This is a genomic window from Kitasatospora sp. NPDC059646 (assembly GCF_042734615.1).
Taxonomy (GTDB): Bacteria; Actinomycetota; Actinomycetes; order Streptomycetales; family Streptomycetaceae; genus Kitasatospora.
In genome coordinates this window covers 122,776-179,502 of record NZ_JBHWDS010000010.1, presented here as the reverse complement: position 1 = coordinate 179,502, position 56,727 = coordinate 122,776, and the positions used below count along the sequence as shown (strand labels likewise).

Below are 56,727 nucleotides of genomic sequence, written 5' to 3'. Positions count from 1 at the left end.
CGGGGGTCAGATATAGACCGAACCTTGTCTTGGGCTGTCATGGCCCCCCTGTATCACCTTTGTTGGGCGCCCCCCGGCCGCGGGCCCCCGCCCCGGGGCCCCGCGCGGCCGCCCCGTCAGGCGGACTCCTCCGGCCCGGCCCAGCCGCTGCGTGCCCCGGCGGCCAGGTCGTCCCGGCCGACCGGGCCGTCGGCGCTCCGCCGCCCGACCCAGTCGATCACCCGGCGCACCTGGTCGGCCCGGACCGGCTCCCCGTCCGGTGTGCCGAGCAGTTCGCCGAGCAGCGCGGACGTGCCGGCCGAGGTGCCGCCGCCCAGCTCGACCAGCCGGTGGGTGGCCCGGATCCGGGCCGCGCCCTCCTCGGTGCCCGCGGTGAACTCCCGCTCGAAGACCGCCCGTCCGAGCCGCACGGTGCCGATCAGCTGCTCGTGCTCGGCGCGGCTGCGGGCGGCCGGGCCGGACGGCCCGTCGGCGTCCGGCGACACCACCCGGTGCACCTCCTCCAGCCGCCACCCGCCCTCGGTGACGCGCAGCTCGCCGCCCTGGTGCTCCCCGGTGAACGCCAGGTAGTGGTCGCCCGGGATCTGCGAGCCGGTGGTCTCCGACAGCGGGATGTCCACGGCGAACGGGACGATCCCCTTCTCCTTGACGGGGTTGCGCGACCCGTCGAAGAGCGTCACCTCGACCTCGGCGTGGCCCGCGTAACGGGCCATCGGGGTGGCGAACTTGCCGTTGGAGACCACCTGCCCCGAGTCGCCGTGGCCGCCGCCGTCGCGCCACAGGTGCTGGGCGCCGCCGACGATCCCCGGGCTGTTGGTGACATCGCCGGTGATCTTGGCGCCGAGCTGGCCCTGGACGCCCGCGTTCTTCGCCGCCAGGTCGTACCGGGTGCTGCCCGCGGTGGTGCCGTTGGCCGGACTCAGCTCGACCTTGTCGTCCACCGCCCGGTGTTCGAGCGAGACCACCTTCACCCCGACCTCGACGCCCTTGCCGCCGCCGAGCGTCACCCGCCTGGACGGGACGCTCGCCGCCACCTCCGCGCCCTGGGTGGCGGTGCCGAACAGCGCCGACAGGTGGCTGTGCGAGGTCACGGTGCCGACCACCGGCGCCAGTTCCTGCCACGCCGAGGCGCCGAAGTACTCCGGCCCGCGCAGTCGCACCAGGTCCTGGACGCCGCCGACGTCGCCCAGCCAGCGCAGCACGTCGGTGTCGCGCAGGCCGGACTCCCAGACCCGCTCCGGCGGGACCTGGACGGTGACCGGCTCGGGCGGCCGGACCGTGACGGTCCTCGACGCCCCGTCACTCGCCGCCGCCGCACCGGACTCCGACGCCCCGTCACTCCCCGCCGCCGTACCGGACTTCGACGGGACGGGCACGGTCTCGCCGGTCTCCACCAGCGACTCGAAGCCGATCGCCGCCGTGCGCCGCTGGTGCACCTGGGCGCCGATCCACGGCCGCCGCGTGATGGTGAACTGGAGCTCCGCCTCGCCGGCGTAGGCGCTGCCGGGCAGCTTCGCCTTGGTCGCCGACCCGGCCGCGGTGCTCCGGGTCTGCACGTCCACCCGGTCGTGGCCCCGGCCGCCGGTGCCGGTCAGACCGCCGGTCACCGAGACCCCGGGCGCGGCCGGCACCGGAACGGAGGCCACCGCGCCGAGCGTGCCCTGGTGGTTGGTGCCGGTGCCGTCGGTGCGGGCGAAGCTGCGCTGCACGTCGGTGCCGGCGTTGAACTCGGTGGTGCCGGAGTCGCCCAGGTGCTCCATCCGGTCGCGGAGCACGGCACCGACCCGGACGGTGGTCCGCCCGTGCCGCACCACGATCTCGTCGCCCGCCGTCATGCCCTTGAGCCTGGACTGCAGCCGGTCCGGGGTGAGTTCGGCGTCCAGCTTGCGCCGGATGCCCGCCCAGTCGCTGTCGAACGGGTTGCGCTCCAGCTTCTGCTGCCCGGGCGCCTTCCCGCCGGGCAGGCGCAGCCCGCCGGGCTTCCAGCCCGACTCGACCTGCGACAGGACCGACTCGCCGAACATCCGCCGCCCGGTCGAACTGCCGTTGTTCTCCGCCGCGTTGGGCAGGGCGTGAACGTCGGTGACGATCGCCGAGGAGTCCAGCCGCCGTCCCTCCACGAAGCCCTTCGGCTGCTTCGCGGTGGTCCGCTCGACCGGCCCGGCCACCGGGTCGGCGTCGCGCATCGGCACGGCCACCCGCGCCACCGTGTCCACCGTCGCGGTGTGCGAGCCGTCGGGCACGTTCAGCCGCTTGAAGGTGACCGTCACGTCGTAGGGCGCGGCGACGTCGAAGAGCACGGCCGGCTCGACGTGCTTGCCGCGGTTCGACGCCGAGCCGACGGTCTCCGCCGACTGGCCGTAGCTGCGGTCCACCCGGTACGCGTAGCCGCCGGTGACGTCCACGAAGGGGGCCTTGACCTTGAGTTGGCCGCCGCCGTCGGTCCGGTTGCGGTGGTCGCGGACCGCGCCCTGGCCGCTGGAGGTGCGGGTGCCGGACTCGAACTCGTACTTGTCCGTCCGGGAGTGGAAGGTCGACTCCCCCAGCCGGGCCGTGACGGTGACCTCCGCGGACCAGGTCTTCCCGGAGACGGTCTCGGTGATCCGCCCGCCGCGGGTGAGTTGGGACAGCTGGGCCTTGAGCGCGATCCGGTCGAAGCTCGCGCCGATCCGCTGCTTGACCTCCTCCGACGGCTCGCCGTACTTCGTCCGCACCGCGTCCTCCACGACCGTGCGGACCTGGTCCGCGCCGCTGAGGGTGTGCACCACGTACGACGCGTTCAGCTCGTGCCGCTCGCGCATCCGGCGCGGCGCGGTGTGGGTGGCCGGCTCGGTGCTCGCGGGCTTCGGCTCGGCCTGCGGCTTCCGCTCCGGCCGCCGGAAGGCGACCGAACCGTCCTCGCTGCGCGGCGCCTGCACCTTGACGGTGTCCCGGGCGTCCAGGCCGACCTCGACGCGTAGCGGCGCCGACACGTCCGGACCGGCCCCGGGTGCCTCGCCGGGGCGGCCGACGTGCAGGTCCACCCGCAGCTCGGCGCCGTAGATCGCCTGCGGCGCACCGTACTTGCCGTTGGCGTACACCCGGTCGGCCTGCCGGCCCTGCCCGCCGACGCGCTGCCGCTGCTGGCCGGAGCCGGCGGCGACCAGGTCGACACCCGGCGTGCCCTTGGCGGCGGTGCCGCCCACCTGGCCCTGCTCGATGGTGGTGCGGGCGCCCAGCCGCCGGTCCACGGCGAACGAGCTGGTCTCGTTCACGGTGTTGAGCTCGGCCTTGCCGTCCTCCCTGCGGTAGGTCATCGACTCCACCCGGGCCACCGCCGTGACGACCAGGCCCTCCTTTCCGGGGACCTTCACCTCCAGCGCCTCGCCGCGGGTCATCCCGGTCAGCCGGGCCGCCAGGTTCGGCTGGCTGAACCCCTGCATCACCTGGTCGCGGACGGCGTTCCAGTCGTCGCCGAACCGCTCCCGTCCCTTGGCGTCCAGCGCCTCGCGCAGCGCCGCGGTGCTCTCCACGTCGCGGACGACCACGGTCTCACCGAGCCCGCCCCGATCGTCGCCGCCGTGCCAGACGCTCTGCGGCGGGCCGGCCACCTCGTGCAACTCCGGCTCCGCACCGGCCGGCTCGGCCGGCTTCGCCCCGGCCGGTTCGGCCGTGCCGCCGTCCGGGGTGACCGGCGGTGCGGTGGTGTCGGCGCGGTCGACCAGCAGGCGGATGTCCGCCGTGCCCGCGTCGTGCGCGACGTTCTTGCCGTTGAACGACAACTCGAAGTGGACGGTGCCGTCGTAGAGCACGCCGGGCACCTTCGACTTGCTGGTCAGCTGGGAGGTCCGGGCGTCGCCGGAGATCTCCACGTGGTCGCGGCCGAGCCGCCCGGCTCCGCCTCCGCCGATCAGTCCGGTGCCCGGCTTGACCGCCGCCGAGAACCCGAACTGCCCCGCGTTGCCGCGGTTCGAGGACGTGCTCCGCACCTGCTGCACCGTGGTGCCGATGTTGAACTCGGTCTCCTTGGTGGTGCCGGACTGCTTCAGCTCCCCCACCCGGGCGGTGATGTCGACCGTGCCGAGGGGCCGCCCGCGCCGGTCCGTGAGCGTCACGGAGACCGGCTCGCCCGCCGTCATGCTCTTCACGTCCCGCTGCAGACGCGCGAAGTCCACCTCGGCGAGGACCTTCTCACGCAGCGCCGGCCAGTCACCGCCGAACTCCTGCCTGGCCGCGGCCTCCACGTGGTCGAGCAGCGCCGCCACCGGCGGCCGGTTCCCGGACGTGCCGCGCGGCGCGAGGTCCAGCACGATCTCCTGGCCGCCGACCCGGCCGTCCAGCAGCCGCTGCGGGGGCACCCGCAGTTCGCCGGCCGCCGTGCCGCCGTCCCGCACCGGCACGGCGACGGTCAGATCGACGTCCACCGCCTCGGTGCGGCCGGCCGCTTCGCCGCGTACCGGGGCACCCTGGTGGCGCAGGTCGCCGAAGTCGAGCTCCAGCCGCATCGTCGACCTGAACACCTTGGCGGGCTCGTTGGTCTTCGAACGTGCCACCATGCCGCCGAGGTCGAGGTTGACCTCGCCGTGGCCACGATCGTGGTAGTACGCGACGAGTTCCGACGGCTCCCCGATCCCGCGGCCATGCCGGGCCTGGGCACCGACGTTGAACTGCCACTGCGCGTCCCGGTTCGTCCCGGTCGCCACCGTCCGGTCGGCGCCGTTCTCGAACTCGATCTTGTCGGTCCGCAGGTACGTCGACTCCGTGACACTGCCCCGCAGTTGAACGCTTCCGCTCCAGCCGTTGCCCTCGAACGGCGCCGTCCACACCTCGCCCCGGGACAGCGCACCGAGCATCGGCCGCAGCGTCGCCGGACCGAAGTACGCGTCCGCGAAGGCCCGCGCCGCCGCCCGGTCCCCCGGCACGGCCCGCGCGAGGACGTCGATGACCTTCTCCCGGACAGCCACCTCGTGCCCGGTCAACCCGACCACCAGGTCCGTCCCGGCGATCGGCCTCGGCGCGACGGCCTCCGGCTGCGGCTTCGGCTCGGGCTCGGACTTTGACTCGGGCTCAGACTTGAACTCAGCCTCGGGCCGGGACTCGGGCTCAGCCTCGGGCTTCGGTTCGGACTCGGTCGGCGGTTCGGACTTTGACTGAGGCTCAGGCTTAACCTCGGCCTCGGGCCGGACCTCCGGCTTCGACTCGGGCTTCGCCTCGGGCCCGGTCGGCGGTTCGGGCTTCGACTCAGGCCCAGGCTTGAGCTCGGCCTCGGCCGGCGACTTCACCCCCACCTCGCGCTCAGCTCCGAACTCGGGCTCCGCCTCGGGCGCGGTCGGCGGTTCGGGCTTCGACTCAAGGCCAGGCTTGAGCTCGGCCTCGGGCTTGAGGTCGGGCGTCTGCTCCGTGCGGGGTGCGGGATTGGGTTCTGTCGGGGTGTGCTCGGTGGTCGCGGTGACCGGTGGCGGTTCGCTGCCGTCGTAGTGGTCGCTCTGCCGGTACACCGTCACCGGGCGGCCGTCGGACGGGCCGAAGACCGCCTGGGTGATGCCGTCGTGATCGACCACGCGGAGCCGGAGGCCCAGCGCGTGGGCGGTCGCCGCCGGAAGCATCTCGCCCTCGGTGGACCGCCACCGGGTGTCCCACCCCTGGACGGTCCGGAGCAGTGCCTCCCGCTCGTGCGCCGTCGGCGGTGGCGGGTTGTCGGTGAGGTGTCGGCCCACGGAGTCCCGCAGCTGCTCGACGGAGAGCCCCGTGAAGGCCTCCCGGTCCTGCGCCGGAAGGTAGTTGAGCAGGTCCTCCGCCCGCAGGTCCGGCCGGCTGAGCAGTGTGCCGCGGTAGTTGGCGACGACCTCGGTCGGCCACTCGTCCGGGCGCAGGGCCCGGAAGTGGTCGCCGACCGCGGTCTGCAGTCGCTGCGCCGGGTCCTCGGCGCCGGCCGTGCGCGGGCCCGTCAGCTCGGGCGCGCCGACCGCGACGGACCGGAGCAGGCAGTAGCCGTCTCCGGCCACCGGCACCCGCGGTCCGGGCGGCGGGAACTCCGCGCCGGCCGGCTGCTCGCTCTTCGGGGTGCGCGGTGCGGTGTGCTCCGCCTCCGCCGGGGAGGGCGAGCGCAGGCTTTCCCGGGGCTCGGTCACCGTCTCCGACCGGCCCGGAGTGACGGTGCGCGGGCCCAACTCGGCCGGGGCCGAGGCCGATCGGGGACGGCTCGCTCCTCCCACCGGACCGGTCTGCGGCAGCTCCGACCGGCCACCGCCGGGCGCCGTCCGGTCCGTCTGCGGCGGGACGTCGGGCTGCGGCGTGGCGTCGTTCTGCGGCGTCCCGTCCTTCGGTGTTCCGCCGCGGTGTTCCTCCAGCACCTCGGTCCGGGGCGGCACGTCGGCGCCGGGGCGGCTGCTGCCGCCGAAGCCGTCGTCGATGTCCATCGGCTCGGACGTGTCGCGCGGCTCGGCCCGGACGAGCGTGCTGTAGCGCTCCATGAACGCCGGGTCGGGCGTCCCGGAGATGTTGTCCTCGCGCGGGCCGGCGACGGAGGCCCACACCGTCCACTCGGGCCGGAAGCCGGGCGGGGTCTGCCAGCTGACGGCGGGATAGACCTTGCGTTCCGTCAGGTCCGCCCAGCGCACGTTGCCGTCCCGGTCGTGGACCAGTGCGACGGCATGCCCCGCACCGGTCGGGCCGGCGCCCAGGACGGTGGCGAAGCTTCCGCGCCCGCCGCTCTTCACGGTGTCGATCAACTGCCGCAGCGCGTCCGGGCCTTCGCCGAACCGCGCGGGCGGGTCGTGGCGCTTCCACAGCACGTCGCCGGGGATGGGCTCGACCGTGCCGTGCACCGTCTGCCCCGAGACCCGGGGCCGCCCGAAGTGGGTGTCCCGGTACGCCTCGACGTTCTCCAGGCAGGCCTTCAGGTCGTCGCCCGGCCGGAAGCCCTCGGCGGGGCGCACCGGCGACTGGTGCGGATTGACCTGGTGCAGCAGCAGGTTGCTCATCGGCGGGTGCACCTTCGGTGCGCCGCCCAGGTATTCGATCAGCCGACCGGTCAGCTCGTGCTGCGGGCCGACCGCCTGGTACCCGCGGTCGTGCATCACCGCTTCGGAGTTCTCGTACGCGGGGGTGCGCTGCCGTTTGGCGTCCCGCCCGTCCTGCACGGCCGGGTCCGTTTCGCGGCGGAGCGTCACCTCCTCGTCCTCCCGGCCGCGCTTGCGGTCGTTGCGGGGCTGCGGTTGCGGCGTCGCGGCCTCGTCGCCCTGCGCGGTGGAGTGCTCGACCGGCGGCGTGTGCGCGCCGGCCGCCGGCGGCGTCTCGACGTCCATCGGCTCACCGTCCCGACCCGCGATGTGCTCCGTCGGCGGCGTCTCGATGTCCATCGGCTCACCGTCCCGACCCGCGACCTGCTCGACCGGCGGCGTCTGCCCGATGGCTGCCGGAGGCGTCTCCACGTCCATCGGCTCACCGTCCCGACCGGCGACGTGCTCGACCGGCGGGGTGTGCGGCCTCGCGGCCGGCGGCGTGTCGACGTCCATCGGCTCGCTGTCGCGGTCGGTGACGTGCTCCGCCGGGGAGGGCGCGTCGTGCGAGGGCTGCCCGTGAACGGGCGTCTGCGACACGGCTCCTGACGCCCCGTCGTGTGCGGCGGGCGGCGGGGGCGGGGGCCGGTGGCCGGTGGCCGGTGCGCCGAAGCCGTGCCCGGTGGTCGCGGGCGGCGGGGGCGGGGGCGGCGGCGTCGGTCCGTTCAGGTCGAGGCCGGCCAGTCTGCGGCGGACGGTGCTCGGGCCGGGCTCGCCGTCGCTGTCGGAGTCGCTGTCCTCCCGGCGGCGCTTCAGGCCGGGGCGCCCGGCGTCGGCCGTCCCGTCGTGCATCTGCACGTCCCCGTCCGGGGTGTGGACGGTCGCGGTGGGGGCGTCGTGCGGGCCGGCGTCGGTCATCTCGACGTCCTGGTCCGGCGTCGGCTGCGGGTGCGGCTGCGCCGGGGACGTCGGCTGCGGGACCCGGTCGGGCTGGTAGAGGCCCTCGGGGGCGAGCCTGGCCAGTTGGTCGTCCGTCAGCTTGGCGGCGCCCGCGCGGGCGGTGTGGTCGCCGGACGAGGAGACCGGGAGTTTGCCGGCGTGCGGGGACGGGACGCCGAGGTCGTCGGTGACGATCTCCGCGCTCGGGCTGAGCTTGTTGGCCGTCACCAACTGCTCCAGGTCGTCCTGGGTCTTCGGCGCCATGATGTCGCGCAGCTCGGGCGGCACCAGGCCGTTGGCCTCCAGGCTGCGCACCGCCTGGAGCAGGTCGGCGGTGTGCGGCGCGTACAGCACTTCCGGGGGCAGTTGCTCGTGGGCGACGGCGGTCAGCAGGTCCGGGTCGCGGATGACGTGCGGGTCCAGGTAGTTCTGGATCCACTTGTTGACCAGCTCGTCGCCGAACCGCAGGTTGGAGCCGCTGTTGGACAGGCCGGCGGTGATCTGCTCGATCAGCGCGGGCACGTCCTCGACCTTCGCGGTCAGCGCCCGGTCGAACATGGCGGCGGGGTGGTTCTCGCCCGCCCCGGCCCGCGCGAACGCGCCGCCGTACTGCTGTCCGACCAGTTCCACGTCGGCCCGCGCCCAGGCCACCCGGGCGGCGACCGTCTTGTCCTTGGCGGTGAGCTTGGAGACGGGCTTGCCCTTGGCGGCGGCCGTGTCCGCGATCTCCTTGTCGTACAGCTCCGTCACCCGGTCGTCCACCGCCTTGGCGGTGAGCACGTCCCGCTCGTCGCCGGGCAGCTTGGCCCGCGCCTCGTCGAGCTTGTCCCGGAGCTTGCCGGCGGCCGCCCTGGCTTCCCGCGCAGCCTTGGCGTCCTTCTTCGCTTCGTCCTTCTTCGCCTGGTCCGTCGAGCCCTTCGCGGCCTTCGCGGAGTCCTCGGCCTTCTGCTTGGCGGCGTCGTGGAGGTCGTTGGCGTCCGCGAGTTCCTTCTCGTAGGTGGCGATGTCGTTCTTGCGGGTCGCCACCGCCTCCTCTGCCGCTTTCAGTTCGTCGCCCGCGACGGTCACCGGCCGCTTGGTGCCCTTGGCGGGGTCGGCCAGCTCGGACAGCCGCTGGTCGATCTCGTGCTTGCGCAGCGCGGCGCGGTCGTTCGCCAACTGCTCGGCGGCGCTGCGGTACCGGTCCGGGGTGGCCAGGTCGGGCCGGGTCCGCAGGTCGGCGGCCAGGTCGCGCAGGGCCTTCGGGTCCTTGCGGGCGTTCTGGAGGTGCCCGGCCAGGTCGTCCAACTGGCCGGCCAGCCGCTTCTGCTGTGGGGGCGTCAGCGGCCCGTGCCGGCCGTCGGCGACGGCGCGCAGCACGGCGGACGCGTCGTCCAGCTTCTGCGGACCGGTGACGCCGTTGACGAGGGCCAGGTCGTCGACCGCCCGCTCGTTGACCTTCTGGCGGACCGCGCCCATCGCGTCGTGCACGGCGGCGAGCTGATCGCCGCTCGGGGCGTGCGGGTCGACCTTGGCCACCGCGGCGGCCAGCCGGTCGAGTTCCGGCCGGGCGAACACGTCCAGGCCGGGCCGGCCGAGTTCGCGTTCCAGGTTCGCCGCGGCCTCGTCGGCGCTGGTGCGGTCGGTGATGCCGTGCGTCTCGAACGCCTCCGGCAGCCGGTCGCTGCCGTAGGTGGCCTTGAGGTCGACGGTGTCGGGCGTGGCGGTCAGGTCGCGGCGTGCCAGCACCGCTTCCTCCGGCAGGCCGACGGCGAGCCGCGCCTCGGCCTTCTTGCCGAACGAGTCGTAGATGCGGTGCCGGTCCGGTGCCATCGCGGTGACGAAGTCGCCGAACGCGTCCGAGGCCGCCCGGTGGCTTCCCTCGTCCATCGCGCGGGCCTTGAACACCGCCGCCGTCACGTACTTGTGCACCATGTAGTCGGCGATCACGTGGTTGCGGTTGGCGACCGCCCGCTCCAGCTTGACGTCGTTCTTCAGCATCCGCTCGGTGACCTTCTCGGCGTGCGGCTGCTGGCTCATCACGCCGTGGTCGGAGTAGGCGTACGCCTCGCGGTAGGCACGGTCGAACAGCGTCCAGTCGGCCTTCTTGGCCGGTGCCGACACGCCGCCGGGCCGGGTGCCGCCGGTCGGGTGCGGTGCGTTCTGCTGGATCGCCGCGTCGGCGTCCTGCAGGGCCTGCTCGCGGGCCTCGCGGTCCTTCTGCAGCGTCTCCTTCCGGAGTTCGAGGTCCGCGATCCGCTTGTCGTGGACGCCGGAGGCCGTGCCGGCCGCCTCCGCGTCGGTCTTGCGCTGCTCGGCCTGGGCCAGCAGTTTGTCATTGGCGGCTTCCTCGGCCCTGATCCGCTGGATGGTGTCCGGCAGGACCCTGAGCTCCGCCTCCTGACGTGCCCGCAGCCGGTCGGCCAGGTCGGGCCGGGCCGGGTCGGCGTCCTTGATCCGCTCGTGCTCGAAGATCGCCAACCGGTCGCGCTGTTCCCGCATGGCGGCCTTCGCGGTCTCCAGTCGGCCGTGCTGCTCCTGGAGTTCGGCGAGCCGGTCGGGCTGGTGGTTGCCCTTCCGCAACTCGACTTCGACCGCCCGCAATTGCTCGTCCAACCGGGCGTTCGCCCTCGACACCACGTCGACGTGCTGGAGCTTCTCGTTCCGGTACTGGTTCAGGATCGCATTGGTGTCGCCGCTCTCCAGATCGGCCCGCGCGTAGGTCTCCAGGTCGGCGCGGACCTGTTGGAACTCCGGCGAGTGGCCGAGGAAGGACTCGATGGTGTCGAAGGTCTTCTGGCCGTCGATCTTGTGCTCGTAGTCACCGTCCGGCGTGTGGCTCGCCTGACCCGAACTCCCCTGTGCAGCATTGCTGTGGGACGGCGGCGGCGGGGCCGGAAGGTCCTCGTTCGGGGTCCCGGCGCGCTGCGGCCGGCTCTCGGCCGGGGGCCGGTGCTCGGCCGCCGGAGGCTGGTGCCCGGCCGCGGCGGTGGCCCCGTTGCCGTCGACGTGGTCCATGAACTCGCGGAATCCGTCGTACGCGGCGTTCTCCGCCGCGGTCCGGTGCACCGGATTCGCCCGGCCCTCGTGGATCGCGGCCGGCTTCCCGCCGTACAACTTCTCCAGCAGCGGCAGCAGTTCGGGCTCGTTCTTCCGCACCCACGCCTCGCCGTTGTTGCGCGGGTGGCCGGTGAACGGGTCGGTGCCGTGGTTGGTCCCCAGGTACGCGTTGGTGACCTGGGCGAAGTACTCCTGCTCGTCCCGCGCGGAGTAGTTCTTCTCGCCGTTGGCGCCGCGCAGCGGACCGTCCGGCCACTGCGCCTTCGGGTCCTTCGACTTCTTGGCGAAGGCGTCGGTGATCAGCTTCTGGTCGTGCTCCTCCAACCCGAACCGGTGCACGGTGTGGCTGAACTCGTGCGTGGTGGTCGAGTAACCGTCCTGGTAGTGCGGGTCGTTGCCGACCGAGGTGTGCTCGCCGAGCAGGTTCTCCTCGGTGACGGCCGAGTGGCGGCCGCCCGAGCCGCGCATGTCGTCGTAGCCGCGACCGCCGCCCGCCTCGCTGGTGTTGTGCGCGCCGGCCAGGCCGTGCAGGTCCGGAACGTCGGTCATCCGGACGTCCTTCGGCACGATCACCACGTCCGCGCCGTTCTTCAGCAACCTCGCCGCAGTGTCCGGGTGTTGGAGCATCCGGGCGACCTGCTGCTGCGCCTCCAGCCGCGCGGACGCGGCCTGCTCGGCGCGCGGGTCCACGTGCACGATCAGCTGTGCGGCGGTCCGCGCGAAGTCCTCCGGCGGCAGCGTCGACTTCAGCGAGTCCACGAACTGCGGATCGCGGGCCAGCCAACGCCGGTTCTCCGGCTTCAGATTGGCGATCTCCTGGGCCCGCTCGTGCGGCGTCATGCCCGGCAGGTCCTGCCGCAGCCGGTCCGCGTCGACCGGACGGGTCGCCACCGGCCGCTGCCGGCCGCCGAGTTGATCGACCGCGTCCCGAACGGACGGCTTCTCGCCGAGCCCCCTCAGCTCCGCCTCGCGCTCCTGCCGCTGACGTTCCAACAGCCGGTCGTGCGCCTGCTCGGAGACCGGCCGGGACGTCGCCGGGTTCGCCTCGCCCGGATTGCGCGACGGCGTGCCCGCCCCGGACTCGGAGACCCGGCCCGCACCCGGGCGGATCGTGCCACCGGCCGGAGCCGGGACCGCGCCCGTACGGTTCGGACCGGTGACCGCCTGACCGTCCCGCCCCTGCCGCGGCACCGCCGAGGACGGCGCGGCATGGCCCGAAGCCCCGGCCCCGCCGTGCCCACCCGCCCCGCCGACCGGCCCGGGCGTGAACCCGCCCGCCGTCGGATTCTGCGTGGCACTCGCCGCCGCCGGAACCTCTCCCGCTCCGTCCGGCCCGATCTGCCCCGGCACGTGCTCCGGCCCCGCCGTCGGCCGCGGCGCAGCCGGCCCGGCGGAGAGCCGCGTCCCCCCGTCCAGATGCGTCCCGCCACCACCGAGAACTCCCGACAGATTGGGCATCCCGCCCGCACCGGTCGGCCGCGCCGCCTGCGCGTCGCCCTGGACGACGGACTCACGGACGGGCGAACTCTCTTGCGGCACCGTCGGATTGACGGGCTCCTGGCGCGACACGGACTCTCGCGCAGGCGGCGCGGCGGGCGGCTGCGCCGGGTCGTGCACCGCTGCGACACTCTCCTGCCGGGGCGCCGACTCATGCAACGGCGCGACCGGCACCGACTCGTGCGCAGGCACGGGGGCGGCAGCGTGCGGCTGCGCCGCGACGGACTCCTGCCGCGGAACCGACTCGTGCGTCTGACCGGCAGGCTGCTGAGGCTCCGTACGCGGCGTCACCGCCTCGTGCGCCGGCGCGACCGTCTCCTGACGGGACACCGACTCGTGCGCAGGCGCGGAGGCCTCCTGCCGAGGCAAAGTCTCGTGAGCAGGCGCCGTCGCCTCCTGACGCGGCATCGACTCGTGCACAGGCGCAGCCACGTCCTGCCGAGGCACCGACTCATGCACAGGCGCGGCGGCCTCCTGACGCGGCAAAGTCTCGTGAGCAGGCACCGTCGCCTCCTGACGCGGCATCGACTCGTGCACAGGCGCAGCCACGTTCTGCCGAGGCACCGACTCATGCACAGGCGTGGCCGCCTCCTGCCGAGGCAAAGTCTCATGAGCAGCCGCCGTCGCCTCCTGACGCGGCACCGACTCATGCACAGGCGCAGCCACGTCCTGCCGAGGCAAAGTCTCGTGAGCAGGCGCGGCCGCCTCCTGACGCGGCACCGACTCATGCACAGGCGCAGCAGGCTGTGCCTCCGTACGCGGCGTCGCCGTCTCACGCGTGGGCGCGGCGGCCTCCTGGCGGGGCAGAGTCTCGTGCGTGGGCGAGGCTGCCTGCTGGTGCGTGGCCGCGGCCGGAGCCGGGGTGGCGTCGTGGCTCGGCGTGGCGGTGCGGCCGGTGGACTGTGCGCCGATGGACGGGCTGTCGGCGGAGCGTCCCGCGCCGAACGGGGTCAGCCCGTTGACCTTTGACTCGCCCGTGCCGGAGCCCGTGCTGTGCGAACCGGCCCCGATCGACGTACCCGCGTCCGCGGTGTGCGGGGTACCGGAGCTTCCGCCGGTGGTGCTGCTGCCGGAGGGGCCGTGGTAGGCGCTCGCGCCGGCGGGGCTGTCCGACTTGTTGAAGGTGGGCGGCCCGTCCTGGCCGCCGTGTTCGCCGGCACCGGGGAGCTTCGGTCCCTCCGCGGCCTTCGGCGTGGCGAAGTGGCCCTTCGCGGCGGACGCTCCCGCGTGCAGGCCCGCACCCGCGCCGCCGGAGAGGCCGGAGCCGAGCAGGGATTCGCCGTCGACCTTGCCGGTGGTGATCAGCTGGGTGGAGACGTCCGCGCCGACGCCGATCGCTGCGCCGGTGGCCATCTTGCCGCCGGTGGTCTTGAGGGCGGCCTCCACCCCGAGCTTCTCGCCGGCCTTGCCGATGCCCTTGCCGATCAGGTGGGCGGACGCGCCGCCGACCGCGCCGCCGAGCGCGTTCTGCCCGACCTCCTTCATGTCGATGCTCTTGCGGTGACCTTCGGCGAGTTCGATGCCCTGGGCCAGCAGGTTGATCGCGCCCATCTGGGCGGCCTGCTTGGCCGCCATCACGAGCATTTCCTTCAGCAGCGTCTTCAGGGTGGCCATGACCGTGGCCCGGGTCGCCGCGATGAACGCGGGCACCTCCAGCATCGACGCGCCCGCGGTGAACGGGGCCTCGGCCTCGGCCGTCGCCAACTCGAAGGCCAGGATGCCGAGCTGGGCGATGATCTGGATCTTCGCCGTCTCCGCGGAGTTGGCCATCTGCTCCAGCATGTCGCCCATGCCGTTGAGCGCGTTGATCGCGCCGGGCAGGTAGCCGGGCTCCTCCGGGGTGCCCTTGCCGACCGAGTACTTCTCCCAGTACTTTCCCAACGCCTCGGCGGCGACGCCCTGTTGACCCTCCAACGCGCGCTTGATCGTGGCGTCGCCGGCCTGCGCGGCGTCCTTCAGGCCGTCCGCCGTCTTGCGGCAGTGATCGGCCATGTCACGGAGTTGGTCCTCGTCGGCTTCCGGCCAGCGGCAACCCGCGAGCAGCAGAAGCACCCACTGGAGGGGCTCCGGGAGTTCGACAGCCATCGGGGTCAGTGCCTTCCGCTCTGGGTGATCCGCGGGGTGATCGGGAGATGGACCGCATTGGGCAGTTGCGGCGAGACCGGCATCGGCGCACTGCCCGGGTCCACGCCGTTGAGGTCGGAGATGACGCCCTCGTCGGCGTTCTGGTAGCCGTCGGCCATCGCCTTCAACCCGTCGGCGATGCCCTTGAGCGCGGCCGGCAGGCCCTTGATGACGTCGAGGGTGTCCTTGCTGTACTTCAGGTAGCCCTTCTCACCCTCGGCGAACTTCTTGCCCGACTCGTCGTTGCCCCACGGGTTCTGGGCCTCCAGCGACGGCAGGAACGAACTCAGGGCGCTGTACAGCGAGCCGACCTGCTCGGAGACGGCGAGCATCGGCGACACCGCCGCCTGGTACTGCCCGGGGTCGACCTGGAACCCCTTCCCGGCGCTCCCGGATCCGTCGCCCGCGCTCGCCGACCTGGCAGCCGTCCGGGCAGTCGGCGCGGACGTCGCATGCCGCGCGAGGGTCCGCTCCATGGGCACCCCCGCCGACGCCCGCTCGAACGGCTCCACCGGCGTCACCGCCTCCGCCCGCTCGAACGGCCGCACGGGCGTGGCAGGTTCAGCACGCTCGAACGGCTCCACCGGCGTGGCGGGCTCAGCACGCTCGAACGGCCGGAGCGGAGTCGCCATCTCCGCCCGTTCGAACGGCTCCACCGGCGTCGCCGCCTGCACCCGCTCGAACGGCTCCACCGGCGTGGCAGGTTCAGCACGCTCGAACGGCCGGAGCGGAGTCGCCGCCTCGACCCGCTCGAACGGCTGCACGGGAGTCCCGGCTTCCGCCCGCTGGAACGGCTCGGCGGCGACCCACTCCCGTTCCGTGGCCGGGACGCCCAACTGCCGGGCCTCCATCGGGACGCTGTCGGGGACGGCCGTGCCGATCCGGAACCTGGTGGTGGCCTCGGGTTCGGCTGCGGCGGCGTACCAGGCCTGCTCGTCGTTGCTCATGCTGTTCCTCCGTCAGGTCGGGTCGGCGGCGGGCGCGGTCAGTCCGCGGCGGGCGCGGCGGCCAGCCGGGAGAGGGCCGCGCGCAGGAACGGGCTGGGCACCTGGAAGCCGCCCTCTTCGCGCAGCGGGGTGCGCTGCGGCGTCCCTCCCTCAGCCGCACCGCCGCCGGTTGCACCGCCACCGCCCGCACCGCCACCGGCCGGGGCCTCCGCCGCAGGCGCGTCCGGGTGGCCGCGTCGCGCGGCGGCGCTGCGCGACCGTTCCAGGTACGCGTCGTCCGAAATTCCGCCCGGGCCTTCGGCGTTCGCGGCGGCCGCCTCCTGGCGTGCCGTCGGGTCCACCGTCGGCGCGGCAGCCGGAGCGACCGTGTCCGCCTTGGGCGCACCGTCCGGTGCCGGGTCGCCGTCACCCGCGCCCGTCGCTCCGCCCGTGCCGAGCAGCACGCCCGCCAGTTGACTGAGGACCTCCTGCTCGCTGGCCGGGCCGGCGGGTGCGACCGGGGCCGCGGCGGGTTCGGCGGTGGTGAAGGTGCCGTCGGCGCGGGCGTCGTCCAGCCAACGGCGTCGGGCGCGCGACCAGTTGCGGTCGCGCGGGTCGACGTCGGCGGCCCGGCCGAGGATGCGGGCGTCGCCGTACAGCTCCTCTTCCTCCTCGCCCTCGGTGCCGAAGCGGGTGGGGCTGAGGAAGCGGTTGGCCTGCTTGCCGTCCTTGCCGCCGGCACCGCGGCCCGCGCCACCCATGCCGCCCATGTGGCCGCCCGCGCCCATGCCGGCGGCCCCGGTCGTCGAGCCGCGGCCGGCTGCTCCGCCGGAGGTCGGTCCGCTCGCCCCGGCCCGGCCGGCCGCGGAGGACGCGCCGGACATGCCGCGGGCGGAGGCCCCGGCACCACCGGTTCCCGCGCCGCTGCCGGACCTCGACGCCAGCGAGCTGCCGCCGCTGCCACCGATCCCGCTGCCGCCGGGGCCGCCGCGCAGGGCCGAGCCGCCGATGCCGCCCGTCGCGCCGCGCGCCGAGGAGCCGCCGACCCCGCCGATGCCGCCGCGCGCGGTCGAACCGCCCGGGCCGCCGAACGGGTTGCTGGTGGTGCCCTTGAACGGGGTCAGGCCGCGACCGCCCGGCGTGCCCGAACTACCGGTGTAGCCGCCGAGGTTGGGCATGCCGCCGAGCGGGCTGTACGGGCTGCCGCCGGCTCCGCCGGTCAGTCCGGGGTTGGGGCTGTAGGTGCCGCCGATGGGCGAGTAGGGGGCGGAGGAGCCGCCGGCTCCCGGGCCGAGGGTGCCGAGGTCGCCGAGGCCGGCGATGTTCAGCGGAGCCGCGCCGGAGCCGCTGAGCGGGGTGAACACCGGTGCGCCGCCGCCCGATCCGCCCTGGCCGAAGCTCGGCATGGTGGGGGTGAGCGGCTTGAACGGCGCCAGTGCCGGGCTGCCGCCCGAGCCTCCGGAGCCGCCGAACTGGCCGGCACCGCCCGGCGATCCGGCCCCGCCGAACTGGCCGGCACCGCCCGGCGATCCGGCCCCGCCGGGGTGCGAGCCGGCGCTGCCGGGGGCGTCCGGCATGGTGAACGCGCCGGGGGCACCGGGGACGCCCACACCGTCGGGCGCGCCGCCGGGGGTGTCGCCCGCGGCGCCCGGCTCGCGCAGCCCGGCCGGCATCCCGAACGGGGAGCCCGCTCCGGACATGGTGCCGATGCCCGCCCCGCCGGCCCCGCCCGAACCTCCGGCCCCGCCCGCGCCGTTGAGGGCGCAGGACTGGCCCATGCCGGTCATGTCGGCGATGTGGTTGGCGCTCTTGCGCAGCATGCCGTCGACGTCGTTGCCGACCTGTCCGACGTACTGGTGGTAGACCGCGGCGGCCTGCTTGATGCCTTCGGAGTTGGCGATGTCGTCGTGCTTGCCGGCCGGGTTCTGCTCCATGTACTCCTTGGCGTACTGGAGCTCGCGGACCATCTCGTTCTTGGTGTCGATCACCGCGCCGGACGCGCCGTGCAGCGAGGTGGCGATCGCGTTGCCGGACTGCAGGGTGGTGGCGACGTGCGACTCCTCGCCGCCGGCGAACTTCTGCAGGTACTGCTGGAAGCTGTCGGCGGCGGGACCGGACATGCTCGCCATCGCCCGCTGGGCCGCCTCGCTGATCGCCCGCACGTGGGTTTCGGCGACCTTGTTCCAGTCGTCCCAGGCGGCGGCGAGCTCGGCGAGCAGCTCCTCGTTGGCGTCCGGGAAGGCGATGTCCTTCCCGTTCTCGTTCTTCTGGACGGTCTTCAGTACTTCGGCGAGGTCGGCGGGCAGCTCGATCATGGCGGGAGACTCTCCGGGAGGACGTTCGTGGTCGGAGCGGGGGCGGGTGAGCGCGCCCCGGGGTGGCGGTCGGCGGTGCGGCGTCGGGTCCGGGCGGCCCGACCGGTCAGCTGTCGACGGCGGCAGCGGGCGTCAAGTCGCCCGGTGAGCAGGTCAGATGAGCTGCCGGGAGCCGCCTCCACCGCCGCCGCGGAGAGCTTCCACGACCTCGTCGTGGTGGTTGTAGTCGAGCGTGGGCGCGTCGGGCCGGTGGTAGTCGGTGTCGGTGTCGGTGTCCCCGATCGGCGCGACGGGAGCGGGCGGCGGGGGCGGCGTCGGCCGGGGGTCGACGGACGGCTCGTCGGGTACGCCCGGCAGCGAGGCGGGCACCGTCCCGACGGGCGCGGACAGGTTGCCGGGCAGGCGCGGGTCGGCCGGCATGTCGCCGTCGGCGCTGATCCGGCCGATCTCGGCGCCGTGCTGCTCGTCGTTGGCCCGGTGGCGGGCTGCCATGGCCTGCAGGTTCTGCCCCATCGCGGTGGCGTTCTGGATCAACGTCCGGATGCCGGCGAGGACTTGCTCCTGGTGTTTGCCGAGGCCGCCGACCGAGGAGCCGGCCCCCTGGAGCGCCTTTCCGACCAGGTCGGTGCCGTACACCGAGTCCTCGACCTGCTTGACCTTGGCCTCCAGCCGGTTGGCCGGGCCCTCGAGTTCCTTCAGCAGCCCCATGATCGTCTTGGCTGCCGACTCGACCTCGTCGAGGTCGATCCACACCGTCTCGTCCGCCACCGCGTACCCTCCCGGTTCACCGCCCCCGGGCAGTCAGGTTCATGCCAGGCTGCCCGTCGGTCGGGTCCACCGGAGTGTCCGCGCCGGATCCAGGGCAGGCCGAAGGCACCCGCCAGGCTGCCGCACCCGCTCATTTGTCAGGCAACTTTACTTGCTGTCCACGGGCGAACGGCCAAGCACGTCCGCCGAGGTGACATGACGTCACCTCGGTACGAGCTTCGCAGACCGGCAGGCAGGCTGAAGGGCCTCGAAGGTATGCAGTTGGTAAATTCACGGCGTGAATTTCTGGGCCTGTGGCGGCAGGCGGCGCTCCCTCCGGGAGGAATCGTGAAAGTTCAGGGGTGGTTCGACGACCTCGGGCGAACAGTGCGGAACGGCCGGGCACCGGGGTCTCCCGGGGCCCGGCCGCGGACGGTGACATCCACCCCCACCGGTGGTCACCGTCCGGCTCGGCGCTCCTGGTAGGCGGCGATCACCGCGTCGACCGGGATCGACGGCCAGGTGCTGATCTCTCCGGTACCGCGGTCCACCACGCCCGTGGCGTCGCCGAGGTTGGCCGGCGGCCGCAGCTCGCCGGTCGCCGGGTCGGCCTCCAGCGGCGCGGGCGCGGCCCACACCACCCAGCCGAGGTCGAACTCCCGGAACCTGACCTCCCGTTCGGCCCCCTCCGGGGCGCCGTCGTTCAGCCATGCCTGCGCCTTGGCGAGGGCCTCGTCCTGGGTGATCATGCGGTTCCTCCTACAGTGCGGTGTGCTGCGCCGAGCGCGGCCAGGGCCGCGACGGTCGCGGTGACGGCGGCCGAGTCCGGCAGTTGCGCCCCGGCCGGAGTGCGGTGCCGGAGCATCAGCTGCCGGCTGCGATCGGCGTGGGCGACGACCAGCACGTCCCAGCCGCCCTCCCCCGCCTCGCGCGAATCGGTCAGGCGGACCGTGACCTTGACCGGCCGCATCCCCGGACGCAGGAACGTCCGGTCCACGATCTCGGCGATCCGCCGCTCCGGATCCTCCGCGTCGAGGTCGAACTCCCGGTAGAGCACCGGAAGTTCGGCGCCCTCCCCGTCCACGGTGAGGATCAGTCGGCCGAGCGCCGGCAGCCCGTGCCGACGCAGCGGGCGGGTGGCCGCGGCGGCCAACGCCATGGCGGCGGACAGCAGTTCACTGGCCGGACCGGTGTCCGTCCAGGCTCCTTCGTGCACCGCACGCGGCAGCGGGGCGGGCTCCGCCCACTGCCCGAGGCCGTCCACCAGGGCCGGGGCGTACCCCTCGACCAGCCGGGCCAGGCCCTCCTCGGGCGTGGCGCCGAGGTACCACCAGCCGCTGCGGCCCTGCCGGAACAACCGCCCCCGCCCGTCGAGGGCGAGCACGCCCCCGTCGGTCCGGCCGACCGGGAAGGCCGGCACGCCCAGCCGGTCGGCGAGTGCGGCCACCGCGGGCCCGGCGTACCGGGCGGCCGCCGGGTCGATCACGCAGCCGTGCGCCGCGACCTCGACGCCCGCTCCGGCCCGAGGGAGCGTCAGGTCCGCGTACGAGTCCAGGAATCGCCGCGCCGTCGGCGTCAGGCCGACCGCGCCGTCGCCGGTGGTCGCGGTGGCGACCGAGAGCATCAGCCGCCGGTGCGCCCCGGGCCCGGCCGGGCGGCCCGCGACGGCCAGCGACTCGCGCAGGCCCGCGGAGAGAACGGCGGCGCTCATCCCGTGATCACCTCGACACCCAGCTCCGCCAGCAGCGCGGCGCACGAGCGGCACGGCCGCACCGGCTTTCCGTGCTCGGGATCGCCGCCCTCGCGGATCGCCACGCTGAGGATCTGACTCCCGGTGAAGTGCGCGCGCGCCTCGTCCAGCGTCGTCGCCGCACCGTCGCCGCGCCGCTCGTCGAGCAGCAGCAGTTCGTCGGAGATCAGCGAGGTCTCCGCGCACCAGGCGGCGAACGGCTCCCGCTGGTACGGCGGCAGTGCGTCCAGGAACGCCCGGACCGCCGGGTGCAGGTCCGGCTCGGCCCCGCCGACCGTGTTCGTCCTGGTCTTCACCGTCCTGTCGACCAGCAGCGAGGACGCCGTGCCCGGCAACTCCCCCGCGGTGCCCTCCGCGCCGCGGCCGTCCGTTCCGCCGCTGCCACCGGACGCCAAGTACTCGGAGACCGTGGGCAGTTCGCCGCCGTCACGGAGCCGGGCCAGCGCCTCGACCGGCTCGTCCGCCAGGTAGCGGGTACCGGTCCGGTCCGCGTAGCTGAACCGGCCCTCCGGGGTGACCAGCAGCAGCCCCGCCCCGTCGGCCCGGACGCCGACCGGGAACACCGGGCGGCCCCACTCCGCCTCCGCCGCGGCCAGCACGCTCTCGTCGCCGCCCGGGGCGGCCGGGGTCGGGACCAGCGCGATCTCGCCGCCGCCGGCCAGCGGCAGCACCAGTTCTCCGAAGCCTGCGAGAAAGGACCGGGCCGCCTCCGACTCCGCCGGCCGGTCACCGCGCCCGGCGGAAATCCGGATCCGGTCGGAAATCAGGTCCTGAGCGCGCTCCCCGATATCACGGGCGCTCGACCATCCATGGCCTTCCAGCCACGCAATGGCCTCGCCCCGGTCGATTGCTCCAGGCATAGATGTTCAGGTCCTCTTTTTCAGACGGCCGTTCGGCCGCGATCCCGACACTCGATTGTAGCTGGCGGTCGCGAGCCGACCGGACCGTCATCAATGGTTCTACCGAATTCCGCCGCCCCGATGCGGGCGGCACGCGTCACTCCGCGGCCGTGTTCGCATTGTCCGGAAAGAGGTGCTCCCCGTAGGCGCGGAAGAAATCATCGGCGTACTTCTGCTGATTCGCCTGCTCCGGATAGAGCATTTGGGATTGCCTTCTGATGCTCTGGATCACTTCGCTCCGGCTCATTTCTGTCAACGGATCGGGCTGCCCCTCGGCATTGGGCTTCAACGCAGTGATCCCGTACGTGAGGACGACGTGGGAGCAGTTGCTGCACGGTTCGAGGTGCTGGGCGGTCCCGGACAGATCGGTCGGCTTCCCCGGCTCGACGGTGAACACCTCGACCCGGGAGAGCAGTTGGTGTCCCCGTGCCCTGAGTTCCGCCAGCCGGGCCGGGTCGCCCACCGCGTTCTCGAAGTCGGCCGCGAGCGTGGGGTCGTGCTGGTTGATCAGCTTGGACAGCATGGTCGACTCGGCGCACTTGCCGATCGTATTGAGGTACGGGTTCGGGTGGCTGCGGTAGGCGTCCTGCAGCAGCGGATGGACGAACGGCCCGAAGGTGACCCCCTCGATGGTCGTGGCGTTGGCCCCGGTGTGCTTGGCACTGGTGCTGGCGAAGAGGTTGGCCGGCGCGGGGGTTTCGGCGGCCGGGACGGGTTCGGTCTCGACCACCAGCTCCGCTCCACCGCCCTCGGTCCGGAGGTACGCCACTCCGGCGCAGCCGGGGCGGTTCTTCCGGCTCGTGCTGAGCTCCGCCTCCTGCGGGCTGATCAGCGCACTGGGCCGGCCCACGACTCCGTCGGAGAGCTTCGTGACCGCCTGCTTCATCACCTCGTGGATCTGCTCCCCCGTCAGGCCGTCGACCCGGATGTCCCCCAGCCTGGCGAAGACGCCCGCCCCGGGCGTGCCTTCGAGGCCGAGGTACGCGAGGCGACCGACCGCCTCCGTCACCGGTGACACCTCCGCCTCGTCGACCGCCGGCTCGTGCGTGTCGGTGGTCTCGTGCGTGTCGGTGGTCTCGTGCGGCGGCGTCGTCCCGTCGGTGTCGACCGGCTCGGTCGGCTCGTGCGGTGCGGCGCCCGGCTCGGGGTTCGCCCGGTCCGAGTGCGCTGCCGGTTCCCGGAGTTCGCCCTTCGCACCGATCGTCGTCGACTCGGCGCGGTCGCCGGTGTCGAAACGCAGGTGGAAGTGGCCCTCGCCGTCCTCGATCACCACCACCTTCTTGACGCCCGACTTGGTGCCTTCGCTCATGTCGCTGAGGTTGTCGATCAGGTTCGCGGCGGACTTGCCGTTGTCGGTCGCCAGGATCTTCCGCAGGTCGTCCAGGTGCTCCGGGTTCGCCGGGTCCAGTTCCTTGCGGTAGGCGCTGTGGTCGCCGGGCGCCCGCTCCTCCTGCGGGTACGGCCGCCCGAGCACCTCGGACATCGCCTGCTTGGCGGGCTCCCCGGACACGTTCTGGTGATACAGGTGGTCCGGCACGCCCTGCGGCATCTCGGCGGCGCCGGGGTTCTTCAGCGCGTCCTTCACCTGCGCCTGGTCCAACCCGCCCTCGTGGAACGCCTTCCACTGCGCGGCGAACCCGTCACTGGCGTAGTAGGACTTCTCGTCCGCGGCCTTGTAGGTCTCCATCACGACGGCGAAGGTCCGGCCGTCGACGCTGCGGCCGAACGAGGTGGCGAACTTGCCGCCCGCCTCCGGCGCGCTTCCCGAGGTGTCCGCCATGTTCAGCTTGTAGTCGCCGGTGGTGATCTCGATGTCGATGAACTTCACACCGTGCGGGACCACCCCCGCGTCCGCGCTCACCGCGGGACTGTTGGTGGCGGGGTACGGCCTGGTGACCGCGACGGACGCCTTCTTCGGGGTCTGGCCCTTCTTGGTCGGCGTGGACTCCTTCGCCATCATGGCGGCGATCCGCTCGTCCGTCTTCACCCGGGTCTCGGCCGGCGGCAGCTTCGGCCTGGCCGGCCTCGACGCTGCGGCCGAGGACCCTTCGGATCCGGTCGTGCTGCTCTGGGTCCCGGGTCGGCTCGACGCGGAACTGCCGCCGTCGTGGCCGGAGTTGGCGTGGCCGGTCGGGTGCAGGGGCGCGCGGTCGGGAGTGAGCGGAACGGCGAACAGGCCGCCCTCGCCCTGGTACAGCGGCTTGTCGCTGACCCGGCCCAACTGCGGGTCCGCGTACACGATCTTGCCGTCGTGGTTCATCGCGTTCCAGGCGTGGGCACGGCCCTCGCTGTCGTGGCTGATGATCACCGCCTGCGAACCGGGACCGCTGTCGAGCAGCGTCTGTGCCAGCTTGTCGTGCCCGGCCGGCCCCTTGCCCAGGTGCTCGAACCTGCCGCCGAGCGCCTGCTCGATCCGGTCCCGGCCGCCCTTCTCGCCCAGACTGTTGTGCTCGGTGCGGGGAGCGGCCACCGTCGGACGCCCGTCATAGGTGTCGACCAGTGAGAGCGCCGCGTCCGCACAGTTGTTGGCCCGCCCGGGCGCGCCCGGGCCGTCGCCGTTCAGCTTCTTCAGCCAATCGCCGGACCTCGGGTCCGGATGCCGCTGGGGGGTGCCGTCCGCGTTGTGCGGGACAGCCTCCTGAAGCTGCTTCAGCTCGTGCTCGGACGGGTGCTTCAACCCGCCCTCGACGTCGAACGGCCGCCCGTCCGTCGCCGGGTGGCGCGGACCGCCGTCCTCGTGCTGCACCGACTCCCGCTCGTGCGAAGGCTGCTGCTCGTGCTGCGGCTGCTGCTCGTGCGAGGGCTGCTGCTCGTGCACCAGGTGGTCGGTCGAACCGGCCGGGCTCTCCGAGGGGTGGGGCTCGGAGACGTAGTCCGAGTGCGCCGAGGGGACGCCGTGCTCGCTCAGCAGGTTGTCGAAGTCCCGGACGGCGCTGAGGAATTCGTCGCGGCCGCGGAGCATGGTGGCCCCGGAGTCCTTCCGCGCGTCGGCGAGCGCCGCCCGCTCCTCCTGGGTGCTGGTGGGCTTCCAAGTGAGCTGGTCCGCACCGGACTTGAAGGTGTCCGCCCCCTGCTTCGCCCGGTCGGCGAGCTCGTGCAGCTTGGCCTTGAGTTCGGGGTCGTTCGTCAGCTCGGCGACCTGGTGCCGGGCCTCGGCGTTCTCGTGCAGCTTGCCGGTGACCTCGGCGGCGACCTTCTGCGCCATCGGGATCTCCTGCCGGACCTGGACGGTCTCCTCCGGAGTCGGGTGGGCGACCTTGTCGGGCGCGCCGACGAGGGGCTCGTCCAGGCCGTAGCTGCGGAAGCCGGCCATGGCCAGCGCGGCGTGCAGGGCCACGTCGTCGGAGGCGCGGTCCCAGGCGTTCTTGAACCGGGCGTCGTGCTCGCCGACGAGGACCTGGCCGTCCTCGGTCACCTCGTTGCCGAGGTTCTCCGACTTACTGCGCAGTTCGGAGAACTTGGCCCGGACCTCGGCCCAGTCGTGCTGGTGGTCCGGCCCGTTGTCCTTCTCCTTCTGCTTCATCCAGGCGATGAAGTCCTTCTGGTACTGCGGGTCCAGCGGCGGCCAGTTGTCCTTGCCGTAGGCCATCGCCAGTTCGTCCCGGGCCCGGGCGTCCTCCGCGGTCCGGCTCATCATGAAGCCGTTCGAGTTCTCGGCCTGGCCCTGACCCGTCAGGTCCTCGCTGCCGTAACGGTCCTTCAGCCCCTTGCCGCCGGACCACAGGCTGTACTCCAGCTCGGCGTTCGGCCGCCCGGGCAGTCCGGTCAGCCCGTCCGTGCCGAGACCGAGCTTGCCCAGGTTGCTCTGGATCTGCTCGTACAGCTGCTCGGTGTGCGTCCGGAGCGCGACCAGCTTGTCACCGGCCACCTGGTTCGCCACGGCGTCGTCCTTGCCGGTGAAGCCCGGCACGTTGGCGTGCAACTCCTCCGGAGAGAGCCCGGCCGGGTCCTCCGGGGTGTCGCGCTTGTGGATCTGGGCGACGCTCTCGCTGTGCATCACGTCGATCCACTGCGACTTGCCGAACTCCGAGTAGAGGGTGTTGGCGGCGCTCTCGTTCAGGCCCATCCGCCCCACCAACTGGTCGATGGCGGGCCGGTTGGCGGCCAGGTACTCCTGGTTCTCCCGGTGGTTCTGCCGCAGTCGGGCCGCGGTGTCCCGGACGTCCTCCAGGCTGGTGTTCGGGTTCTCCAGCCGGGCCACCAGGTCCTTCTGCTCCTGGAGCTTCTCCCGCAGGCCGTTGATGTGCCCGTTCAGGACGTTGGTCTCGGGGTTTCCGAGCTTGGCCCGCCTGGTCAGGTCGATGGCGGCCTGGTCGAAGTTCCCCAACTGCTCCTTCGCGTTGACGTGGTAGGGGTCGACCGTCATCTTGACGATGCTCTCCGGCGTCGGCGTGCCGACCTCGAACGGCCGGACCGACTGCTGGGAGAGCCGCGGCGGCGCCTGCGGGTGCAGCAGGTCCTTCTGCACCTCCTGGCTGACGACCTCCCAGCCGTTCGGCCCGTGGTGCAGCATGTTGGTCGCAGCGGGCGAGTGGGCCGGCGGCAGCGGCGCGGCGTAGTCGCCGGTGCCGATCCAGCTGGTGACGGTCTTCTGGACGCGGAAGTCGGCGGCCGTCTGGAGGTTCCCGGCGGACGAGTACGACTGGAAGTGCCAGGCCGTGAAGGTGTCGCTACCCGGTTCGACGGTGGCCACCAGCGCGCAGCCGTTCATCGCATCGGTGATCACCAGCCCTTCCCGCGGGCGGGCCGGGTTCGGGTGCAGCGGGACCTGGGCGTGGCCGATGGTGCTCTCGTCGTCGAGGCTGGGCCGCTTGTTGCTCTCGTAGGGCACGTAGGCGCCGCGGACGTAGTGGCTGTCCTCCTTCACCGGCGGCAGGCTGCCGCTGGGCCGGGGGAAGTCGGCATAGTGCTCGACGTACTTCTCCCACGCGGGCACCAGGTGGTAGCCGTTGTTGCCGTCCGGCACCATGGCGAACCAGTGCTGGTCGCGGCCGCGCATCTCCCTGAGCAGGACGGCCTCCTCGTAGGGCCTCAGCCCGGACATCCGCTTCCGGACACCCTCGGCGAAGTCCACGGACACCCGGTTGTCCTGCAGGAACTCGGCGGGGTGGTGCATGATCCCGTGCTCCGGCGTGCCGACCGGCGGCAGTTCCTCGGGCACGACCGGCGGGTGCTCGGTGCCGCCGTCGTGGTGCTGCTCGGTGTCGCCGTCGGTGTGCTGCTGCGTGGCGTCGTCGCCGTGCTGCTGGACGGAGTCGCCGCCGAGCTGCGAGGAGCCGGCGTGGTCGGTGGCGCCCGGCGAGTCGCCGGGCCGCTGGTCCTCTCCCGGCCTGTTGACCGTGCGGGCCGACGCGCCGTCAGGGCGCGGGCCGTGCTGCGGGTTTGCGGTGGTGGTCGGCGGGGCGGACGGGTGGAGGGGGGCGCGGTCGGGGGTGAGCGGGACGGCGAACAGGCCGCCCTCGCCCTGGTACAGCGGCGTCTCGCTGGTGCGGCCCAGCTGCGGGTCCGCGTACACGATCTTGCCGTTGTGGTTCATGGCGTTCCAGGCGTGGGTGCGCCCCTCGCCGTCGCGGGTGATGATCACGGCCTGCGAGCCGTGGCCGCTGTCGAGCAGCGTCTTCGCCAGCTTCTCGTGCCCGGCCTGGCCCGTGCCCAGGTTCTCGAACCTGCCGCCGAGCGCCTGCTCGATCCGGTCCCGGCCGCCCTTCTCGCCCACGGAGTTGTGCTCCGTGCGCGGGGCGGCCACCGTCGGCCGGCCGTCGTACGTGTCGACCAGCGAGAGCGCGGCGTCCGCACAGTTGTTGGCCCGGCCGGGCGCGCCCAGGCCGTCGCCGTTCAGCTTCTTCACCCAGTCGCCGGAGAGCGGGTCCGGATGCCGCTGCGGGGTGCCGTCCGCATTGTGCGGGACAGCCTCCTGAAGCTGCTTCAGCTCGTGCTCGGACGGGTGCTTCAACCCGCCCTCGACGTCGAACGGCCGCCCGTCCGTCGCCGGGTGGCGCGGACCGCCGTCCTCGTGCTGCACCGACTCCCGCTCGTGCGAAGGCTGCTGCTCGTGCGAGGGCTGCTGCTCGTGCTGCGGGGCCGTCCCGTCGTGCGGGGCGCTCCCGAGACCGGCCGGGTCGATGATGTCCGGGTTGGCCTGGTTCTCGTTGACCGGCTGGTGCGGCGCGCCCGCGTCGGCACCGGGCTGGTGTCCGGGCGGCGGGTTGTTCCCCTGCGGGGCGTCCTCTCCGGGCACCCAGTGGCCGCGCTGCGGATCCGCTTCGAGGTAGCCCAGCCGGAGGTCGGTCGACCTGTGGTAGCCGACCGCCTCCGCCCCGCCCGGAGTGTTCAGGCGCACCGGGGGCGCACCGAGCATGTCGGCCAGCCCGTGGATCGGCGTGCCGTGGCCGTTCTTGGTGCTGTGCCGGATCGCGTGGGAGGAACCGGTGACGACGACGTACTTCCCGTCCTGCCCCTCCCGGTCCTTGACGATCACGTCGTGGGCGTACGAGTTCATCAGTCGGGCCCGCTGCTCGTACATGTCGGCCCCGTCGTTCGGGGTGCGCGCCGGGTACCCGTCGATGGCCTTGACCCGCATGCCGTTGGCCTTCGCGGCCTCCAGTGTTTCGCGCAGACCGGCACCCTGCGGGGACTTCTGGTCCTTGTCGTAGGCGCTGACCAGGTCCGACAGCTTCGGCGACATCTTGTCGCCGGTCCGCAGGTAGGCGTCCAGGTCGTGCTGGGCGGAGTCGTTGCGGAGCGCCTCGATGTAGACGGTGTCGACGCCGGCCCGCTTCAGCGCCTGCATGTTGTCCCTGAGGAAGCCCCAGCTGGGCGACGCCTCGTGCTTCTCGCCGAGCACGATCCCGGGGTGCCCCGGGTGGTCCCCGTTCCCCTGGAGCAGGCCGAGGGCGCCGTCCGTCACGTTGTTCTGGCCGGCGAGTCGGTCCCGGATCGGCTGGCTGTCGAGCGTGTGCCAGGTCACCGCCGAGTTCTGGCGGGCCAGCCGTTCCAGCACGTTCCGGCGCTCGCGCTGGGCCTGGTAGTTCGGTTCGGTCCGGAAGTCGAGCTTGCCGGCCTCCTCCGTGACCTTGTTCCCCTTGTACTGCAGGGCCGCCGGGTCGCCCGCGTCGTACAGCGCCTCGAACATCGGGCTGTTCAGCTTCCTGACCAGCTCGGGGTGGAGCGCCTTCAGCGTCGACGCGTCGTTGTACGTCTTGAAGCTCTGCGAGTACGGGCTGATCCGCGTGTCGGGCTTGCCGTCCTCCGTGAAGTAGCCGGAGTGGCGACGGCCCAGGCTGCTGTGCGGCAGCTGGTTGGCGGCGTAGGCCAGGTCCTCGGGCAGTTTGAACTTGAACTTGTTGTCGCTCTTGTACTGCGCGAGCGCCTCCGGGCTGTGGGCCGCCGGGTGGATCACGGCCGGACCGGGCGGGTCCTGGTGGAGCTTGGCCAGCTCCGCGTCCGTCGGCGGCACATCGAGCCCGGGCAGCGGCCGCTCGGGAGGCAACCCCGGTGAGGAGTCCGGCCGTTGGGCGTCGGCGTTCGAGGTGCTCCGGGAGCTCGGCTGGACGTCCGGACGCGGACCGGCCTGGTGGCCGTTGCCGCCTGCGGGGTGCAGGGGGGCGCGGTCGGGGGTGAGCGGGACGGCGAACAGGCCGCCCTCGCCCTGGTACAGCGGCGTCTCGCTGACGCGGCCCATCTGGCCGTCGACGTACACGATCTTGCCGTCGTGGTTCATCGCGTTCCAGGCGTGGGCGCGGCCCTCGCTGTCGTGGCTGATGATCACCGCCGACGACCCCGGGCCGCTCTCCAGCAGCGTCTGCGCCAACTTCTCGTGACCGGCCGGCCCCGCGCCGAGCTTCTCGAACTTCGCACCGAGCGCCTGCTCGATCCGGTCCCGGCTGCCCTTCTCGCCGGCCGCGTTGTTCTCGACGCGCGGCGCCGCCACCGTCGGGTGGCCGTTGTAGGTGTCGATCACCGAGAGCGCCGCGTCCGCACAGTTGTTGGCCCGGCCGGGCGCGCCCAGGCCGTCGCCGTTCAGCTTCTTCACCCAGTCGCCCTGGAACGGGTCCGGGTGCCGCTGCGGGGTGCCGTCCGCATTGTGCGGGACGGCGTCCTGAAGCTGCTTCACCTCGTGCTCGGACGGCCGCTTCAACCCGCCTTCGACGTCGAACGGCCGCCCGTCCGTCGCCGGGTAGCGCGGACCGCCGTCCTCGTGCTCCGCCAACGGCCGCTCGTGCGACGGCTGTTCGTGCGACGCCTGTTCGTGCGACGCCTGGTCCTGGGCCGACTGCTCGTGGGCCGACTGCTGCTCGTGGGGCTGCTGCTCGTGCTGCTGCGACGGTCCGTCGTGCTGCCCGGTGTTGTCGTGCTGTCCCGTGCCGTCGTGCGGCGTGGGGCCGCCCTGGTGCTGGGACTCCGGGTGGGGAGCCGCGGTGTCGGGCCGGACCGGGCCGAGCCCGCCGGGGGCCGACGCGGCGGAGCCGTGGGCGGCGTTCGGGTCGCCGACCGGCTGGTGGTGTTCCGGGAGCGGGAGGGGGTGGACGCGGAAGTCTCCGGGCGGCGTGGTGTTCGTCGCCGTGCCCGGCTCGCCCGTGTGCGGGGCGGTGCCGTCGATCAGGTGCACGGCCGGGACGCCCAGCAGGTCCGCCGTGCCGGGTATCCGCCCGAAGCCCTGGTCGGCCTTGGAGTGGGCGTGCTCCGAACCCAGCACGACCAGGTACTTGTTGCCGCGTTGGGGAGCGTCCGCGGCGATCACGTCGTGGGCGTACACGTTCATCAGGCGGTTCCGCTCGGGGAGTCCGCCGTCCGCCGAGTCGTCCCGCGCCGGATAGCCGTCCACCGCACGGACCCTGACGCCGTGCTCCTTCGCCGCCTGCAGGGTGCCACGCAGGTCGGCATGGTTGTGGGTGTCGTACCTGCCGACCATCCTCTCCAGGTTGTGGGGCATGGCCGTTCCGGGCGGCGAGGCCAGGAAGTTGTCCAGCTCGTGTTGGAAGGAGTCGTCGCGCAGCGCCTCCAGGTAGATCGTGTCGACCCCGCTGGCGTGCAGCTGGGCCATGTTGTCCCGGAGGAAGTTCCAGTTCGGGGAACTGCGGTGCGCCTCGCCCATGACGAGGCCCGGGAAGCCGGCGCCGTCCCCGTGGCCGTTGAGCAGCCGGTCCACGCCCTCCATCGCGGACTGGTGGTCGCCCACCTGCCCCGCGATCCGGTCGCGGTCGACCCAGACGCCGTCCTGCGCCTTCTGGTCCGCGAGGTCCTTCAACAGCTGCCGGCGCTCCTGCTGCTGCTCGTGGGTCGGCCGGGACCGGAAGTCGAAGTTGGCGGCCTGTTCGAGCAGCTTGTTGCCCACCGGAGCGTTCGTGCCCAGACCCGAGGCGTTCTTCAGCGGGCCCTGGAGGCCGTAGGCGGCGCCCTGTTCGACGGCCGTCATGGTCGCCGGGTCGAGGTAGGCCTTGAAGGTGTTGTCCTTGATCTTGACGTTCGGCTTGCCGCTCGCCGTGGTGCCCGCCGACTGGACCGGGCCGGACGTGTAGGTCGTGTCGTTGGTGATGAGCTTGCCGAGGCTGGCCAGGGCAGGATCGGGCCGGAACTTGTTCGACAGCGCCTTTCCGGCCTGCTCCAGCCTGCTGTTGACCGGCGGGTAGACGATCGACGGCCCGTCCGGGTTCTGGTGGAGCAGCTTCCGCCCGTCGGGGGTGAGCCCCTGATCGGTGATCAGCGGCTTCTTCGAGCCGCCCAGCCCGGCCGGCTCCGGGTCCGGGCGCAGGACGCCCGCCGGCGCGGAGTCGGGGTGCGTCGCGGCAGGGCCCGACGGCTTCTCGTGCGGCGGTGCCGGGGTTTCGTGCTCGGTCGCCTTCGGACTGTCGGGGCCGTCCGGCGCAGTGCGGTCCGGCGTGGTGTGGTCCTGGGTGGCGCGGTCCGGCGTGGGGTGGTCCGGGGTGGCGTGGTCAGGCGTGCCGTGGTCCGGGGTGGCGTGGTCAGGCGTGGTCGGCTGCTTGTCGCCGTTGCCGGCCGCCGGGACGCCGAGGTCGTTGAGCTTCTTGTCGAACTCGCCGATCGCGTCCAGGAATTCGCTGCGTCCGGCGATCATGTCGGAGGCGCTGTTGCGCCGCTGCTCGGGCGACAGCTCGGGGCTGAGCTTGTCGGCACCGCCGGTGAACTTCTGGATGCCCTGCTCGGCCTTGTCGGCAAGGTCGTTCAGCTGCTTCTTCAGCTCCGGGTCGCCCGCGGCGTCGGCGATCTCCCGACGGACGTTCAGGTTCTCGTGCAGGGTGTCGGCGACGTCGTGGACGACCTTCTGGACGGTCGGGATCTCGTCCTTGACCTGGATGGTGTCCATCGGGTTCGGGTGGGCGGTGCCGTCACCGGTCTTGAGGTTGACCTCGTCGAGGCCGAAGCTCGCCACGCCGGACATCGACAGCGCCGCGTGCCGCGCCACCTCTTCGGACGGCCGGCCCCAGATGTTCTGGAAGTGCGCGGTGTGCTGGCCGACCTCGATCATGCCGTCGGGCCCGTACACCGTGCCGTCGTGCGAACCGGCCTTCGCCCGGTACTCGTCGAACAGCTTCTGCACGGCCTCCGGGTCGTAGGGCAGCCCGGCTTCCTCCCTGGCCTTCTCCCGCTTCGCCAGCTCCTTGTAGAACTCCTGCTGGTACTTCGGGTCCCGGCCGCCGTCCTTCTCCGGGTAGGCGATCTCGAACTCGTGCTCCGCGCGCTGGTGTTCGGGCATCTGGCTGAGCATGTAGCCGCCGGAGTCCTCGGCCCGGCCCTCGCCCGTCAGACGCGGGTCGTTGCCGTACCGCTCGCCGAGCGACGGGCTGGACGCGGCGTCCTTCGATCCCGACCACAGGCTGTACTGGAGCTTGTCGGGCGACTGGCCCGGCCGGCCCGTCAGGGTCTCGTCGCCCAGTCCGACCTTGCCCAGGTTCTCCCGGATCTGCTCGTACACCTGCTCGGTGTGCATCTGCAGCGCCGACATCCGGTCCGCGAGCTGCTGGTTGGCGTGCGGGTCCGGGTTGCCGGAGAACTTCCCCACCTGCTCCAACTGCGGGTGCACCGGCCCGGGCTGCGCATCGTGGCCGGTCGGCGGAGCCGAGTCGGCCGAGTGCTGGTTCGCCGCCTCCGCCGGTCCCTCGTCGACCTTCAGCGGCGGCCGGTCCTGCCGTTGCCGATCGGCGTTGACCGGGTCGGTCGTCTTGCCGGAGTCCGTCTTCGGCGTGGTCTCCGGCTCGGGTCGGGAGCCCCGGCCGCCGCCGGGGCGGAGGGTGCCGCCGCCCTGCTGGTGGCCGCCGCCGCCGACGGTGCCACTGGGAGCGGGCCTGGGAGCAGCAGAGGTTGACGGGGCGTCGGGACGGGTGCTGCCGCCGCCGATGTGGCTGCCGCCGCCGGCCGGGGTGAAGCCGCCGCCCATCGGGGGGACGACCGTCTGGTTCGGGTTCTGCGCACCGGAGTTCGGCATGCCGTCGCCCAGGCCGTCGGGCACGCCCTGGCCCGGGACGGTCGCCGCGTCGGGTCGGGGCAGGGTGGCGCTGCGCGCACCGTCGAGGTGCGTGCCGCCGCTGCCACCACCGTGGCCGGACGAGGACGCCGCCCCCGCGAGGCTCGCGGCCCCGCCCATCACACCGGCCAGGTTCGGCACCGAACCCGCACCGGCCGGACGCGACACGTTGTCGTCGCCCGACGGCTGCACGGTGTCCCGGTCGGTCGCCGAACTCTCGCGCCCGGCGGCCGGGTTGCTGTCGTGGACGGGCGCACTCGCCGCCCCGTCGTGCACCGGACGGCCCTGCTGCTGCTCCGCGACCGGCTCCCGGGTCGGCCGGACCGACTGCGCCTCCTCGCGGACCGGCGCCGTGCCGGACTCCCGCGACTCGGGACGGGTCGCCTGCCCCTCCGCCTCGTTGCGCACCGGCTGCTCGTGCGCCGGACGGCTCGGCTGCTGCTCCGCGACCGGCTCGTGCGTCGGCCGGACCGACTGGGCCTCCTCGTGCGCCGGGCGCGACGGGGTCTGCTCCGTGAGCGGCTCGCGCGTGGGCCGGACCGCCTCCGCCTGCTCGTGGTTCCGGCCGCTGCCGCTCGCCTGCTCGTGCGCGGGCTGCTCGTGCGCGGGCTGCTGGTACGACGACTGCTCGCGCGCGGGTTGGTGCGTCGGCTGCTCGTGCGCCGGCGGGGCCTCTGCACGGGATCCGCCGCCCGTCGCCTCGGAGTGGGACGGCGGCGGGGTGTCACTGCCACCGCTGCGGCCGGAGCCGAACGGGGACAGGCCGTCGACCTTGGAGTCGCCCGACCGCCCGGCACCGGAGTCCGAGCCCGGGTTGAAGCCGTCCGAACGGGACCTGCCCGCACCGGCGTTGGAGCTGCCCGCGTCGTCCCAGCCATCCGAACGGGACTTGCTGCCGCCCGAGCTGCCCGCGTCGTCCCAGCCGTCCGAACGCGACTTCGTGCCGCCCGAGCTACCCGCGTCGTCCCAGCCGTCGGAACGCGACTTCGTGCCGGTGGAGTTGGGGCCGTCGCCGGAGGGGCCCTGGTAGGAGCCGCCGCCGTCGCCGGACGAGGTGTCGGGCTTGGTGAACTTCGGCGGCCCGTCCTGCCGGCCGCCCTGGCCGGGGCCGACCGGGTCGGGGATGTGCGGGGCGTCGCCGGGCTTGGGCGCGGGCGGGTGTGCGCCGGCCCGGTTCTGGGCCATGTGGCTGAGGCCCGCGCCCGCGCCGCCGGAGAGTCCGGAGCCGAGCAGCGAGGAGGTGTCGACCTTGCCCGTGGTGATGTACTGGGTGGCCGCGTCCGCACCGACGCCGGTGGCGCCACCGATGACCATCTTGCCGCCGGCCGACTTGGCCGCGTTGCCCAGGCCCATCTTGGCGGCCGCGCCGCCCAGGCCCGCACCGATCACGTGGCCCGCGGCACCGCCGATCGCGCCGCCCTTGGCGTTCTCGCCGACTTCCTTCCAGTCGATGCTCTTGCGGTGGCCCTCGGCCAGTTCGATGCCCTGGGCCATCAGGTTGATCGCGGCCATCTGGGCAGCCTGCTTGGCGGCCATCTTGACCATGTCCTTGAGCAGGTTCTTCAGCGTCGTCTGGACGAACGCCCGCGCCGCCGCGATGAAGCCCGGCACCTGGGCCATCGACGCACCGGCGGTGACCACCGCCTCGGCCTCGGCGGTCGCCAGCTCGAAGGCCAGGATGCCGAGCTGGGCGACGATCTGAATCTTCGCCGTCTCGGCCGAGTTGGCCATCTGCTCCAGCATGTCGCCCATGCCGTTGAGCGCGTTGATGGTCGCGGTCAGTCGGCCCGGGTCGTCCTCGGTGCCCTTGCCGACCGTGTACGAGGCCCAGAACTTGTTCAGCGCCTCGGCGGCATTGCCCTGCTGGCCCTCCAACGCCCGCTTGATCGCCGCGTCCGCCCCCTGGGTGGCGTCCTTCAGCGTCTCCGCCGCCTTGCGGCAGTGGTCGGACATGTCACGGAGCTGATCTTCGTCTGCTTCCGGCCAGCGGCAGCCGGCGAGCAGCAGGAGCACCCACTGGAGGGGCTCCGGGAGTTCGACAGCCATGGGTCAGTGCCTTCCAGTCGAGCCGGTGGTGCCGGGGGTGAACATCGGGCGGACGTGCGTCGGCACGGTCGGCGCGGTACCGGGCGAGGGCGGCATCGGAGCCTGGCTGCCGTCCATGCCGGTGAAGGACGTCGTGGTGCCCTCTTCCGCGGCCTCGTAGTTCTCGCCCATCCGCTGCAGACCGTCGGCGATGCCGCCGACCTCCTTCACGAGGCTCTGGAGCGTCTTGAGGGTGTTGTGGCTGTAGGTCAGGTAGCCCTTCTCACCCTCGGCGAACTGCTTGCCCGACTCGTCGTTGCCCCACGGGTTCTGACTCTCCAACGAGGGCAGGTACGACGACATCGAGGAGGCCAGCGAGGCGATCTGCTCCGCCGCCGCGCGCACCGGCGACACCGCCGCCTTGTACTGCTCGGGGCTCACCACGAACCCCTGCCCGGCATTGCCGCCACCCGAGTCCGAGCCCGCCTTGGTGCCGTTGGCCGCACCCGTCCGCGACCCCGCCTCGGTCGCCTTCCGCGGCGTCATCTCCCCGAGCGGAGTCCCCGACTTGGGCACCGCCGCGACCGTCCCGTCAGCCGGCACCCCCTCCCCCGACGGCACACCACGCGACTTCAGCTGCCCCGCCTCGGCGGGCATCGCCGGAATCGTGTCGCCCAGTGGCACACCCTCCGACGCCTTCAAACGCGCGCTCTCCGCAGGCATCGCCGGAACCGTGTCACCCAGCGGCACACCCTCCGACGCCCTCAAACGCGCGCTCTCCGCAGGCATCGCCGGAACCGTGTCACCCAGCGGCACACCCTCCGACGCCCTCAAACGCGCGCTCTCCGCGGGCATCGCCGGAACCGTGTCACCCAGCGGCACACCCTCCGACGCCCTCAAACGCGCGGACTCCGCAGGCATCGCCGGGATCGACTCACCCTCGAACGCCCGCATCCGTCCCGACTCGGCGGGCATCGCCGGAACCGTGTCACCGAGCGGCACACCCTCGAACGCCCTCAAACGCCCCGACTCCATCGGCTCGCCAAGGGTCGTGCCCACCCGGTACGCAGGCATCTCGTCCGGGGCGAACCCCATCCGCGCAGCCTCCGAGAACGGCGCACTGCCGCCATCGAACCGCTGAGCCGAAATCACATCCGGCTCCACCCACCCCACCTGTGCAGCCTCCGAGAACGGCGAACCACCGCCGTCCATCCGCTGAGCAGGCATCTCGTCCGGCGCGAACCCCACCCGCGCAGCCTCCGAGAACGGCGCACTGCCGCCATCGAACCGCTGAGCCGGAATCACATCCGGCTCCACCCACCCCACCCGCGCAGCCTCCGAGAACGGCGCACTGCCGCCATCGAACCGCTGAGCCGGAATCACATCCGGCTCCACCCACCCCACCTGTGCAGCCTCCGAGAACGGCGCACCACCGCCATCGAACCGCTGAGCCGGAATCACATCCGGCTCCACCCACCCCACCTGTGCGGCCTCGCCGAAGGTGGGGGCTTCCACGCCGATCCGCTCCCCGGCGGGGATGCGCATGGTGTGCGCGGGTTCGACGTCGGGGTCGATGGCGAACCAGGGCACGTCGTTGCTCATGGGTGTTCCTTAGGGAGTGCGGATCGGCGCGGAGCGGGTGGCGCGGCGGTCAGTCCGCAGCGGGTGCGGCGAGGCGGGTGAGTGCGGCGCGCAGGAAGGGGCTGGGGACCTGGTAGCCGCCCTCCTCCCGGATCGGGGCCGGCTTGAGCGCCGCTGCGGCGGCAGCCGGTGCTGCTGCGGCAGCAGCCGGTGTGGCCGCGGTCTCGCCGTGGCCCCGCCGGGCGGCTGCGCTCCGCGCCCGCTCCAGGTAGTCCTCGTCCGAGCCGGACTTCGAGCCGTCCGCCGCCCCGGCGGAGCCGGCCGTGCCGGACGTGCCGGACGCCCCGGTCGACGTCGCGGCGACGCTCTCCTGACGTGCCGTCACCGTCTCGCCCACCGTCGCGGCGGCCGTCTCGGTACCGGTCGTCGCCGTCCCGGCCGCTTCGCCCTCACCGGGCGCGGGGGTGCCGAGCAGGACGCCCGCGAGCTGGTTGAGGACGGCCTGTTCGCTGGCGGGGGCCGCAGCGGTCTCGGCCGCGACCGGTTCCGGCTCGGGCGCGGTGAGGACGCCCTCGGCGCGCGCGTCGTCCAGCCAACGGCGGCGGGCCCGCTGCCAGTTGCGGTCGCGCGGGTCGACCTCGCCGGCCTGGCCGAGGATGCCGCTGTCGTGCAGCAGCGCCTCTCCTTCTTCCGCGCCTTCGGGTCCGAAGCGGGTGGGTCCGAGGAAGCGGTTGGCGCCCTTCTTCTCGCCCTTGCCGCCGCGTCCGCCCGCGCCGCCCATGCCGCCGCCGTGGGCACCGGCCGCGCCGCCCATGCCGGCCGCGCCCCGAGCGCCCGCACCGGCCGCGCCGCCGGAGCGCATGCCGCTGCCCGCACCGCCGGTCCGCCCGCCGGTGCCCGCGCCGCCGCCGGCGAGTGCACCGCCGGCCCGGCCCATCGCGCCCATCGCACTGCCGAAGGAGCCGGCGCTCATCCCGCCCGCGCCGCCGAACGCCCCGCCGAGGCCGCCGCCCCCGAGACCGCCGCCACCGCCGCCGCCGAACGCGGACAGTCCGCCGCCGCCGGCGCCGCCGAGCGCGGAGCCGCCGACGCCCAGGCCGGTGCCGGTGGAGCCGAGGTCGGAGAGGCCGGCCAGGTTGAGCGAGTTCTTCGGGCTGAGCGGGAGGGGGGTGAAGGTCGGCGGGTTGCCGGCGCCGTGGCCGGAGGTGATGTCCGGGATCGTCGGGGGCGTCAGCGGCTTCAGGATGCTGGGCGTCTTCGGGCCGTGGCCGCCGGCGCCACCGCCGGAACCGCCCGCACCGCCACCGGCCCCGCCGCCGGCGCCACCGCCCGCACCGCCACCGGCGCCGCCCGCACCGTCGCCGCCGGCTCCGTCCAGGCCGCCGGGGAGGCCGCCCGCACCGTCGAGGTTGCCGGGCAGTCCGCTGCCGCCGCCGGCCCCGCCGCCGCCTCCGGCCCCGCCGTTGAGGGTGCAGGTCTTGCCGATGCCGTTCATGTCGGCGATCTGGTTGGCGTTGTTGCGCAGCATGCCGTCGACCTGCGAGCTGACGCCGCTGACGTACTGGTGGTAGAGGGTGGCGGCCTGCTTGATGCCCTCGGAGTTGGCGATGTCGTCCTTCTTGCCCGCCGGGTTCTGCGCCATGTACGTCTTGGCGTAGTCGAGTTCGCGGATCATCTCGTTCTTGGTGTCGATCATCGCCTGGTGCGCGCCGTGCAGGCTGCGGGCGATGTCGGTACCGGCCTTGACGGTGGTGGCCACGTGCGAGGCGTCGCCGCCCGCGAACTTCTGCAGGTACTGGGCGAAACTGTCGGCGGCGGCGCCGGACATGCAGGACATGGCGCGCTGGGCGGCCTGGGCGATGCCGCGGATGTGGGTGTCCGCGATCTGGTTCCACTTGTCCCACGCGGCGGCGAGGTCGCTGATCAGGTCCTCGTTGCCGTCGGGGAACGAGATGTCCTTGCCGTTCTCGTTCTTCTGCACGGTCTTGAGTACTTCGGCGAGGTCGGCCGGCAGCTCGATCATGGCGGGAAGCTCTCTCGGATGGTGGGTGCGTCGGCGGCTGACACCGGATCAGCCGCCGTGGTGCGGGGGTGCGTCGGTGGTCAGATCAGGTTGCGGCCGGGACCGCCGCCGCCGGTGTGCGGCTCCGGCGGGGGCTTCGGCTTGTTGTAGTCCAGCGACGGCCCGTCCTGGGTGTGGTAGCCGCCGGCGTCCGGTGCCGGGGTCGGCGCGGGTGCGGGCGCCGGGGCGGGTGCGGGGTTCGGCGCCGGGGTGGGCGTCGGCGAGCCGGCCGGCGTGGAGGGCGTCAGCGGGGTGAGCGGGGCGCCCTCGCCGGTGGTGATCCGGCTCAGCGTGCTGGCGTGGTCCTCGTCGTTGGCCTGGTGGCGGGCGGCCATGGTGCTGAGGTTGGCGCCCATGGTGGTGGCGTTGCTGAGCAGCAGCTTGATGCCGGCCAGCACGTCCTTCTGGTGCTTGTTGAAGCCGCCGACCGAGGAGCTGCCGCCGGTCAGCGACTTGCCCAGCAGGTCAGTCCCGTAGACCGAGTCCTCGACCATGTTGATCCGGGCTTCCAACTGGGCGAACGGGCCCTGGAGTTCGTCCAGCAGGGCCCCGATCGTCTTGGCTGCCGCCTGGACCTCGTCCAGGTCGATGTTCACGCCGTCGCCGGCCATCCGTCTTCCGCCCTCTCCCCATGACTGCTCCGCGACAAGTGCGGGCCGGGGACGGCGCGTTGCAGGGATCCGGGCGACCGGGTGAACGAGGCCCTCTGGGGCGAGCGGTGCCACGGGCAGTCCCGCGCACCCGCGGCTGCCGCACCCGATCATCCTGGCTTTCGCCGTTTGCCTTCCGCTTGCGCCTCACTAACGCGTCGCCGTCGCCCTTGCCAGGAGCCGAACGTGCGTATACGCAGACCGGGTTCGCGGGCACGAACGGCCGGCTCGGGATCGGCTCCGGACCGCCTCGTGGCCGCCCCGGTGACCGGCGCCGCCCGGGTGGTCGGCGCGGGCTCAGTGCGGCCCGAGCTCCTCCGCGCGCCGGCGGTGGGCGGAGGCGGAGGTGGCCAGGCCGGCGGCGTCCTCCGCGGCGGCGAGGGCGCCGAGCACCTCGGCGGTGGCCTCGTCGTGGCCGATCTGCTCGGCCTCGGCGAGGGCCGCCGTCAGCCGGCTGCGGGCCTCTCCGTGCCGGCCGAGCGCGGAGAGTGCCTCGCCGCAGGTGGTGTGCAGCAGGACCCGGCGCGAGGACGGAACCTGTTCGGCCATCAACTCCAGCCCGTGCAGCGAGCGTTCGATGGCCTGGGCGGGCCGGCCGGTGTCCAGCAGGTGACGGGCCAGGTGCTGGAGGGCGAGGGTGACGGTGTGGGTGTGGCCGATGGCGAGGGCGATCTCCAGGGCCTGGGTGAGGTTGCTGCCGGCCGCGGCGGTGTCGCCGAGTTCGGCCTGTACGGCGGCCAGGTTGACCAGGGCGACGGCGCGGCCGACCTGGTTGCCGGCCCGGGCGGCGAGTTCGGCGGCCGGGGCCAGGCAGGTGACGGCCTCGGGCAGACGGCGGTTGGAGACCAGCACCCAGCCGAGCATCGCCCGCACCTGGCTCTCGCCGTTCAGGTCGCCGCACTCCAGGGCGGCGTCCAGGGCGTGTTCCAACTGGGACACCCAGCCGTCGCGCAGGCGGCGCAGGATCAGCGGCCACTGGGTGAGGACGAGTCGCCAGACCCGGTCCGGGGAGGCGGTGGCGATCACCTGGGCGAGGGTCTCGCGGTGCGCGCCGAGCCAGCGGATGGCGTCGTCGGCGGTGGCGAACTCGGTGACGGCGCGCGGCCGGTGACTGCCCGCCGGGGGTTCGCAGCAGGGCTTGCTGCCGGGCTCGGCGGCCTGCGCGGCGGCCAGGCCGGTGTACAGGTACTGGTCGGCGAGCCGTTCCCGGGCCAGGCGCTGTGCGGTGGGCTCGGTGCGGCTGCCGAGTTCGCGGGCGTACAGCCATACCAGGTCGTGCAGGGTGTAGCGGTCGCCGTCGGTCTCGGTGACCAGGTGGGTGGCGGCGAGTTGCTCCAGCGCCTCGGCGGCGGCGGCCGGTTCGAGGTCGCCGAGGGCGGCGGCGGTGTAGGCGTCGACCACCGGGCCGGGGTGGAAGCCCAGGGCCCGGAACAACCGGGCCGGGACGGGCGGGAGTTGCTCGTAGGAGACGCGCAGCGCGCTGGCCACGCTGATCTCCTCGGCGGCGAGGTGGCCGAGCCTGCGCTGTTCGTGGCGGAGCTGTTCGGTGATCGCGCCGAGGCCGCGCCGCGGGTCGGCGGAGATCTTGGCGGCGGCGATCCGCAGGGCCAGCGGCAGGCCGTCGCAGAGCCGGGCGAGTTCGCGGGCGGCGTCGGCCTCGGCGGCGACCCGGGCCGGTCCGAGCACCCGGGCGAGCAGCGCGGTGGACTCGGCGGTGCCGAGCACGGACAGCGGCAGCGGTCGGGCGAGTTCGGCGGCGACCAGGCCGAGCATCCGGTGCCGGCTGGTGACCACGGCCACCGAGTCGGTGCCGGCCGGCAGCAGCGGCCGGACCTGGGCGGTGTCGCGGGCGTTGTCGACGACGACCAGCAGCCGCCGGCCGGTGGTGATCCGCCGGTACAGCGCGGCGCGGGCGGCGGTGCCGGCGGGGAGGTCCTCGCGGGCGACGCCGAGGGCGGCGAGGAACTCGGCGATCACCTCGTCCAGGTCGCGGTCGGGGCGGTCGCTGAAGCCGCCGAGGTCGGCGAAGAGCAGGCCGTCGGGGAAGCGGCCGGCGTTGCGGTGCGCCCAGTGCAGGGCGAGGGCGGTCTTGCCGACCCCGGCCGGGCCGGTGATCAGGGCGATCGCGCCGTCGGGGCCGCCGCGCACCGCGTCGGCCAGGGTGGCGAGTTCGGCTTCTCGGCCGTGGAAGCCGCGCGGGGCGCGGGGCAGCAGGTCGACGGCCGGCAGGTTCTCGATCGCGGGCGGCCCGGCGGGGCCGGGCACTGCCCAGGCGACGGCGGTCGACGGGGCGGGGGCCGACGGCGGCGGGGACGACGGGGCGACCGCGGCGGGAGCGGGCGCGGGGGCGGGGGCGGGCGGGGGCGGGGCCGACTGGTCGGCGGGTTCGCCGCGCAGGATCCGCTCGTAGGCGGCGTTCAGTGCCCGGCCGGGGTCGACGCCGAGCCGGTCGGCGAGCGATTCGCGGGTGCGGTGGTACCAGTCGAGGGCGTCGCACTGCCGGCCGGCCCGGAACAGCGCGAGCATCAGCGCGGAGACCAGCGACTCGCGCAGCGGGTGCGCGACCGTCTCGGCGCGCAGCAGTTCGGCGGCGCGGGCGGGTTCGCCGAGCCGCTGGTAGTGCTCGGCGAGCGCTTCGACGGCGGCGAGCCGGTTCTCCTCCAGGGTCTGCCGCCAGGCCTCCAGCGGCGGGCTGGCGACGGTGCCGGTGAGGGCGGGGCCGCGCCACAGCGCGAGGGCGTGCTCCAGCGCGTCGACGACGTCCACGGAGCGCGCCTCGGCCCGGGCGGCGGCCACCAGGGTGTCGAACTGCTCGACGTCCAGCTGCCCTTCGGGCAGGTGCAGGGTGTAGGCGTCGCCGGCGGTGGCGAGCTGGACGCCGCACCCGGTGGCGCCCTGCTCGCTGAGCAGGGCGCGCAGCCGGGATATGTGGCTCTGCACGACGGTGCGGGCGTTGGCGGGCGGCTCGGCGACCCACAGTGCCTCGATCAACTGGGCGACCGAGACGGCCCGGTTGCGGCGCAGCAGCAGCAGGGCGAGGACGCTTCGCCGCTTCTCGGGTCCGAGTCGCATGTCGTCGCCGGCGGTGTTCTCCGCCGAGACGGCACCCAGCAGCCTGAACTTCACCGCAGTAACCCCCACCGTGTTGCGTGTTCGGTGACGGAGGTTACCCGGTCGTTATCCGGTGACGACAGTCAGCCCCTGCTGACGGGCCGTCGGGTGGGGCGGGGCGGCCCGGCGGGCGGAGTGCCCGCGGGCCGCCGTCGGCGGGCTGGTCGTCAGAGGGTGACGGCGCCGGTCGGGGTGACGATCCGCAGGCCGGCCTCGTCGAGTTCGATGGCCAGCGGGGTGCCGTCCAGCGCGGCCTCGTTGAGCAGCGTGGCGCTGCCCAGGTGCCACAGCCGCAGGGTGCCGGCGGAGTCGCCGGCGGCGAGCAGCGCCTCGCCGTCGAACTCGCGGCCGACCACGGCGCGGACGGCCGCGCCGCCGCCGGTCAACTGGGCGGTGCGGCTGCCGTTCTGGACGTCCCAGACCAGCACGGTGCCGTCGGCGGAGCCGGCGATCAGCACCGGTCGGCCGCCGACCTCGGCGAACGACAGCACCTCGGCGGGCCGGTCGAGTCCCTCGCAGACCGGCCCGGCGGCGCCGCTGCCGGCGTGCCACATCCGCACCTTGAGGTCCTCGCCGGCGGTGGCCAGGATCGGCTGGCCGCCGGTGACGACGGCGGCCAGGGCGGTGATCGGGCCGTGGCCGGTGACGAAGCGGCGGTTGTCGTCGCCGGTGGCGGCGGAACGGACGGCGATGGTGCCGTCGCGGCCGGCCGAGGCGAGCAGCGGCTGTTCGCCGGTGGTGAAGGCGAGGCCGGTGACCGCCCCGGCGTGCGGGACGGGCAGCGGGTGGGCGGTGCCGTCGGCGAGGCGGTGGCTGCGGACGGCGCCGGCGGTGGTGCCGCAGACCAGCAGCGGGCCGTCGGGGCCGTCGGCGGTCAGGTCGAGGGTGTGCACGGGGCCGCCGTCGGCGGCGAGTTGGAGGAGCTGACGGCCCGTCGGGGCGTCCCAGGTGGCGAGCGTGCCGTCGCCGAAGCCCGCGGCGAGCACCGGGCGGCCGTGCAGGGCGCCGGCGGCGAGCGCGGTGAGCGGGGTGCCGGGGCGGCCGGCCGGAGCGGCGTCGGTGCGGGCGCGGCCGGTGGCGGCGTCCCAGGCGGTGATCCGGCCGGTCTCGTCGCCGGTGTACAGGACGCCGTCGGCGGCGGCCAGCGAGGTGAGCCAGCTGCCGGCCGGCCAGCCGTGCAGGGCGCGGCCGTCGTACACGTCCCAGGTGCGCACGGTGCCGTCGAGGGCGCAGGAGGCCAGCACCGGGCGCTCGTCGAGGGTGGTGAAGGCGAGGCCGGTGACGGTGCCGGTGTGGCCGGGCAGGTCGGCGAGGAGCTGGCCGGTGGCGAGGTCCCAGATCCGGACCTGGCGGTCGTGGCCGGCGGTGGCCAGCACGGCCTGGTCCTCGATGGCGAGGACGGCCATCGCACGGACCTCGCCGCGGTGGCCGACCAGCAGGTGGAGCTGCTCGCCGGTGCCGGCGTCCCAGACCCGGACGGTGCCGTCGGCGGCGGCCGCGGCCAGCAGGTCGATGCCGGCGCAGTGCGCGGCGCGCAGCACGGTCGCGCCGTGGCCGCCGGTGGGCAGGTTGCCGAGCACCCGGCCGTCGTCGGCGCGGACGGCCCGCAGGTCGCCGCCCTGGCCGGCCGAGAACGCCACCGGGACGTCCCGGCAGACCAGCGCGGCGACGGCCTGGGCGCCTTCGCCGCCGGTGGTGCCGTGCACCACCTGGCCGGTGGTGGCGTCCCACACCTGCACGGAGCCGTCGGTGCCGCCGACGGCGAACAGCGAGCGGCCGCCGGCCTCGCCGAGGGCGACCGCGGACGGGGCGAGGCCCGCGTCGGCGTCGGAGCCGCCGAGCGGGGCGGCGTCGTCGAGCGCGGTCAGGCCGAACGAGCCGTCCTCCTCGACCAGCGCGTAGGCGGCCCGGCCGCCGACGGTGCCGACGGCGGCGGCGCTGCGGGCGCCGTGCGCGGCCGGGTGGCCGAGGGCGACCGCGCCGGGCAGCGCGGCGGGCGCGCCGGGCTCGCCGAACACCTGGGCCAGCAGGGCCGCGAACGGGGCGGCGGCGGCCGGTACGGGCGTGTCGGTGCCGTCGGTCCACTGCCGGTCCTGACGGCCGTTCAGGCCGGTCACGGTCAGCCGGCGGCCGACCGCGGGGGCGGGCGCGCCCGGCACCGGGGCGGGGGCGTCGCCGAGGGCGGTCAGGACCCGGACGATCAGCGCGGTGTCGACCCGGCCGGTGCGCTCCTGCCCGCCGCGGACGGCGCGGAACCCCTCGGGGGTGATCAGCAGTTCGCCGAGCGTGCCGTCCTCCAGCCGGAGGCTGCTTTCTGACATGTCGTCACTCCTGGTTCAGGTGCGGGGTGTCGGGGCCCCGGTGGATCAGCAGAGGTCTTCCGGCACGAGCGTCGCGTACACGGCGTCGTGCAGCCGCTGGGTGCGGGAGCTGCGGAACAGCGCGGGACGGTAGCCGGCCCGGCGGAAGCCGATCGCGGCGCCGGTCAGCTGGCTGGGCATGTTGTCGGCGGCGGCGAAGGCGTCGATCCGGCGCAGGCCGAGGCGCTCGAACCCGAACCGGCACACCAGCCGCATCGCGCTCTTCGCGGTGCGCAGCCGGCGGTGTTCGGGCAGCAGCCAGACCGCGACCTCGGCGCTCTCCTGCACCGGGTCGAGGTTGACCAGCTCGGCCCAGCCGACGGCCGCTCCGGCGGGGGCGTCGGGGTCCGGTGCCGTCCCGTCGGCCCGGTCGTCGCCGGGCGGTGCGAGCTGCTCGACGGCGAAGTACGCGGCGCGGCCGGACTGCCAGAGCATCGGCGGGATCTCGGTCAGCCAGCGTTCGGCGGCGGCCTCGTCCTGGTGCGGGATCACCGCCTGCAGGAACTCGCGCACCAGCGGGTCGTGGGTGCCGCGGAGCACCAGCGGCGCGTCCGTGGGGCGCGGCCTGCGCAGCAGCAGCCCGTCGTCCGTCAGCGGATCGTCCCGTACCTCGGCGAGCGCTCTCATCGCTCCCCCCGTCGCCTTCCCGGGCCGCCCGGCGTGCCGCCCCGGCGTACCCTCCCCCGGCCTTCGACTACCCGTCAAGTCAACCACATTCCGGCCCTGTTCCCGCACGTCAGCGGGACGTTAGTGGAACGTGAGCGCGGCCCCGCAGACTCGTTCGTGGGGTTCGTCACTCCAGTCCCGCCGCCCACCCGGCCCACCTTCTCTCCCGGGCCGGGCGCCCCCGCTACGGGCGGCGGGACCTCCCCTCCCCGCCCGTCCGCACCGCGCTGGCGCCGGCCGGCAGCGGGGCGGCGCGCAACTCCCGGACGACGGCCCGCACGGCGGCGGTCCGGGCCAGTTCCGGGGTGGTGACGTAGCCGACCTGGCGGGACGGGCGGTCCGGGCCGAGGTCGGTGACGGTGAGCCCGTCGGGCAGCCGGTCCAGGCTGAGCATCGGCATGATCGCCATGCCGAGTCCCTGGGCGGCGAGCGAGAGCACCACCGTGTCGTCGGAGACGTTGATGGTCGCGGACGGGATCCAGTCCTGCCGGCGCCACCAGTCGGCCGTGTAGGAGCCGCAGTTCTCGTCCCAGTCGACCAGCGGCAGGCTGCGCGGGTCGGGGTGGCCCTGCTGGTGGGCGAGCGCGTAGTCCTCCCGGTACAGCGGCACGGCGACCAGGCCCGGCGGGATCGCCGCGCCGAGCGTGGCCAGCGCCAGGTCGGCGCGGCCGGCGGCGACCTCGCCGGCGGTGCCGCGGCCGAGGTCCCGGACCACCCGCACCTGGGGCTCCAACTCGGGGCAGGTCTCGGCCAGTCGGGCCAGCACCGCGGGCAGCACCCGGCCGGCCGCGCTGCGGAACGCCACGATCCGGACCGGTCCGCGCGGCCCGCCCGGCTCCTCCGGCCGGGCCTCGGCGGGCAGCGCCGCCAGCAGCCGCAGGATCCGCCGGGCGTGCCCGGCCACCCGCTCGCCCGCCGCCGTCGGCACCGCCCCGCGCCGCCCGCGCTCGAACAGCACCGCGCCGAGCTTGCGTTCGCAGCCGCGCACGGCGTGCGACACCGCGGACTGGGTCAGCCCGAGCCGCTCGGCGGCGGCCGTGAAGCCGCCGCTGTCGGCCACCGCCACCAGGATCCGCAGCTCCTGCGGAAGGAGATCGTCTGCCACCCGGGCAGCGTAGAGGACGCCCGCCGGGCCGCGGACGGCGCTCACCGCCCGGATCGGCGGCGGGCTCACCGCCGACGGTCCGGCCCGCAGTCGGATGCACCGCCTGCCATGAACGGTGCTCATGGATCGGCCGCAGCCATCGACGGCGGCCCCTGCCCGGCCGCCGCCCCGCTGCCTAGCGTGGAACACGTCGGCCCGCCCCCAGTTCCGCGGGCCGGTCCCCCTACCCGCATCGGAGTGTTCCGCCATGTCCCGCACCGCCACCCGCACCGCCCGGGCCGTCCACCAGGTCGCCCGTCCGACAGGACTGCCGACCGCCGAGCAGTTCGCCTTCGTGGCCGACGAGTTGCCGCCGCTGACGGAAGGCAGCGCACTGGTGGAGAACGCCTACCTGTCCGTCGACCCGTACATGCTCGGCTCGATGGAGGGCGGCGAGGGCGGGTACCGGCTGAACGCCCCGCTGGAGGGCCGGGCGGTGGGGCGGGTGGTGGAGTCGCGCAGCGCCGCGCTGCCGGTCGGCACGAAAGTGATCCACCGTCACGGCTGGCGCACCCACGCCGTACTGCGGCCCGAGGAGGTGCGGGTGCTGCCCGACCTGCCCGGCGTCCCGCTCAGCGCCTTCCTGGGCGTCCTCGGCGGCACCGGCCTGTCCGCGTACGTCGGCCTGACCCGGATCGCCCGGCTCGCGCCCGGCGAGGACCTGTTCGTCTCCGCGGCGGCCGGCGGCGTCGGCACCGCCGCCGGCCAGCTCGCCCGGCTGCTCGGCGCCCGCCGGGTGATCGGCTCGGCCGGCTCCGCCGCGAAGACCGCCTTCCTCACCGAACGGCTCGGCTTCGACGCCGCGTTCGACTACCACGACGGCCCGGTGGCCGACCTGCTGGCCGCGGCCGCCCCCGACGGCATCGACGTCTACCTGGACAACGTCGGCGGCGACCACCTGGCCGCCGCGATCGGCTCGATGCGCGACTTCGGCCGGATCGCCTGGTGCGGCGCGATCGCCCAGTACGCCACCACGCCACCGGCCGCCCCGCACAACCTGTTCGAACTGGTCGGCCGCAGCATCCGACTGGAGGGCTTCCTGGTCCGCCACCACATGGACGCCCAGGAGGAGCTGTACGAGCTGCTCGCCCCGCACCTGCGCTCCGGCCGGGTGGTCTCCCCGGAGACCGTGCTGGACGGCTTCGACCGCACCGTGGAGGCCTTCCTCGGCGTGCTCGGCGGCGCGAACACCGGCAAGATGCTGGTCCGGCTGTGACCCCTACTCCTTTGCGGCCAGCCGCAGTTGCTCGTCCTCGACGATCCGCACGGCGAGCGCCCGGTCGGAGATGTCCACCGCCTCGGGGGCCGACTCGGCGAGGTCGCTGCGCCGGGCGTAGCTGTCGAACAGCTCGGCCTTGCCGCGCAGCAGCTCCACCAGGCCGCGGTCCAGGCTGTCGGTGGCCAGCAGCCGGTGCACCCGGACCCGGCGGATCTGGCCCATCCGCTGGGCCCGGGCCACCGCCTGGTCCTCCAGGGTCGGCTTCAGCTGCGGCTCGCACAGCACCACCACGTTCGCGGCCTGCAGGTTGAGCCCGAGCCCGCCGGCCTGGATCTGGCAGAGCAGCACCGCGTGGCCGTCCGCGGCCGTGAACGCGTCCACCAGCTCCTGCCGGGCGTCCGCCGGCAGCGCCCCGGAGACGGTGCCCTTCACCGCCTCGCCGAGCGCGTCCCGGACGGTGGCCAGCACCTCCCGGAAGTACGAGAACACCACCACCTTGTGCCCGCTCTCGGCCGCCTCCGCGACCAGTTCGCGCAGCCGCCGCAGCTTCGCCGAGTGCGCGGGCGCGGCGTACGCGGCGCGCCGCATCGCCATGAAGTTGCCCTCGGCGACCGCCGCCGCGTACGCGGCCCGGTCCGGCCCGGAGAGCTCGTCCCACTCGTCCACCCGCACCACGTCCGGCAGTTCGGTCAGCACGTCCTGCTGGTTGCGCCGCAGGTACGCGGGGGCGACGGCCTTGCGGAAGGCCACCGGCCCCGCCACCCCGAGGCCGGCCGGCAGGTCGGGCAGCAGGTCGGGCTGGAGGTGGCCGATCAGGGTGCGGAACTCCTCCACCCGGTTCTCCATCGGCGTGCCCGTCAGGAACAGCACGTACTCGGTGCGCCCGGCCCACTCGCCGACCAGCCGGGTGCGCAGCGCCGCCGGGTTCTTGACGAAGTGCGCCTCGTCCACCACCAGCGCGGCGACCGGGTCCGCCGGCAGGGTGCGCAGCGACTCGTAGGTGGCGACCAGGACGCCGCCGTCCGCGAGCCACTGCGCGCGGGCGGCCTCCTTGGCCGGGCCGTGGTACCGGTGGGCCCGCAGCGTGGTCCGGCCCGCCGTCTCCCGCTGCCAGTTGACGAGGACGGACGCCGGGCAGACCACCAGGAAGTGCCGCCGGCCCGCCGCGGCCAGGTGGGCCAGGACGGCGAGCGCCTGCACGGTCTTGCCGAGGCCCATCTCGTCGCCGATCATCACCCGCTTGCGGGCCAGCGCGAACCGCGCCCCGAACGCCTGGTAGCCGCGCAGCGAGACGGTGCAGCCGCGGTCGTCCAGCGGCTCGGCGCGGACCAGTTCCGCCAGCGCGTCCGGCAGGTGGCCCTCGGCGGCGCCCGGTCCGCCCCGGTCGACGCCGGTGAGCCGGCCGTCCTCGGCGAGCAGCGCCAGCTCGGCGTAGAACTCGGCGGACCGGTGCTCGAACTCGACCCGGACCTCCACCTCGCCGGCGTCCGGCCGCAGCAGGTCGGCCCCGGCCTGCGCGAGCCGCAGCGGCAGTCCGTCGGCCTCCGCCGCCGCCAGCCGCTGCTCCAGCAACTCGACGGCCTGCTGGGCGAGTTCACGCCGCCGGGAGCCGGCCAGCAGCCCCCTCAGCAGGCCGCGGGCGGGGCGCGCCGCCTCCAGCGGCTCCGCCAGCAGGGCGTCGACCTGCTCGGCCTCTCCGGCCGCCCGGCGGGCGGCCGGCCCGGCCAGCACCAGGCGGTGCAGGGCGGCCAGCAGTTCGGTGGTCCCGGCATCCGGCCTGGAGGGGTCGATCCGCACCGCCGTGCTGCGCTCCACCGCCTCGGCGATCTGCCGGGCGGCGCCGACCAGTTGACCGGCCGTCGGCCCGCCGATCCCCGGGATCCGGACCAGTTCCTGGGCGCTCGCCCCGCACACCTGGGCGACCGTCCGGTACCCGGCCGCCGCGAGCACCCCGGTCTGCAGCCGCCCCTCCGTGACCTCCTTGAGGCGCTCGACCGGTATCGCCTCCAGCTCGGCCCGCACCGAACCCCGGAAGATCCGCGCGTGCGCGTCCACCACGGCCGCCACCGCGGCGGCCCGCTCCGCCACCACCCCGCGCGCGGCCTCCCGCAGCCGCTCCGCGCGCCCCACGACCTCCCTGGCCCGCCGCCCGGTCCGCCCCGCCACCCGCGCCTCCTCGCCCCGCGCCGCCCGACCCGCCACATTCTGGCACCGCCGACCCACACCCCGACCAGGCCGAACGCGGCCCCGCCGGCGGCCCGAGGAGCGCGCGGGCGCGCGGACGGCCCCGCCCCGGCCGGGAGTCGGCCGGGGCGGGGCGGGGGCCGTCAGGCCAGGTCGAGGACGTCGGCGAGGCCCGCGGCGGCGAAGGCGGCGAGGAGGGGCTCGCGGCCCTCGGTGAAGTGCGCCCAGCTGTCGAAGTGGACGGGGACGACGCGGCGGGCCCCGAGGATCCGGGCCGCCTCGGCGGCGCGGGCGCTGTCGAGGGTGAGCAGGTCGTTGTCGAAGAGGCCGGTGCGGGCGCCGCCGGCGAACAGGACCGCGGTGTCGACGGGGGCGTAGTGCGAGGCGATCATCTCGACGATGCCCAGCGAGGCGTTGTCGCCGGAGACGTAGACCACGGGCAGGCCGTCACCGGTCAGCACGAAGCCGATCACCTCCCCGGTGATGGGCTCGCAGCCCTCGGGGCCGTGCTGGGCGGGGACGCCGGTGACGGTGATCGTGCCGCCGTCGGGGCGGGTCAACTCGACGCTCTGCCAGGGGACGAGGCCCTTCGCGGTGCCGCCGAGGCGCTCCGCGCCGCCGCGCGTGGTGAGGGTGAGCGGGACGTCGGCGAGGAACGTGCGGCCGCTGCGGTCGAGGTTGTCGGGGTGCTCGTCGTGGGAGAGCAGGACCGCGTCGACCGGGCCGAGCGCGGCGGGGTCGACGGCGCCGGGCCGGGTCTTGGTGAGGACCCGTCCGCCGCTGATCGGGTAGTCGCCGGGCGCGTCGAAGGTGGGGTCGGTGAGCAGGCGCAGGCCGCCGTACTCGATGAGCGCGGTGGGGCCGCCGAAGACCTGGACGGCGGGCGTAGCGGTCATGAAACACCTCACGGAAGAGTTAGCGGTTTGCCGTGAGAGAAATCTAACGGTCCATCACGGAGAACCGCAAGCTTTTCCGTGAGGGTGACATCGGGGGCGGCGCGCGGGCCTCTCCTCACGCTCAACCGGAGCCTTTACCATGAGGAGCATGAGCCAGCGCACCACCACCAGCCCAGCCGCCCCCCAGCCCCCCGCACCGGGCGCCGAGCAGTACCCCGCGCTGGACTTCGCCAACTCGCTGCTCACCCTGCCCACCGGCCCGCTCGACCTGCTGGGTTCGCCGGACGCGGCCACCGACTGGCTGATCGGGCACGGCCTCGCCCCGGCCGACGGCCGGATCTTCCAGCAGTGCACCGACCGCCTGCACGGCCTGCGCACCGCCGTGCGCGAGCTGTTCGCCGCCCGCACCGCCGAACAGCCGCCCCCCGCCCACGCGTTGGCCGTCCTCAACGGGGCGCTCACCGCCACCCCGGCCACCCCGCTGCTGGACTGGGACGCCGAGCGCGGCCTGCACCGCACCATCCCCCACCCGGCCGACCCGATCGCCGTCCAGGCGATGGCCCGACTCGCCGCCGACGCCGCCGAGTTGCTGACCGGCCCGGACGCCGCCCGGCTGGCCGCCTGCGGCGGAGCGCCGTGCAGCCGGTTCTACGTCCGCACCCACGCCGCCCGCCACTGGTGCTCGACCCGCTGCGGCGACCGCGTCCGCGCCGCCCGCGCCTACGCCCGGAAGCGCGCCGCCGCCCGGACCTGAGCCGGCCCGCCACGGCCGGCGCGGCACTGCCCGGCCCGGCGCGCAGGCGAAAAAGCGGACCCCGCCCGGCCCGGAAGGGCCGAACGGGGTCCACTGGGGTCCGCGGGGCGGGCGCGTCAGACGGCCGACCGCGGGAAGGTCGGGTACTCGACGCCGGAGACGTGCTGGACGACCCGGACGACCTGGCAGGAGTAGCCGAACTCGTTGTCGTACCACAGGTAGAGGATCGCGTTGTCGCCCTCGACCTTGGTCGCGCCCGCGTCCACGATGGAGGCGTGGCGGGAGCCGATGAAGTCGGACGAGACCGCGTCGGGCGAGTCGATGAAGTCGATCTGCCGCTTCAGCGGGGAGGTCAGCGAGACCTCGCGCAGGTGGTCGAGGACGTCCTCGCGGGTGGTCTCGCGGGCCAGCTGCAGGTTCAGGATGGCGATCGAGACGTCCGGCACCGGGACGCGGATCGAGCTGCCGGTGATCTTCGCCTTGAGGTCCGGCAGCGCCTTCGCGACGGCGGAGGCGGCGCCGGTCTCGGTGATCACCATGTTCAGCGGCGCGGAACGGCCGCGACGGTCGGCCTTGTGGTAGTTGTCCAGCAGGTTCTGGTCGTTGGTGAACGAGTGGACGGTCTCCACGTGGCCGCGGAGCACGCCGTACTCGTCCTCCATCGCCTTCAGCGGCGGGACGATCGCGTTGGTGGTGCAGGACGCGCAGGAGATGATCTGCTCGTCCGGCTTGATGGTGTCGTGGTTGACGCCGTGCACGATGTTCGGGACGTCGCCCTTGCCCGGGGCGGTCAGCACGACCTTGGCGATGCCGGGGCGCAGGTGCTTGGACAGGCCCTCGCGGTCGCGCCAGCGACCGGTGTTGTCGATCAGGATCGCGTCGTCGATCCCGTACGCGGTGTAGTCCACCTCGCTGGGGTCGTTCGAGTAGATCACCTGGATCGCGTTGCCGTTGGCGACGATCGTGTTGGTGTCCTCGTCCACCGTGATGGTGCCCTGGAACTGGCCGTGGATCGAGTCGCGGCGCAGCAGCGAGGCGCGCTTGACCAGGTCGTCCGGGCCGCCGCTGCGGACCACGATGGCGCGCAGCCGCAGGCCGCCGGCCTTCTCGACCAGGAGGCGGGCCAGCAGGCGGCCGATCCGGCCGAAGCCGTACAGCACCACGTCGCGGGGCGCCTGGCGCTCCAGCTTGTTCTCGCCGGTGGCGCCGGCCACGGCCTCGGCGGTGAAGTCGGCGATGCTCAGGCCGCGGTCGTCCGCACGGTACGCGGCGGCGAGCAGACCCAGGTCGATCTGGGACGGGCCGAGGTCGAGGGCCGCGAGGGCCTGCAGGAACGGGAAGGTCTCGGTGATCGAGAGCTCCTCGCCGGCTATCTGCCGGGCGAAGCGGTGGGTCTTCAGGATGCTGACCACCGACTTGTTCACCAGGGAGCGGCTGTGCAGCAGGACGGTGACGTCCCGCTCGCGGTGCAGCCTCCCGATGATCGGGATCATCGACTCCGCGAGCTCCTCGCGGTTCTTCCAGTCCGTGAACACGTCGTCGTTGACAGTCACAATTCAACTTTCGAGGGTAGGCCGAGCTAGGCGACCCCCATGCTAGCTTCGGCCGCCCGCCGGGGCGGGCGGCGGTCCCCCCGCTGACCAGCGGCGCTGCCCGCCGCCGGGCCGCCCGGGCGTGATCGCGGCCACACCCCCGGCACTCCCCGGCCGCTCCGGTGCAGCTCCCGGCCGAATCTGACGCAGCGTCAGCCGATTTGGTGACGTGACCCGGCGTGACCAAGGTCACCCGCGTCGATTTCATCACTCCACGGGGTGACGACTGGTCACTTTTGCCCTCTTGGGGCCCGTGAAAGGAGGAGAGTGGGAGCCCCGGCCGGGCGGCCGCCCGTCTCCGGGGTGCAGGCCCGGCCGTCCGAGGCCGGGCCGCTGCGAGGAAGGGACGGCCGTCCATGCCACACCTGGCCTACCAGCGGGCCGCGCTGGTGTTCACCCTGTTCGACGCCAACGACAACGGGGTGCTCGACGCCGAGGACTTCGACCTGATGACCGAGCGCGTGCTGGCCGTCGCCGACGACTCATCGCAGGCCGACCGGCAGGCGTTGGCCGACAGCATCAGCAACTACTGGGAGGTCATGGCCAAGACGCTGGACGTCAACGGTGACGGGTTGGTCACCCCCACCGAGTTCCGCGGCTTCGTCCTCAACCCGGACCTGTTCGGCGCGACCGCCGCCGTGTTCGCCGACGCGCTGGCCAAGCTCGGCGACCCGGACGGCGACGGCCTCATCGAACGGCCCCGCTTCCTCGCCCTGATGACCGCGATCGGCTTCGAGAAGCCCAACATCGAGGCCCTGTTCAACGCCTTCGGGCCGGACGCCACCGACCGGATCACGGTCGAGGTGTGGGCCCAGGGCATCCGCGACTACTACTCGCCCGAGAAGGTCGGCATCGCCGGCGACCGCCTGGTCCCGAATCCGGTCTGACCTCTCCACCCGCATTGAAGGAGCCCGTTTTGACCGCACCGCTCATCGCCCTGGCCGTAGGCCGCGGCACCGGCCCGGACCTCGCCCCCGTCTTCGAGCGGGTGCTCCACCGGATCACCCGACTGCACGGGGTGGAGGCCGAGTTGGTGCGGTCACCGCGGCTCTACCACTCGTACGTCTCGCTGCGCGCCGAGTACGCCGACACCGCCGAGATCGCCCGCCTCACCGCGCTGGACGCCGCGCACTACGAGCAGTTCTGCCGCGACCAGGCCGCGGCCGGCGTCCGGGCCGTGTTCCGCACCGCGATCAACGCCCAGTCCCTGTACTTGGTGCGCCGGCGCCTCGCCGCCGTCAAGGTCGAGCCGCTGTCCGCCGACGGGGCCCGGCTGCTGCTGGTCCGCGACCAGGCGCAGGGCTTCTACACCGGCGAGAACGTGCACACCCCCGGCAGGGTGGTGCGCACCATGGAGTTCAGCCGGGAGGTCACCGAGCAGGTGGTGCGCTACGCGGTCCGCCGGGCCCGGGAGCTGTGGCCCGAGGGCCCGGCCCGGGTGCAGATGGCGTACAAGTTCCACCTGCTGGACGGCGCGCTGGACGACTGGCGGGCCGACCTGGCCGCCGAACTCGGCATCGGGATCGCGCTGTTCCAGCCCGACACGGTCAACCGCAACCTGATCACCCACGGCCCCGAGGACCGCACCGTGCTGGTCGCGGGCAACGAGTGGGCCGACATCATGCACGTGGTCCTGCTCGACCGGTACGGCTCGGAGCGGCAGGAGAATCGTTGCACCGAGAACGTCCACCTCCACCCGGAGCTGCACGGCCTGACGGAGTACCAGACGGTGCACGGCTCCGCCGACGACCTGGCGGGCAAGGACGTGGTCAACCCGGTCGCCACCGTCCGGGCCGCCGCCCGGATCGCCGAACGCCATGCCGACTGCCCGGGCGCCGAGGCCGCCGTCGAAGCGGCGCTGGCCGCCGTCCAGGCCCGCGGCGTCCGCACCCCCGACCTCGGCGGCACCGCCGGCACCACCGAGGTGGTGGACGCGGTGCTCGGCGAACTCGGCGTCGCGTTAAAGCCGTTCGTGCCCGCCGCGAGGTCGGGTGCGGCCCGCGTCACCGCCGGCACGGATCGGGCGGCCTCCCGATGAGCACCACCGCCACACCCAGCACCGCCGCACCGAGCAGCACCGCCGCGCGCACCGACGCCGCGCCCACCGCCGCGGTCCCCGCCTCGGCGACCGCCCTGGTGGTCGTCGACCTGCAGAACGACTTCTGTGCGGGCGAGGTCGCCGCCGCCCGCTTCCCCGGCGACCCCGCCCGGCTGGCCGCGGTCGCCGCGCGCACCGCCGCCGCCGTCGACCGGGCCCGCGCGCTCGGCGTCGAGGTGGTGTTCGTCCGCTTCCTCGGCGACCCGGCCCACCAGGGGCCGGCCTGGCAGCGGCGCGACGCCGCGCTCGGCAAGCGGCCCAAGTGCCTGGAGGGCAGCTGGGGTGCCGAGTTCCACGCCGCCCTGCCCCGGCCGGACGAGGCGGTGTTCACCAAGCACGCCTGCTTCGACGCGTTCCTCGACCCCGCCTTCGAGCCGTACCTGCGCGCCCGCGGCGTCCGGCACCTGGTGCTCGCCGGCCTGTTCACGGACGTCTGCGTGGACTCCACGGCCCGCACCGCGTTCCAGCGCGGCTTCCACCTGACGGTGCTGCGCGACTGCACCACCGCGCTGCACCTGCCGGACCGGGACGTCCTGCGCTTCATGGAACGGCTCTACGGCGCCCGTGTCACCGACCTCGGCGACGGGGGCCCGGAGGCCGGCGAACAGCCCTTCGCCCTCCCGGAGTCGGCCGCCGCCGGCGCTCGCACCGAGGCGGGCCGGTCGTGACCGTGTCCGTCCTGTCCGACCCGGGCGTCACCGCCGGCGTCGGCCGCACCGCCCTGCTGGTCGCCCACGCCCGCGCGCTGGAGGCCCGCCGGCCCGACGCGATGGCCGTCGATCCGTTCGCCGAACACTTCGTCCGCGCCGCGCCGGGCTGCGAGGGCTGGCCGCTGCACCCGGACGACGTCGCCCCGGGCGACCCGCTGTGGGGCCGGCTGGCGGGCTACTTCGCGCTCCGCACCCGGGTGTTGGACGCGTACCTGCTGACGGCCGTCCGGGCCGGGGTGCGCCAGGTGGTGCTGCTCGGCGCGGGGCTGGACTCGCGGGCGCACCGCCTGCCGTGGCCGCCCGGCACCACGGTCTGGGAGCTGGACCGGCCCGAGGTGCTGGCCTTCAAGCAGGCCGTGCTGGACGATCTGGAGGCCGTTCCGTCGGCCTGCCGGCGCACCGTCCCGGTGGATCTCCGCGAGGCCTGGCCGCAGGCGCTGACGGACGCCGGGCTGGACCCGCGGCAGCCGGTCGCCTGGCTCGCCGAGGGCCTGTTCCTGTACCTGCCGGCCGAGGCCGAACTGCGGCTGGCCGGCGACCTGGACGAGCTGAGCGCGCCGGGCTCCACGCTGGCGTACGAGATCAAGCTCGGCCTGGAGGCGGCCAACGTCCGGGCCAACCCGGTGTACGCGGCCGCCCGGGACCGGATCGGCGTCGACCTGCTGGCGCTGTTCGCGCCGGGGCCGCGCCCGGACACCGCGGCCCACCTGGGCGCGCTGGGCTGGTCGACCGTCACCCGCACGCCGTTCGACCACGCGGCCGGGCTGCCGCGCGCGCCGCGCCCGGAGCCGGACGACGCGCTGGCCGCCAACCGGTGGATCACCGGCGTGAAGACCCGCTGACGGGAGCGACGCCGAGGGGGGGGGGGCCCCGGGGGGGGCCCCCCCCCCCCCCCCGTGGCCCCCCCGGGGGGGGGGTGGGGGTAAACACGGAGTGGGGGGGGGCCGGGGTGCCCCGCCTGTGGGGGGGGGGTTTAA

At 74.0% G+C, this 56,727-nt stretch carries 24 protein-coding genes; 6 read left to right on the top strand and 18 right to left on the bottom strand.

The genetic code is table 11. From position 1 onward, the window contains the following. Nucleotides 1-116: 116 nt before the first annotated feature. The 15 genes from ACFV1L_RS09655 to ACFV1L_RS09585 all read right to left on the bottom strand — a co-directional run bounded on the left by ACFV1L_RS09655 (nt 117) and on the right by ACFV1L_RS09585 (nt 46,258). Nucleotides 117-14,540, bottom strand: a complete 14,424-nt coding sequence (locus tag ACFV1L_RS09655; RefSeq protein WP_380364517.1) for a hypothetical protein — start codon at nt 14,538-14,540, stop codon at nt 117-119. A gap of 5 nt (nt 14,541-14,545) precedes the next feature. Continuing rightward, complete coding sequence (locus ACFV1L_RS09650) at nt 14,546-15,526, bottom strand: hypothetical protein (RefSeq protein WP_380364515.1); 981 nt, start codon at nt 15,524-15,526, stop codon at nt 14,546-14,548. A gap of 38 nt (nt 15,527-15,564) precedes the next feature. After that, nucleotides 15,565-17,820: a hypothetical protein gene (locus tag ACFV1L_RS09645; RefSeq protein ID WP_380364514.1), complete on the bottom strand. Its 2,256-nt coding sequence runs from the start codon at nt 17,818-17,820 to the stop codon at nt 15,565-15,567. A 153-nt stretch (nt 17,821-17,973) separates the two neighbouring features. Beyond that, nucleotides 17,974-18,588, bottom strand: coding sequence for a WXG100 family type VII secretion target (locus ACFV1L_RS09640; protein WP_380364513.1), 615 nt, complete (start codon nt 18,586-18,588; stop codon nt 17,974-17,976). Between the two features lie 437 nt (nt 18,589-19,025). Continuing rightward, on the bottom strand, nt 19,026-19,316 hold the full coding sequence (locus ACFV1L_RS09635; protein ID WP_380364512.1) for a hypothetical protein: 291 nt from the start codon (nt 19,314-19,316) through the stop codon (nt 19,026-19,028). Continuing rightward, nucleotides 19,313-20,278 carry an SUKH-3 domain-containing protein gene (locus ACFV1L_RS09630; protein WP_380364510.1) on the bottom strand — a complete coding sequence of 322 codons (966 nt, stop codon included), beginning with the start codon at nt 20,276-20,278 and terminating at the stop codon, nt 19,313-19,315. The genes ACFV1L_RS09635 and ACFV1L_RS09630 overlap by 4 nt, the downstream gene beginning before the upstream one ends. Continuing rightward, nucleotides 20,275-21,177, bottom strand: a complete 903-nt coding sequence (locus ACFV1L_RS09625) for a YwqJ-related putative deaminase (RefSeq protein WP_380364509.1) — start codon at nt 21,175-21,177, stop codon at nt 20,275-20,277. Before ACFV1L_RS09625 ends, ACFV1L_RS09630 begins: the two co-directional genes overlap by 4 nt. Nucleotides 21,178-21,313: 136 nt before the next feature. Next, nucleotides 21,314-34,744 carry a toxin glutamine deamidase domain-containing protein gene (locus ACFV1L_RS09620; RefSeq protein ID WP_380364507.1) on the bottom strand — a complete coding sequence of 4,477 codons (13,431 nt, stop codon included), beginning with the start codon at nt 34,742-34,744 and terminating at the stop codon, nt 21,314-21,316. Between the two features lie 3 nt (nt 34,745-34,747). Then, nucleotides 34,748-36,325 (bottom strand): WXG100 family type VII secretion target, encoded by a 1,578-nt coding sequence (locus ACFV1L_RS09615; RefSeq protein ID WP_380364506.1) that lies wholly within the window; start codon nt 36,323-36,325, stop codon nt 34,748-34,750. A 49-nt stretch (nt 36,326-36,374) separates the two neighbouring features. Next, the gene (locus ACFV1L_RS09610) at nt 36,375-38,327 is read right to left on the bottom strand and encodes a hypothetical protein (protein WP_380364504.1); all 1,953 of its coding nucleotides are present in this window, start codon (nt 38,325-38,327) and stop codon (nt 36,375-36,377) included. Between the two features lie 80 nt (nt 38,328-38,407). Further along, nucleotides 38,408-38,977: a WXG100 family type VII secretion target gene (locus ACFV1L_RS09605; RefSeq protein ID WP_380364502.1), complete on the bottom strand. Its 570-nt coding sequence runs from the start codon at nt 38,975-38,977 to the stop codon at nt 38,408-38,410. Between the two features lie 336 nt (nt 38,978-39,313). Beyond that, entirely contained in the window at nt 39,314-42,142 is a 2,829-nt protein-coding gene (locus tag ACFV1L_RS09600; RefSeq protein ID WP_380364500.1) for a BTAD domain-containing putative transcriptional regulator, read from the bottom strand. A 152-nt stretch (nt 42,143-42,294) separates the two neighbouring features. Next, nucleotides 42,295-44,448 (bottom strand): WD40 repeat domain-containing protein, encoded by a 2,154-nt coding sequence (locus ACFV1L_RS09595; RefSeq protein ID WP_380364498.1) that lies wholly within the window; start codon nt 44,446-44,448, stop codon nt 42,295-42,297. A gap of 45 nt (nt 44,449-44,493) precedes the next feature. Continuing rightward, on the bottom strand, nt 44,494-45,114 hold the full coding sequence (locus tag ACFV1L_RS09590; RefSeq protein WP_380364496.1) for a GNAT family N-acetyltransferase: 621 nt from the start codon (nt 45,112-45,114) through the stop codon (nt 44,494-44,496). A 223-nt stretch (nt 45,115-45,337) separates the two neighbouring features. After that, nucleotides 45,338-46,258, bottom strand: coding sequence for a LysR family transcriptional regulator (locus tag ACFV1L_RS09585; protein ID WP_380364494.1), 921 nt, complete (start codon nt 46,256-46,258; stop codon nt 45,338-45,340). A 247-nt stretch (nt 46,259-46,505) separates the two neighbouring features. Here ACFV1L_RS09585 and ACFV1L_RS09580 point away from each other — a divergent pair, with 247 nt between their 5' ends. Beyond that, nucleotides 46,506-47,513 (top strand): NADP-dependent oxidoreductase, encoded by a 1,008-nt coding sequence (locus ACFV1L_RS09580; RefSeq protein ID WP_380364492.1) that lies wholly within the window; start codon nt 46,506-46,508, stop codon nt 47,511-47,513. A 3-nt stretch (nt 47,514-47,516) separates the two neighbouring features. Here ACFV1L_RS09580 and ACFV1L_RS09575 read toward each other — a convergent pair whose 3' ends face one another. Then, complete coding sequence (locus ACFV1L_RS09575) at nt 47,517-49,682, bottom strand: DEAD/DEAH box helicase (RefSeq protein ID WP_380364490.1); 2,166 nt, start codon at nt 49,680-49,682, stop codon at nt 47,517-47,519. 161 nt (nt 49,683-49,843) lie between these two features. After that, a complete protein-coding gene (locus ACFV1L_RS09570; protein ID WP_380364488.1) occupies nt 49,844-50,596 on the bottom strand; it encodes an MBL fold metallo-hydrolase in 753 nt (250 codons plus the stop codon). Between the two features lie 148 nt (nt 50,597-50,744). Between ACFV1L_RS09570 and ACFV1L_RS09565 the strand changes: the two genes are divergently transcribed. Beyond that, the gene (locus ACFV1L_RS09565; protein WP_380364486.1) at nt 50,745-51,350 is read left to right on the top strand and encodes a CGNR zinc finger domain-containing protein; all 606 of its coding nucleotides are present in this window, start codon (nt 50,745-50,747) and stop codon (nt 51,348-51,350) included. 116 nt (nt 51,351-51,466) lie between these two features. Here ACFV1L_RS09565 and ACFV1L_RS09560 read toward each other — a convergent pair whose 3' ends face one another. Beyond that, nucleotides 51,467-52,903, bottom strand: a complete 1,437-nt coding sequence (locus tag ACFV1L_RS09560; RefSeq protein WP_380364484.1) for a glyceraldehyde-3-phosphate dehydrogenase — start codon at nt 52,901-52,903, stop codon at nt 51,467-51,469. Between the two features lie 395 nt (nt 52,904-53,298). On the opposite strand from ACFV1L_RS09560, the gene ACFV1L_RS09555 reads away from it, so the two are divergent. From ACFV1L_RS09555 to ACFV1L_RS09540, 4 genes are read left to right on the top strand one after another with little or no spacing between them, the layout of a single operon-like run. Further along, a complete protein-coding gene (locus ACFV1L_RS09555; protein WP_380364482.1) occupies nt 53,299-53,829 on the top strand; it encodes an EF-hand domain-containing protein in 531 nt (176 codons plus the stop codon). A gap of 29 nt (nt 53,830-53,858) precedes the next feature. Then, on the top strand, nt 53,859-54,980 hold the full coding sequence (locus tag ACFV1L_RS09550) for an isocitrate/isopropylmalate family dehydrogenase (RefSeq protein WP_380364481.1): 1,122 nt from the start codon (nt 53,859-53,861) through the stop codon (nt 54,978-54,980). After that, nucleotides 54,977-55,708, top strand: coding sequence for a cysteine hydrolase family protein (locus ACFV1L_RS09545; protein WP_380364479.1), 732 nt, complete (start codon nt 54,977-54,979; stop codon nt 55,706-55,708). The genes ACFV1L_RS09550 and ACFV1L_RS09545 overlap by 4 nt, the downstream gene beginning before the upstream one ends. Further along, nucleotides 55,705-56,592 (top strand): SAM-dependent methyltransferase, encoded by an 888-nt coding sequence (locus tag ACFV1L_RS09540; RefSeq protein WP_380364478.1) that lies wholly within the window; start codon nt 55,705-55,707, stop codon nt 56,590-56,592. Before ACFV1L_RS09545 ends, ACFV1L_RS09540 begins: the two co-directional genes overlap by 4 nt. Nucleotides 56,593-56,727: the final 135 nt, after the last annotated feature.

Excerpts from the sequence above, each read along its gene's own strand:
- ACFV1L_RS09545 (WP_380364479.1), top strand. The coding sequence starts at position 54,977 with ATGAGCACCACCGCCACACCCAGCACCGCCGCACCGAGCAGCACCGCC.
- ACFV1L_RS09605 (WP_380364502.1), bottom strand. The coding sequence starts at position 38,977 with ATGGCCGGCGACGGCGTGAACATCGACCTGGACGAGGTCCAGGCGGCA.
- ACFV1L_RS09565 (WP_380364486.1), top strand. The coding sequence starts at position 50,745 with ATGAGCCAGCGCACCACCACCAGCCCAGCCGCCCCCCAGCCCCCCGCA.
- ACFV1L_RS09635 (WP_380364512.1), bottom strand. The coding sequence starts at position 19,316 with ATGATCACCCAGGACGAGGCCCTCGCCAAGGCGCAGGCATGGCTGAAC.
- ACFV1L_RS09555 (WP_380364482.1), top strand. The coding sequence starts at position 53,299 with ATGCCACACCTGGCCTACCAGCGGGCCGCGCTGGTGTTCACCCTGTTC.
- ACFV1L_RS09595 (WP_380364498.1), bottom strand. The coding sequence starts at position 44,448 with ATGTCAGAAAGCAGCCTCCGGCTGGAGGACGGCACGCTCGGCGAACTG.
- ACFV1L_RS09650 (WP_380364515.1), bottom strand. The coding sequence starts at position 15,526 with ATGAGCAACGACGAGCAGGCCTGGTACGCCGCCGCAGCCGAACCCGAG.
- ACFV1L_RS09625 (WP_380364509.1), bottom strand. The coding sequence starts at position 21,177 with ATGCCTGGAGCAATCGACCGGGGCGAGGCCATTGCGTGGCTGGAAGGC.
- ACFV1L_RS09630 (WP_380364510.1), bottom strand. The coding sequence starts at position 20,278 with ATGAGCGCCGCCGTTCTCTCCGCGGGCCTGCGCGAGTCGCTGGCCGTC.
- ACFV1L_RS09655 (WP_380364517.1), bottom strand. The coding sequence starts at position 14,540 with ATGGCTGTCGAACTCCCGGAGCCCCTCCAGTGGGTGCTTCTGCTGCTC.
- ACFV1L_RS09610 (WP_380364504.1), bottom strand. The coding sequence starts at position 38,327 with ATGATCGAGCTGCCGGCCGACCTCGCCGAAGTACTCAAGACCGTGCAG.
- ACFV1L_RS09615 (WP_380364506.1), bottom strand. The coding sequence starts at position 36,325 with ATGAGCAACGACGTGCCCTGGTTCGCCATCGACCCCGACGTCGAACCC.
- ACFV1L_RS09580 (WP_380364492.1), top strand. The coding sequence starts at position 46,506 with ATGTCCCGCACCGCCACCCGCACCGCCCGGGCCGTCCACCAGGTCGCC.
- ACFV1L_RS09570 (WP_380364488.1), bottom strand. The coding sequence starts at position 50,596 with ATGACCGCTACGCCCGCCGTCCAGGTCTTCGGCGGCCCCACCGCGCTC.
- ACFV1L_RS09590 (WP_380364496.1), bottom strand. The coding sequence starts at position 45,114 with ATGAGAGCGCTCGCCGAGGTACGGGACGATCCGCTGACGGACGACGGG.
- ACFV1L_RS09620 (WP_380364507.1), bottom strand. The coding sequence starts at position 34,744 with ATGGCTGTCGAACTCCCGGAGCCCCTCCAGTGGGTGCTCCTGCTGCTC.
- ACFV1L_RS09645 (WP_380364514.1), bottom strand. The coding sequence starts at position 17,820 with ATGATCGAGCTGCCCGCCGACCTCGCCGAAGTACTGAAGACCGTCCAG.